Annotated in this window: 51 protein-coding genes (1 of these 51 running past the window's edge); 15 read left to right on the plus strand and 36 right to left on the minus strand. The window is 50.8% G+C overall.

From position 1 onward, the window contains the following. Both R50912_RS17895 and R50912_RS17900 read right to left on the minus strand, forming a co-directional pair. Positions 1-63 carry the start of a hypothetical protein gene (locus tag R50912_RS17895; protein ID WP_042236808.1) on the minus strand. The gene continues 969 nt to the left of window position 1, outside the view, so only the first 63 of its 1,032 coding nucleotides appear in the window; the start codon lies at positions 61-63; its stop codon lies beyond the left edge, outside the window. Positions 64-168: 105 nt separating this feature from the next. Next, positions 169-678: a GNAT family N-acetyltransferase gene (locus R50912_RS17900; RefSeq protein ID WP_042236810.1), complete on the minus strand. Its 510-nt coding sequence runs from the start codon at positions 676-678 to the stop codon at positions 169-171. Between the two features lie 171 nt (positions 679-849). On the opposite strand from R50912_RS17900, the gene xerS reads away from it, so the two are divergent. Both xerS and R50912_RS17910 read left to right on the plus strand, forming a co-directional pair. Beyond that, positions 850-1,944 carry a tyrosine recombinase XerS gene (gene xerS / locus R50912_RS17905; protein WP_042242666.1) on the plus strand — a complete coding sequence of 365 codons (1,095 nt, stop codon included), beginning with the start codon at positions 850-852 and terminating at the stop codon, positions 1,942-1,944. Between the two features lie 60 nt (positions 1,945-2,004). Next, a complete protein-coding gene (locus tag R50912_RS17910) occupies positions 2,005-2,883 on the plus strand; it encodes a pentapeptide repeat-containing protein (protein WP_231637671.1) in 879 nt (292 codons plus the stop codon). 1,117 nt (positions 2,884-4,000) lie between these two features. Here the strand turns inward: R50912_RS17910 and R50912_RS17915 are convergent. The 8 genes from R50912_RS17915 to R50912_RS17950 all read right to left on the minus strand — a co-directional run bounded on the left by R50912_RS17915 (position 4,001) and on the right by R50912_RS17950 (position 10,587). Beyond that, a complete protein-coding gene (locus R50912_RS17915; RefSeq protein ID WP_042236812.1) occupies positions 4,001-5,290 on the minus strand; it encodes a molybdopterin molybdotransferase MoeA in 1,290 nt (429 codons plus the stop codon). Positions 5,291-5,485: 195 nt separating this feature from the next. After that, the gene (locus R50912_RS17920) at positions 5,486-5,992 is read right to left on the minus strand and encodes a DUF4178 domain-containing protein (protein WP_039299317.1); all 507 of its coding nucleotides are present in this window, start codon (positions 5,990-5,992) and stop codon (positions 5,486-5,488) included. 105 nt (positions 5,993-6,097) lie between these two features. Further along, a complete protein-coding gene (locus tag R50912_RS17925; RefSeq protein WP_042236814.1) occupies positions 6,098-6,508 on the minus strand; it encodes a DUF350 domain-containing protein in 411 nt (136 codons plus the stop codon). 138 nt (positions 6,509-6,646) lie between these two features. Next, positions 6,647-7,315, minus strand: coding sequence for a PspA/IM30 family protein (locus R50912_RS17930; protein WP_039299055.1), 669 nt, complete (start codon positions 7,313-7,315; stop codon positions 6,647-6,649). 79 nt (positions 7,316-7,394) lie between these two features. Further along, positions 7,395-7,733, minus strand: coding sequence for a prenylated flavin chaperone LpdD (locus tag R50912_RS17935; RefSeq protein ID WP_042236816.1), 339 nt, complete (start codon positions 7,731-7,733; stop codon positions 7,395-7,397). A 97-nt stretch (positions 7,734-7,830) separates the two neighbouring features. Beyond that, positions 7,831-8,763: a dihydroorotate dehydrogenase gene (locus tag R50912_RS17940; RefSeq protein WP_042236817.1), complete on the minus strand. Its 933-nt coding sequence runs from the start codon at positions 8,761-8,763 to the stop codon at positions 7,831-7,833. Continuing rightward, positions 8,756-9,460 (minus strand): dihydroorotate dehydrogenase electron transfer subunit, encoded by a 705-nt coding sequence (locus R50912_RS17945; protein WP_042236818.1) that lies wholly within the window; start codon positions 9,458-9,460, stop codon positions 8,756-8,758. Before R50912_RS17945 ends, R50912_RS17940 begins: the two co-directional genes overlap by 8 nt. Before the next feature lie 86 nt (positions 9,461-9,546). Next, positions 9,547-10,587, minus strand: coding sequence for an NADH:flavin oxidoreductase/NADH oxidase (locus R50912_RS17950; RefSeq protein WP_042236820.1), 1,041 nt, complete (start codon positions 10,585-10,587; stop codon positions 9,547-9,549). 193 nt (positions 10,588-10,780) lie between these two features. Between R50912_RS17950 and R50912_RS17955 the strand changes: the two genes are divergently transcribed. Next, complete coding sequence (locus tag R50912_RS17955) at positions 10,781-11,644, plus strand: polysaccharide deacetylase family protein (RefSeq protein ID WP_042236822.1); 864 nt, start codon at positions 10,781-10,783, stop codon at positions 11,642-11,644. Positions 11,645-11,797: 153 nt separating this feature from the next. On the opposite strand, the gene R50912_RS17960 is transcribed toward R50912_RS17955, so the two are convergent. Continuing rightward, complete coding sequence (locus tag R50912_RS17960; RefSeq protein ID WP_042236823.1) at positions 11,798-12,475, minus strand: 3D domain-containing protein; 678 nt, start codon at positions 12,473-12,475, stop codon at positions 11,798-11,800. Between the two features lie 391 nt (positions 12,476-12,866). Here R50912_RS17960 and ppk1 point away from each other — a divergent pair, with 391 nt between their 5' ends. Next, complete coding sequence (gene ppk1 / locus R50912_RS17965; RefSeq protein WP_042236825.1) at positions 12,867-14,987, plus strand: polyphosphate kinase 1; 2,121 nt, start codon at positions 12,867-12,869, stop codon at positions 14,985-14,987. Here the strand turns inward: ppk1 and R50912_RS17970 are convergent. The 4 genes from R50912_RS17970 to R50912_RS17985 form a co-directional block, all read right to left on the minus strand. Continuing rightward, positions 14,935-16,461, minus strand: a complete 1,527-nt coding sequence (locus tag R50912_RS17970; protein WP_042236827.1) for a Ppx/GppA phosphatase family protein — start codon at positions 16,459-16,461, stop codon at positions 14,935-14,937. The two genes, ppk1 and R50912_RS17970, sit on opposite strands and share 53 nt — an antisense overlap. Positions 16,462-16,589: 128 nt before the next feature. Then, on the minus strand, positions 16,590-17,312 hold the full coding sequence (locus R50912_RS17975) for an amino acid ABC transporter ATP-binding protein (protein ID WP_039299084.1): 723 nt from the start codon (positions 17,310-17,312) through the stop codon (positions 16,590-16,592). After that, positions 17,299-17,958, minus strand: a complete 660-nt coding sequence (locus R50912_RS17980) for an amino acid ABC transporter permease (RefSeq protein WP_042236829.1) — start codon at positions 17,956-17,958, stop codon at positions 17,299-17,301. Before R50912_RS17980 ends, R50912_RS17975 begins: the two co-directional genes overlap by 14 nt. 134 nt (positions 17,959-18,092) lie before the next feature. After that, positions 18,093-18,908, minus strand: a complete 816-nt coding sequence (locus R50912_RS17985; protein WP_042236830.1) for a transporter substrate-binding domain-containing protein — start codon at positions 18,906-18,908, stop codon at positions 18,093-18,095. A gap of 369 nt (positions 18,909-19,277) precedes the next feature. Here R50912_RS17985 and R50912_RS17990 point away from each other — a divergent pair, with 369 nt between their 5' ends. Together R50912_RS17990 and R50912_RS17995 are read left to right on the plus strand one after the other, a co-directional pair. Next, a complete protein-coding gene (locus tag R50912_RS17990) occupies positions 19,278-21,023 on the plus strand; it encodes an alpha-glycosidase (protein WP_042236833.1) in 1,746 nt (581 codons plus the stop codon). Positions 21,024-21,182: 159 nt separating this feature from the next. Further along, positions 21,183-21,464: a nuclear transport factor 2 family protein gene (locus R50912_RS17995; protein ID WP_052416477.1), complete on the plus strand. Its 282-nt coding sequence runs from the start codon at positions 21,183-21,185 to the stop codon at positions 21,462-21,464. 62 nt (positions 21,465-21,526) lie between these two features. Here R50912_RS17995 and glgA read toward each other — a convergent pair whose 3' ends face one another. Continuing rightward, positions 21,527-22,963 (minus strand): glycogen synthase GlgA, encoded by a 1,437-nt coding sequence (gene glgA, locus R50912_RS18000; RefSeq protein ID WP_042236834.1) that lies wholly within the window; start codon positions 22,961-22,963, stop codon positions 21,527-21,529. Positions 22,964-22,993: 30 nt separating this feature from the next. Next, a complete protein-coding gene (gene glgB / locus R50912_RS18005; RefSeq protein ID WP_042236836.1) occupies positions 22,994-24,913 on the minus strand; it encodes a 1,4-alpha-glucan branching protein GlgB in 1,920 nt (639 codons plus the stop codon). A gap of 218 nt (positions 24,914-25,131) precedes the next feature. Between glgB and R50912_RS18010 the strand changes: the two genes are divergently transcribed. Then, positions 25,132-26,355, plus strand: a complete 1,224-nt coding sequence (locus R50912_RS18010; protein WP_042236838.1) for a glucose-1-phosphate adenylyltransferase — start codon at positions 25,132-25,134, stop codon at positions 26,353-26,355. A 92-nt stretch (positions 26,356-26,447) separates the two neighbouring features. On the opposite strand, the gene R50912_RS34250 is transcribed toward R50912_RS18010, so the two are convergent. The 6 genes from R50912_RS34250 to R50912_RS18045 form a co-directional block, all read right to left on the minus strand. Further along, positions 26,448-27,533 carry a GNAT family N-acetyltransferase gene (locus R50912_RS34250; RefSeq protein WP_052416479.1) on the minus strand — a complete coding sequence of 362 codons (1,086 nt, stop codon included), beginning with the start codon at positions 27,531-27,533 and terminating at the stop codon, positions 26,448-26,450. After that, positions 27,530-28,936: a sensor histidine kinase gene (locus R50912_RS18025; protein WP_042236839.1), complete on the minus strand. Its 1,407-nt coding sequence runs from the start codon at positions 28,934-28,936 to the stop codon at positions 27,530-27,532. The genes R50912_RS34250 and R50912_RS18025 overlap by 4 nt, the downstream gene beginning before the upstream one ends. Continuing rightward, positions 28,933-29,631, minus strand: a complete 699-nt coding sequence (locus R50912_RS18030) for a response regulator transcription factor (RefSeq protein ID WP_039299112.1) — start codon at positions 29,629-29,631, stop codon at positions 28,933-28,935. Before R50912_RS18030 ends, R50912_RS18025 begins: the two co-directional genes overlap by 4 nt. Further along, positions 29,624-30,916, minus strand: coding sequence for a hypothetical protein (locus R50912_RS18035; protein WP_042236841.1), 1,293 nt, complete (start codon positions 30,914-30,916; stop codon positions 29,624-29,626). The genes R50912_RS18030 and R50912_RS18035 overlap by 8 nt, the downstream gene beginning before the upstream one ends. A gap of 30 nt (positions 30,917-30,946) precedes the next feature. Next, complete coding sequence (locus R50912_RS18040) at positions 30,947-31,672, minus strand: phosphonate ABC transporter ATP-binding protein (RefSeq protein ID WP_042137817.1); 726 nt, start codon at positions 31,670-31,672, stop codon at positions 30,947-30,949. 89 nt (positions 31,673-31,761) lie between these two features. Next, entirely contained in the window at positions 31,762-32,898 is a 1,137-nt protein-coding gene (locus tag R50912_RS18045) for an MFS transporter (protein ID WP_042242679.1), read from the minus strand. Positions 32,899-33,080: 182 nt separating this feature from the next. Between R50912_RS18045 and R50912_RS18050 the strand changes: the two genes are divergently transcribed. From R50912_RS18050 to R50912_RS18060, 3 genes are all read left to right on the plus strand, one after another. Further along, positions 33,081-33,998 (plus strand): ArsR/SmtB family transcription factor, encoded by a 918-nt coding sequence (locus R50912_RS18050; protein WP_039299120.1) that lies wholly within the window; start codon positions 33,081-33,083, stop codon positions 33,996-33,998. 130 nt (positions 33,999-34,128) lie between these two features. Continuing rightward, a complete protein-coding gene (locus tag R50912_RS18055) occupies positions 34,129-34,881 on the plus strand; it encodes an HAD family hydrolase (protein WP_042236843.1) in 753 nt (250 codons plus the stop codon). Positions 34,882-34,966: 85 nt separating this feature from the next. Further along, positions 34,967-35,719 carry a DsbA family protein gene (locus tag R50912_RS18060; RefSeq protein ID WP_231637672.1) on the plus strand — a complete coding sequence of 251 codons (753 nt, stop codon included), beginning with the start codon at positions 34,967-34,969 and terminating at the stop codon, positions 35,717-35,719. Positions 35,720-35,796: 77 nt separating this feature from the next. On the opposite strand, the gene R50912_RS18065 is transcribed toward R50912_RS18060, so the two are convergent. Beyond that, entirely contained in the window at positions 35,797-38,064 is a 2,268-nt protein-coding gene (locus R50912_RS18065; RefSeq protein ID WP_042236846.1) for a type IA DNA topoisomerase, read from the minus strand. Positions 38,065-38,341: 277 nt separating this feature from the next. Between R50912_RS18065 and R50912_RS36470 the strand changes: the two genes are divergently transcribed. Continuing rightward, on the plus strand, positions 38,342-38,830 hold the full coding sequence (locus R50912_RS36470) for a DUF2569 family protein (RefSeq protein ID WP_042236849.1): 489 nt from the start codon (positions 38,342-38,344) through the stop codon (positions 38,828-38,830). 127 nt (positions 38,831-38,957) lie between these two features. Here R50912_RS36470 and R50912_RS18075 read toward each other — a convergent pair whose 3' ends face one another. Beyond that, on the minus strand, positions 38,958-40,661 hold the full coding sequence (locus tag R50912_RS18075; RefSeq protein WP_042236850.1) for a proline--tRNA ligase: 1,704 nt from the start codon (positions 40,659-40,661) through the stop codon (positions 38,958-38,960). Positions 40,662-41,239: 578 nt separating this feature from the next. Here R50912_RS18075 and R50912_RS18080 point away from each other — a divergent pair. Next, positions 41,240-43,240, plus strand: coding sequence for a methyl-accepting chemotaxis protein (locus R50912_RS18080; protein ID WP_042236852.1), 2,001 nt, complete (start codon positions 41,240-41,242; stop codon positions 43,238-43,240). Between the two features lie 116 nt (positions 43,241-43,356). Here R50912_RS18080 and R50912_RS18085 read toward each other — a convergent pair whose 3' ends face one another. The 7 genes from R50912_RS18085 to pdhA form a co-directional block, all read right to left on the minus strand. Then, complete coding sequence (locus R50912_RS18085) at positions 43,357-44,844, minus strand: glutamate synthase subunit beta (protein WP_042236854.1); 1,488 nt, start codon at positions 44,842-44,844, stop codon at positions 43,357-43,359. Between the two features lie 236 nt (positions 44,845-45,080). Continuing rightward, positions 45,081-45,572, minus strand: a complete 492-nt coding sequence (locus tag R50912_RS18090; RefSeq protein ID WP_042236856.1) for a dihydrofolate reductase — start codon at positions 45,570-45,572, stop codon at positions 45,081-45,083. Between the two features lie 49 nt (positions 45,573-45,621). Next, on the minus strand, positions 45,622-46,416 hold the full coding sequence (thyA, locus tag R50912_RS18095; RefSeq protein WP_042236858.1) for a thymidylate synthase: 795 nt from the start codon (positions 46,414-46,416) through the stop codon (positions 45,622-45,624). A gap of 293 nt (positions 46,417-46,709) precedes the next feature. After that, positions 46,710-48,122, minus strand: a complete 1,413-nt coding sequence (gene lpdA / locus R50912_RS18100; RefSeq protein ID WP_039299144.1) for a dihydrolipoyl dehydrogenase — start codon at positions 48,120-48,122, stop codon at positions 46,710-46,712. A 3-nt stretch (positions 48,123-48,125) separates the two neighbouring features. Then, positions 48,126-49,778: a 2-oxo acid dehydrogenase subunit E2 gene (locus tag R50912_RS18105; protein ID WP_042236860.1), complete on the minus strand. Its 1,653-nt coding sequence runs from the start codon at positions 49,776-49,778 to the stop codon at positions 48,126-48,128. Between the two features lie 109 nt (positions 49,779-49,887). After that, a complete protein-coding gene (locus R50912_RS18110) occupies positions 49,888-50,865 on the minus strand; it encodes an alpha-ketoacid dehydrogenase subunit beta (protein WP_042236861.1) in 978 nt (325 codons plus the stop codon). A gap of 15 nt (positions 50,866-50,880) precedes the next feature. After that, complete coding sequence (gene pdhA / locus R50912_RS18115; protein ID WP_039299153.1) at positions 50,881-51,948, minus strand: pyruvate dehydrogenase (acetyl-transferring) E1 component subunit alpha; 1,068 nt, start codon at positions 51,946-51,948, stop codon at positions 50,881-50,883. 266 nt (positions 51,949-52,214) lie between these two features. Here pdhA and R50912_RS18120 point away from each other — a divergent pair, with 266 nt between their 5' ends. Further along, positions 52,215-52,946, plus strand: coding sequence for an alpha/beta hydrolase (locus tag R50912_RS18120; protein WP_042236863.1), 732 nt, complete (start codon positions 52,215-52,217; stop codon positions 52,944-52,946). Between the two features lie 135 nt (positions 52,947-53,081). Here R50912_RS18120 and R50912_RS18125 read toward each other — a convergent pair whose 3' ends face one another. Then, positions 53,082-53,555, minus strand: a complete 474-nt coding sequence (locus R50912_RS18125) for a low molecular weight protein-tyrosine-phosphatase (RefSeq protein ID WP_042242683.1) — start codon at positions 53,553-53,555, stop codon at positions 53,082-53,084. A 168-nt stretch (positions 53,556-53,723) separates the two neighbouring features. On the opposite strand from R50912_RS18125, the gene R50912_RS18130 reads away from it, so the two are divergent. Then, entirely contained in the window at positions 53,724-54,365 is a 642-nt protein-coding gene (locus R50912_RS18130; RefSeq protein WP_042236865.1) for a thiamine diphosphokinase, read from the plus strand. Between the two features lie 281 nt (positions 54,366-54,646). Further along, on the plus strand, positions 54,647-55,186 hold the full coding sequence (locus R50912_RS18135; protein WP_042236868.1) for a C40 family peptidase: 540 nt from the start codon (positions 54,647-54,649) through the stop codon (positions 55,184-55,186). Positions 55,187-55,289: 103 nt separating this feature from the next. Here R50912_RS18135 and R50912_RS18140 read toward each other — a convergent pair whose 3' ends face one another. From R50912_RS18140 to R50912_RS18150, 3 genes are all read right to left on the minus strand, one after another. Then, positions 55,290-56,048: a response regulator transcription factor gene (locus R50912_RS18140; protein ID WP_052416481.1), complete on the minus strand. Its 759-nt coding sequence runs from the start codon at positions 56,046-56,048 to the stop codon at positions 55,290-55,292. Between the two features lie 130 nt (positions 56,049-56,178). Then, the gene (locus R50912_RS18145) at positions 56,179-56,481 is read right to left on the minus strand and encodes a Dabb family protein (protein WP_042236870.1); all 303 of its coding nucleotides are present in this window, start codon (positions 56,479-56,481) and stop codon (positions 56,179-56,181) included. 15 nt (positions 56,482-56,496) lie between these two features. Beyond that, on the minus strand, positions 56,497-57,567 hold the full coding sequence (locus R50912_RS18150) for a ThiF family adenylyltransferase (protein WP_042236872.1): 1,071 nt from the start codon (positions 57,565-57,567) through the stop codon (positions 56,497-56,499). Positions 57,568-57,671: the final 104 nt, after the last annotated feature.

The raw sequence follows: 57,671 nt of genomic DNA on the forward strand, positions 1-57,671 counted from the left end.
TGAGCTGAACGCTAATACAATTGTAATGCAGCCCGCTCCGAATACACACTTACGCATGGACATTTGTGATCACCTCAGTTACCAGACGCTGGAAGCTCCTTAAAGTTGCGTGCCATTCTGGGAATTGTATGTGATGAACCGGTGAATTCATGTTCAGGCATTCCACATTTATTTATTAATTCGATTAGTATTTAATGTGCTGAAGTATTGACTGGGATTGCCTTGCCGGGAGTTGAACCTCTCCTGGAACTCCCCTCCTGTATACGAACCGATCACCCGGTGCCAGAAGTTACGCGCAGGTGTATTCGCACGGATCTGCGAGACCTTCCAATCGCCGGGGAACATATCGAACAGCCGGTGTGCAGCCCAGGTTCCTACGCCGCTGCGGCGGTATTTCTGCATCACAAAAAACTCCGTCATATAGAACTGTCCCTCCGGATCACGCAGTAGCCGGTCTACAAGCGCAAAGCCGGCAATATTGCCGTCTACCGTGAATAAGTAGGCAAACTTGTTTAGACCGCTGTTCCAGTAGGCCTCCAGCCCGGGATAGGACGGAAACAATCCGTCACGGTCCACCTGCAGCTCCAGGTACCGCGTAAAATCATACAAATAGAACTGCATTAATCTGCTTATAATCTGCTTCTGCTCTTTAGGAACCAGCTCGATTCCAAGTTCCATCAGGTTCACCTCTGCCGTTTTCGTTTACTTCACATCATATAACTTTGTCACATCAGGAGCAAGGGCACTACCTCTCCCGGATACAGATTCAAGCCATAAAATGCTAAAACATGTTAAGATAGAATGACAGCCCTATCGGGCTTCCGGCAAACTAAAAAGAAGGTGATTCCTATCAGTATTCAAAAAACCACCGACCGGAAAAACCTCGACCAGCGTCTGCCGCAGATGCCCTGGTTCGTGCAGCAGTTCATCGATTATAAGCGTCCGGATCTGTCCCCCTCCACGCTGTTAGAGTATATCCGGGATTATGAATCCTTTTTCGGCTGGCTGCGCGGTGAAGGTCTATCCGCAGCTGCGAAGAATACTGAAATTACGCTGCTCGATCTGGAGACCCTGCATATGGACAGCATTGTCGGTTACCGCCTGCATCTGACAACCCGGGCTGAGAGTGCGAATACACGCGTTACCGTGTCCCGTAAGCTGTCTGCACTTCGCTCCCTCTTCCACTACTTAAGCCAGATTGCGGAGGATGAGAACTTTTATCCGCTGCTTAAGCGTAATATTATGGCCAAGGTGGAGATCAAACGGATTCACAAACCGAAGGATACGGCTGCCAAGCTAAAGGGCAAAATTCTGGAGGATGAGGAGCTGCTGGAATTCGTAGGCTATATCTATGAGGGTTATGGCAAAGATGTAGAAGCCAACAAGCAGGCTTATTATTCTTTTCAGCTGAATCGTGAGCGGGATGCCTGTATTGCCAGTCTGATTCTGAACTCCGGCCTGCGCGTATCCGAGGTGGTCAATCTTAATGTGGATGATCTGGATGTGAACAACAAGCTGCTCTATGTCTTCCGCAAGGGTCATAATGACGAAACCTTCAAGACTCCAGTCTATTTCCGCGAGCAGGCCAAGGACGATCTCAGCTTGTACCTCAGCCTCCGCCAGTCCAGATACAAGACTCCGAAACGGGAAAAGGCGCTCTTCATCACCCTGCCAAATGGCAGCACTGAGGGCAAACGGATGACCAAGCGGGCGATTCAAGAGATGATTATCAAATACGCCAAGCGGTTCGGCAAACCTTATCTGACTGTACACAAGCTGCGGCACTCCTTCGCAACCGACTATTATCTGCAAAATGATATCTACAGAACGAAGGAACAGCTCGGACATGCTTCAACTGAAACCACCGAAATCTATGCCCATCTCACGGACAAAACGATGTCAGAAGCTATTGAACGCCGTCTGGAGAGTGAATCCTCCCAATAGTCTGACATTTGCGAAAGGCTACGGGCCGAGTCTCATTATTGATGTGGAGGTATTATTCCTTTGATAGAAAATTATTTGAATTGGACTGAAACTCAGGACACTGGACTGCTTGAACTGCATTCTGACTGCCTGAACTGCTTTGGCCTGTGCTGCGCGGCGCTTCCTTTTGCCGCTTCCTCCGACTTCGCAATAGATAAGAATGCCGGACAGCCCTGCCCCAATCTGCGGGAGGACTTCCGCTGCGGAATTCACACGGAACTGCGGGAGAAAGGCTTCCGTGGCTGCACAGTGTATGACTGCTTCGGAGCCGGGCAGAAGGTCTCCAATCTGACCTATGGAAGCCGTGACTGGCGGCAGGCCCCTGAAACCGCCGGGCAGATGTTCGAGGTCTTCCTGGTGATGCGCCAGCTTCACGAGCTGCTGTGGTATCTGCGTGAAGCGTTGGCATTCCAAGGCGCTGATATTCTGCATGATTCTCTCATGCTGATGATGGAGCAGACCCTGAATCTGACCATACTAAGTCCTGCGGAACTCCTGAAGCTCGATGTGCACGTTCATCGTGCTGAAGTCAATGAACTGCTGCTGCGTGCCAGCGAATTGGCACGCAATACCGCGCGGACGCAGCTGGAACCAGCTCCCAAGCGGCAGAAAAACTACGGCCGCGGGGCTGATCTGATCGGCGCCAAGCTGCGTAAGGCCGATCTCCGCTGTGTCAGCTTACGCGGCGCTTATCTGATCGCCGCTGACCTCAGCGGTGCGGATCTGCGGCATGCTGACCTGATCGGCGCTGATCTCCGCGACACGAATCTGAGCGGCGCCGATCTGCGGGATAGCCTCTTCCTTACCCAAGCGCAGCTGCAGGCTGCTAAGGGAGATTCGGCTACCAAGCTGCCGGGATCGCTTACGCATCCTGAGCACTGGTCAGCGGACAAAGGGTGAGACTAAGTTAGGCTGCTCTGCTGTTTTATATAGCAACAGGTGGCTAGTTACTGGCTTATTTGTGTGTTGATTGTGGTTATCAGACTGTCTGTTCCATATCTTCGGATACAAGCACATTTGTACACCTGATTCTCCTTTTTTCAGCCGCATGCGAATGATCATGGGTATCCATATGCCTGATTCGGGCTCTACTCAACAAAGCAGCGGGTTGAAGCGTACTTCTGCTTCTGAGCTTAGATTATCAAGAAACCCGGATCGTAGTTGATCCGGGTTTCTTTTTGATATTCATTAAGTATTCTGAGAACTTAGGGCTTTCCCTTGTAACCCGTCTTTCGGTAGGCGCATTATGAAAATAGGAGCACGATGGGATGATCCTGCTGGCAGGTTGCTCTACGATTTTTGATTTTCTATTGTGAATTTTTCATATGATGTAATATTATAATTAGCCCCGTTGCTGCCCATAGCAGAATTGAAAATAATCACATCAATTATTGCCTTCATCACAGTAAATATTCGATCTTTTGAGATGTTGGGGCAAGATTTTACGTTTTCAACCCGCAGCGTGTGAGGAACTGATTACTTTGCCAAATCCTGCACAGAATACAACAATTACCATATGATTCCGGCTATTATCGAGAATTGTTGTACAAAAGGCATCATTTCTCCTCCCCCAAGCCGTTGAGCGAAACAATCGTTGTATTTCATACAACAATCTGTCCGAACACTCCTATATCTTAGAGGCCGAGCTGCATTACGTACAACATTTAAACCGCTTCGATATGAAACTTAAGCAAACTTTAGCATCTCAGGTCCCCATAAGTCACTTCTCTATTTCGAATTTTTCATATGGTGAAAATATTAAATAATGTTCACCCCAGTATTCCCATTACATTTTCTTACAAAATGACATGCTCAGCATGGTCATACGCTTGTCCACACTGGTGAGCGCCCATCTATGAGGTTTCGCCCAGATTCCCGTTCAGGTTAAAGTCGGGGTTCGCGCGTCCGGTCCGGGTTCGCGCCCGGGCTCTACTTGCTCTATTTGCATCTGTACAGTTTCTAAGCCTTTCCGTTCAAAGCTAATACGTGCTTCGTTAGTTCCCGTCTCCCCCACTATTTACCCCCGGGTCTCCCCCGGCAGCTTAAGCACGGTTACTTTGTCCCCGCAAGTCATCTGCCCGCTATCCGGCGGAATGACGATGAGGCAATCGCTGTCTTTGATCGTAACCATCACGGAGGATTCGTCTACGCCGGCAGGATAAGCATAGAGAATGCCCTCCCGGATCTCCAGCCGGGCCCGGACATACCGGGTGAAGGAGTTTACCCGCTTATAATCCACGCCTAGCACTGCAGTCCATTCCGGCAAAAAAGGCTGCGCCGCCCCTTGCATCAGCCCGATGACAGGCCGGGCGAACAGCTGAAACCCTACAAAGCAGGCTCCCGGGTTGCCTGATAAGGCCAGCAGAAGGGTTCCTCCACGTACAGCCGCTGTTGTAACACTGCCCGGTCGCATGGTTACTTTGTTAAACAGCATTTCGCCGCTTTGCTCGCGGATCAGATCACCCATAATATCATAATCCCCTACGGATACACCGCCCGTAGTAATTACAAGATCATAGCTTTCCAGAGCCATCTGCACCTTACTCCGGGCAAGCTCCAGATCATCTGCAATCGCACCAAGCATTACAGGTTCTCCGCCTGCTTCCCGTACAAGCGCCTCCAGCATAGGAGAGTTGCTGTTGCGGATTTTACCCGGAGCCAGCGGCTCGTCCACCTCAAGCAGTTCAGTCCCGGTGGCGAAGATTGCCACCTTAGGTCGGCGATGTACGGGAACATTCGCGACACCCAGCGCAGCCAGTGCAGCGATATCACCGGCACCGATCATTTGCCCTTCAGGCAGCACCAGTTCTCCTGTCCCCAGCTCCAGGCCGCGCGGCGTAATATGAAGTCCCTCCGCTTGCGGCTTGCGAATGCCCACATAAGTAACACCACCTTCCATCCGGCTCTCTGTGGCTTCCAGCATAATTACAGTATCCGCGCCATCCGGAACCTGCGCTCCGGTCATGATCCGCGCAGCAGTCCCCGTCGTAATCTCTCTTGACGCTACTGCGCCGCAGGGAATAACATCGACCACTTCAAGCCACACCACGTTGTTATCGCCAGCCGATGCTGTATCTGCTGCGATAACAGCATAGCCGTCCATACTTGAGCGGTCAAATGCCGGAAAAGGATGCGGTGCATGAACGGACTGGGCCAGATAGCGCCCGCAGCTTTGATTCAAAGGAACCTCTTCATTCGTAAGGGGGATTGCATATGCTGTCAGCCGGACCTGAGCCTCTGTCACCTGAAGCGCGGAGCGCTGAAATTTATCATTGGTATATTCCTTATTATTCTCTTGGTTAGCCATGGAAGTAGTCCATCCTCCTTGTTAAGTTGGCAATTTTCTGCATCTGGAGAGCTACGCCCATTTTAACATGCGGCACTACAAAGGGAAATTCAGCTCCGCGTTGGCGCACACGCAAAAAGGGACGCACACGGCCTGTAACAGGCGGTGGCATCCCTTGATTTCTAGCAGACTGATCTCCTCTGCTCCATGTAAACCTTAAGACGCACGAATCACTCTGACATCAGCCGGAATGACAGTTTCACCTTCATAGAGCATGAACCGGCCATTCTGCCATTCCACGCGTAGCAGCCGCGAATCATCCGACTGGTACTGCCAGACGTGCTGTTCTCCGCCATTCATGTAAGGAGTCTGACCTGTAACTGCTGCATACCCCTCGTATTCTTCCTCCAGATAAAAGGTACAGTCATCCAGCTCCAGGGTAGCCGGCACCTCGGAAGGGCTATCCAGACGCCCGTCGATCGGATGATACAATCTGTATTGCAGCTGCTCCCGTTCTTCAATATACAGGTAGGAAATCTGGCTTCCGTCACGAAGCGTCAATACAGCAGCATTGCGGCCGCTGGTCTTCGTCCGGCCCGTTACTTCGTAAGTTACCAGGGATACTTCACAAATATCTCCGGGAGACAGGTCGAGCATGCTTTTGGGCGCCGCAGGCGCCTCCGGCTTCGAGAACATATTACCGATTCTTTTCCATAAACCCAAAGCCATCAATCCTCCTAAAAGTTTTGTCAGCACACACTACATCGATTTCTCTCCGCAAAACTCGTTTCGAAAGCATCCGCTTAAGTTCTGTCAGAGTAAGTATGTTTATCCACGAATAAATGCAGCAATAATTAGAGCCCCGATTACATGCAATGAGCCTGCAAGCAGACCGTAGCCGACTTTGCCCAGCTGAGTGCCATGATCGAGATCAAGCTTGCCTACCCTGCCCAGCAGCAGCTCGGCTGATTTTTCCAGAACGAACAACAGTACAAAAGATACAATAGAGACAACCATCGCTTCCCCGAGCCGGCTTGCTGCAGCAATGGACGACGATAAGATATAGCCTTGAGCCCCCAGCTTCATTATGAAGCGCGTTGTGACTGCCATATTGCCTGCCTTGAGCTCTTCCAAATCATCATAACGGGTAAACAGCGAATCCACAAACATCAGCACACACAGCAGCACTGCGCCGCTGACCGTCCACACTACCATGGACACCAGGGAATGGAAATCCATTGCTTTAGCCCCCGCTTATTCAGATTACCTTCCAGGTAAGACAACAGGTAAGACAAAGATAAGGCGAAGGAGAAACCGCTAGTTCTGTCTCCCCTTCGCCTGTGGACAACCGCCTGAACTCCGGCTTATGCCTATATGTTATTGTTTGTCGTACTGCTTCATCAGTGCAGCCAGCTCATCCTCAACCGCCTGGTCTTTACCCAGCTTCTCGAATTCATCATCCAGCGATTTGTTGCCGGAGCTCATCTCGTTGCTAGCTTCTGCCTGTGCTTCTGCCTGAAGCATTTTGTCTTCCATCCGTTTGAGACCTGCGGAAGCCGAATCGGAGCTGAACCCGCTCATAGCTTTGTTGATTTCAGTCTGGGCCTTCGCTGCGTTGTAACGGGCAACAAGTGTCTCACGTTTGTTCTTCATCTGCGTAAGCTGTTTGCGCATTTCTTCTAGCTTGCCGCGGAGATTGTCCGCTGAAGCCTTGTTCTGGTCGAAGCTGGTCTTGTACTCTACGAGCTTAGCTTCAGCCGATTTCTTCTCTTCCAGTGCACGGCGGGCCAGATCGGCATTACCGGCTTGAGCGGCAGCGTGTGCCTGCTGGTTACGCTTGTTCACCAGAGCTTCCTGCTCTTCATACAATTGCTTGAATTTCTTCTCAATGGCAATCTGGGCAGCTACCGCTTTCTCGGCATCTTCCAGATCCTCGGTCATATCACGAATGTATTGGTCGGTCATTTTGACCGGGTCTTCCGCTTTATCAATAATCGCATTCACATTGGACATGGTCAGATCACGCAATCTTTTAAATATAGACATGGTTCATTCCTCCAAAATAAAAGTTAGTTGCTCATTTGGTATCTTTTACGCAGGGAGTGCCACTATCGTTTCAAAATTGTTAAATCTTTTGCAATAAATATTGGTCCACTTTGGAATTCACAATATTTACGACTTCCATAATGCCATCTTTAGTCAGATTGTCATAATGAATCCCCATCACAACCGTGACTGTCCGGTTCAGTGAAGCTGCTGTCCGGAGTGCAATGGATTCGCTGATCGTATGCTCCTTATGATGCGGTACCGCCGAAGTCATGACCCTGGCAGTGTCACCGTCCATATAAGCGGTGCTTGCCGAACCGATATGACGGACACCTCCGGTAATCAGCAGCAGCAGGTCACGGCCAACCGTGATTTCAGACAGCTCAATGTCATCAGGATGCAGCTGATCGGATATCATAACAGAATTCCCCCTACCCATTATATTAACCATGGCAAGTGAAGATCTCTCAGGCTGTGCAAAAAAGTTATACTAAATCGCAGGCTCAGCCTTCCAGCTATACAATACCGCGGATTTCATCCAGCGAGCTGATATTCTCTTCAGCCATAAACTGCTGCAGTTCTTCGACAAGCGTACTGCCGGCCCGTAAATTCATGAAGTTGTACGTTCCCACTTGAATGACGGCTGCACCGGCCATAATGAATTCTATAATATCGGTAGCTGAGGTGATGCCGCCCATCCCGATAACCGGAATGGATACACGTTTGGATACCTGATGCACCATCCGTAAGGCTACAGGCTTAATCGCAGGTCCCGATAGTCCGGCATACTGATTATGAAATACACTGCGGCGGCGGCGCACATCAATCTTCATTCCTGAGATCGTATTGATCAGCGAGACAGCATCCGCCCCCTCAGCCTCACACATCTCAGCCATCTCTGCGATATCCTCGGCGTTCGGCGACAGCTTCACGGCCAGCGGGAGACGGGTTGCTGCTCTAACTGCCCGGACGACCTCAAGCGCTGCCGGAGTCTTCACGCCAAAGGCGATGCCGCCTTCCTTCACATTCGGACAAGAGATATTCAGCTCGATCATATCCACTGCCGGTTTGCCTATAAGCAGACGGGCATCCGCATCGCGCTGGATCAGCTGGGCACCGAGCACGTAATCAGCCAGTGTGTTGCCGCCCAGATTCACGATACGCGCCGTGTCCAGTGTCTCCCAGTATGGAAGCTCCTTGGCCAGGAACGCTTCCACTCCGGGATTCTCAAGTCCTACACTGTTCAGCATACCCGAAGCAGTCTCATACACGCGTACACCGGGATTTCCCGCTTTGGCATGGAGTGTGAGCCCTTTGCCGGAGATGCCGCCAAGCAGGGACACGTCATAGAGCTTCCCGTATTCACGGCCGAAGCCAAACGTGCCTGAAGCCATAACAATTGGATTCTTGAAATGAACACCGGCAATAGTAGCAGTTGTATTAATCATGGAACAGCACCTCCCCAGCCAGGAAGACGGGTCCGTCCGCGCAGGCCTTCCGTTGTCCATCCTTGCAGGATACACTGCAGACGAGACAGGCACCGATGCCGCAGGCCATGCGGTTCTCCAGCGACAGATACACGTCAGGGCGCTTGCCGGCTGTTTCGGCAGCTATACCCTTGAGCTGTGCCGCCTTCAGCATGGGATGCGGACCGCAGACAAATATATGATCATAATCCGTGAAATCCACGCTGTCCAGAATGTGGCCGCCCACATCGACAGTCAGCTCGGCAGCAAGCGGACGGAAGGCTTCGGTACGAAAAGATTCCCGGCTGAAGCCGAGGTAGATGTCACTCTCCGGAAGCTCCTGGGCGCAGTAATAGAGCGGAGCAATTCCGATGCCCCCGCCTACTAACGCGACCTTGCCTTCCACATGCGGGAAGCCGGTGCCGAATGGCCCTTCGAGTTCAAGCTTGTCGCCCGGCTTCAGTCCGGCAAGAATCTCCGTGCCTTCCCCTACTACGTGATACAAAAAATCAACACCGCTGTCATTCACCTGATGTATGCTAAGCGGTCTGGACAGCAGCGGATAGGCTCCCCATGCCCGCAGCATGTAGAATTGACCCATCGCACCGCCGTTACCTCCTTCAACCACCAGGTGGTATACTCCGTCTCCCAGCCGCTCGTTACTAATCACCGTCGCCACGTTATCAAGCTCCTTCAAATTTAATCTTATTAACCATGCCTTAGAAGGAGCTTAAAATCTGTGACATAGTTCACAATCACAGCCTTCTATTTCTTGTTCCAAATCCCGCGCATATAAGGTTTAGGCAAATTGGCCTGATGTACCCCTCCGAGCGTCTCTTCCGCATGCAAAGCCCAGTACGGATCACTAAGCATCCCCCTGCCGACAGCCACAAGTTCTGCCCTCGCTTCAGTAATTACCGCCTGGGCCTCCCTGTAGGATTCAAGACGGCCTACAGCTATTACCGGCACCTGCAGTCCGCTGCGTATGTACTCAGCAAGCTCCACCTGATAAGCCGGCCCTGCAGTAGGACCTCCATTTGAGCCGATCGGACCTTCCCCGCCGGATGATACATGGAACATGTCTACTCCTGCAGCTTTGTAGCGGCGGCAGAATTCCAGCGCGTAAGCTTCATTATATCCGCCTTCTACATATTCCTTGGCGGAAACTCTCATTAGAAGCGGCATTTCTGCCGGCAGCACATCACGCACCGCCTCCACTACCTGCACACCGAACAGCGCGGGATCGCTGCCGTACTCATCATCCCTGACATTGGATAGCGGGGAATGGAACTGGTGGATCAGGTACCCGTGGGCCCCATGCAGCTCAACGGTATCAAATCCGGCCTCAACAGCCCGGCGACCAGCTTCCCGGTATGCCATGATCATCTCTGTAATCCCGTCCCGGGTCAGCGCACGGGGCGTTTGAGAATGTGCATCAAAAGGGATCGCCGAAGGCGCAACCGGGGGATTGGCATCCACCGCCTTACGGCCGGCATGTCCGAGCTGAATGGCGATTTTGGCACCATGAGCATGAACAGCCTCTGTTATCCGCTTAAACCCCGCAATCTGCCCGTCTTCCCAGATCCCCGTATCCTGATTGGTAATCCGCCCGTCTGGATGAATTCCGCTCATCTCTACAATAATAAATCCGGTACCGCCGACAGCGCGGCTGACATAATGCACAAAGTGCCAGTCCGTAGGAATCCCATCCTGCTTCTCAACTGCGTATTGGCACATCGGCGGCATAACCACCCGGTTCTTCAAAGTGAGGGCCTTCAGTTCATAAGGTGTAAACAAATCTGTCATGCTTGTCTCCATCCTTCCCGTTTCTCTCATCATTTGGCGGACTTACCCCCGTATTCATTAAGTATACACGTATTTACGGACAGGTTAAATCTTTAGATGATTCACATACTGACAGCATAATTTCGCAAAGGCTGGGAATAACAACCCTTGTATTTCAAAATATCCAGCTGTGTGATCAGAGGAGGCATAACCCATGAAGTTGGCAAGAATCCGCCGCGTTTTGCTCCTTATATTCATAATAATAGTGATCCTGCCCAGCATCATCCCGATAGCTACGTCTGCTTCTGCATCGGCTCCAGCCTCCGCCCGGCCGAATGTCTCTATGGAAGAAGATCCTGCCGTTCCGGCCGGTTCCACCGCCTCCTCCCAGTCTTCAGCCCGGCGCCACAAAAGAAATAAAGGACTTTCTCTAAGCCAGCTGCTGCGCAAATATCCGGATACGATCAAGACCCAGGGTCCACGGCGCAAGATCATTGCCTTGACCTTTGACGATGTGCCTGATCCGCGCTTTACCCCGCAGCTGCTGGATGTTCTCCATAAATATAATGTCAAAGCCACCTTTTTCGTGGTCGGCAGCCGTGCCGAGAAACATCCCGGTCTGGTTGCGCGGATCATCCGGGAAGGCCATGCGATCGGCAACCACTCCTACAATCATCCTGAATTCGGCAAGCTGGGGATGAATGAATTCCGCACCCAGATTATCCGTACCGAGAATATTATACAGGCTCTTGCGGGTTATAAACCGCGGCTGATCCGTCCCCCGTACGGTGACATCAGTGAGCAGCAGCTGAAATGGGCCAGAGCCCACGGCTACAAGCTGGTGAACTGGAACGTCGACTCCCTGGACTGGAGAGGCTTATCCAAGACCCAGGTACGGAACAATATCCTCTCCAAGGCCGGAAAAGGTGCAATTATACTCCAGCACGGCGGCGGCGGCCGGGGCAGCAATCTGCAGGGTACCATACAGGCGCTTCCGGAAGTCATCAGCATTATGCGCAAACGCGGGTATAGCTTCGTGACTGTTCCGCAAATGTTTGAAGTCAGCAAAAGCAAATGAACCAGCTGATGCACCGGAGCCTGCATATCTATCAGAAACAGAGGGATCATTTATAGCTGAAGCCTTTATATATTAAAAAAGGAAACAAAACCCGTCCGTTCTCCGGCAGGTTTTGTTTCCTTTGGTAAATGGTGCAGCTATTCATTTATCGGGTTATTGAATAATATACAGCTGTACATATTGATAGCCGAAGTCGGCTACAAAGCTCTGGCTGCCGGGAATGAAGATATCAATCCGGTTGCCCTTGATCGCGCTCCCCATGTCAGTAGCGGTCGCCAGGAATGCCTGCTTCGGGAGACCCGGATGAGAATATCCGGTAACGAGAACCTTGGTACCCAGTGGAATGACACTAGGGTCAACTGCAATCGTTCCCAGCTTAAGCGCATTGCCGAAATAATCAACCGCTCCCCACTTTCCGTTCTCACTGGCAGCCGAGGAATAGGCCGAAGCCTTCACCTGAATGGATTTGGCATACGTAAAAGCTTTGCCCCAGGCTTGAACGGTGTTCGACGCAGGTTCAACACTTAGTAAGGACAAGTCTCCATTAGTTACAACCGAATCGGCTGCCGTTTCTGTTACTGCGACCATTTTAGCCTGAACGGTGCCCGGAATGGCCAGCTTAAGCCCCGGGTAGATGTTGCTCGCAGAAATTTGCGGATTGGCGTTCATCAGTTCTTCCATGCTGATGCCATAGTGATTGGATAGAGTATAATAGGTAGTAGCTTCTCCAGCGATATGTACGCTGTCAGCTTGAACAGGGGCGGCTTGGAGCAAGGTGCCGAGTCCCAGTACAGCAGCCAGGGCTGTGATGGCTCCGAACTTGATTTTCATTGAATAGCCTCCTTCATTAGTGGGCGTCCAGGATATAACGGATACGCTCCGCCAGTGACGCCAAGATAACGCTGGACCTATGTACTTTTTTGTTGCCAGGTCTCTGGAATTGCGGTGCTTTGTAAACTAACAGTTATGAATATATCACAATTTTGTAACCAGTGGCTATGTTTTTGTTACGTTTGGAAATATTTTGCCTATATACAGCGTTTTCATCGGGTTAATTATTACATATTCTTAATAATTAGTGTTGGAATTATCGTGATTTCAACAATTTTTTTTAAGTTTTCGCGAAAATTTTACACAGTTTTAACATTTCTCCCTTTGGCAAATAGTAGAATGATAGAATACGATAGATAATGTAGAGACTGAAGCATAACTTGGAGGGTCAATGAACGTGAATGCAGAAGAGAAAAAAAACAACCACACCAGTCCCGCAACAGCCTATCTGAACCGCGATTTGAGCTGGATTGAATTCAACCGCCGTGTCCTTGCAGAGGCACAGGATCCGGAGAACCCGCTTATGGAGCGGGCCAAATTCCTGGCGATTGTGTCCAGCAATCTGGATGAATTCATCAGTGTCCGGGTAGCGGGCATTCAGGATCAGATCCGGGCTGGTTATACCAAAAAGGATTTCACCGGCTACACCCCCTCCGGCCTGTACAAGCGTCTGATCAAACGGGTCACCAAAATCATCGCCGACCAATACCGTACATTCAAGGATATTTCCCGGAGTCTGCACAAGGAAGGGATCGTGTTCGTCGATTACAAGGACCTCACGCATGCCCAGGAGCAATCCATTGAGCAATATTACCGTGATATCATCTATCCAGTCTTAACGCCGATGGCCGTAGATCAGAGCCGTCCGTTTCCACTTGTGCACAGCCAGTTCATCTATCTGGCAGTAGTGCTGACACGCAAGAACAGCCAGGAAGAAGAACCTTATTTCGCAATCCTGCAGATTCCATCGAATCTGCCGCGCTGTATCCCGCTGCCCCACCGCTCCAACAGTAAGAAACGGCAGTTTGTCTTCATTGAAGATGTGATCCGCCAGCATATCCAGACTTTGTTCAGCGGGTATGATCCTGTGGCTGTCAGTGAATTCCGCCTGACCCGCAATTCCGATCTGACCATTGATGAGGAAGGCGCAGAGGATCTGCTGGAGGAGATTGAGAAGGAGCTGCGCAAACGCCGCCGCGGCGTCCCTGCCCGCCTTGAAGTACAGAAAGGGATTCACCCTTATGCCCTGGAGCAGCTGCAGGCCGAATTCGAGCTTGAAGATTTCGTGTTTGAAATTGAAGGTCCGCTGGATCTCAGTTTCCTGCGGGGGTTTGCCGGCAGCCTTAAGGGCTTCAGCTATCTGCATCATGCACCGATCGAGCCGCTCTATCCGGCGGAATTTGAGGAGAATGAGAATTTCTTCGAGGTGCTTAGCGAACGCGATGTGCTGGTCTATCATCCTTATGAATCCTTCGATGCCATGACGGACTTCATCATTCAGGCTTCTGAAGATGAGCAGGTTATGGCGATCAAAATGACTCTGTACCGGGTCAGCGGAAACTCCCCGCTGATCACAGCACTGGCGAACGCCGCAGAATCAGGTAAGCAGGTTACGGTAGTAGTGGAGCTGAAAGCCCGTTTTGACGAGGAACGCAACATTGCATGGGCGCGTAAGCTGGAGCGGTCCGGCTGCCACGTGGTCTATGGCCTTGTCGGTCTCAAAACCCATGCCAAGGTCACGCTGATAGTCCGCCAGGAAGGCCCTGAGCTGCGCCGTTATGTGCATGTAGGGACAGGTAACTATAATGACAGCACGGCCAAGGCGTATACAGACCTTAGCCTGTTCACCGCCAATCATGAGATTGGCCTGGATGCCTCGGAGCTGTTCAACCAGATGACTGGTTATTCTGCCAACTATAACTGGAACTCCTTCATTGTGGCACCGACTAATATGAGCCTGTCACTCCAGAAGCTGATCCTGCGCGAAGCAGAGCATGCTGCCGCAGGCAGACCTGCACGGATCATCGCCAAGATGAACTCCCTGTCCAATCAGGAGGTCATCGACAACCTGTACAGCGCAGCGCAGGCCGGTGTATCGATTGATTTGATTGTACGCGGTGTCTGCTGTCTGCGTCCGGGCATTGAAGGATTAAGCGAACGGATTACTGTCCGCAGCATTGTTGACCGTTTCCTGGAGCATTCACGCATCTATTATTTTGAGAACGGCGGCAAACCGGAGGTCTATCTGTCCAGTGCGGACTGGATGACCCGGAACCTGACGCGGCGGATCGAACTGATGTGTCCGGTGAAGGACAGCAGCATCCGCAATCAGATCGTCAAAATACTGGACCTGTCGCTGATGGATAATGTGAAATCCAGCTTCCTGCAGCCTAATGGGTATTACGAACGGGCGGACGACAAAAAGGCCCCGTTCCGGAGCCAGTTCGCTGCTATGAATGTTAACCGCTGGAAGGGAAGCCGAGCTTTACCTTCACCGACCAAGCATTCCTGAAGGCTTTGAGCGCATTCTCAATGTCCTCCAGCCCGATAAGAACTTGTCCGCCCTGCAGCTCCAGATCAAGCGTATTGTTATGCAGACGGGCGTTGACCCCGCTGACAATGCCAATCTCGGTGCTGTCCAGGGCAATGCTTAACTGCACCAGCGTACCCAGCTTATGAATCCACTCTTCGTCGGAAGCCAGCAAAATGTCCTTATGCATCTGGGACAATTTCTGCTTCCGGCTTTTGGTGCTGTAGGAAGCAATGTACGCACTTAGAATCAGCTGCCGGTGGGTCAGGCCGCGGATCGGGGAATTCATCAGCCAGTAGCGGGTATGCCGCTTGGACTGATAATAATTAATGTTGGAGCCGGTACGGTGCAGCATAATTGCCACGTAGATCAGCATCTCATGCTCCTCCCGGTCACCTTCCCTCTCAAAAGCCCCCAGCAGGCCGAGTGCCAGCTTATAGATATGATCCAGATGCCGCTTGGAGGTACGGATATCAAAGCGGATAATGGTATCCAGACTGTACTCCAGCGCGCTGTCACGGACCGGCTGCTCCGGCTTCAGCAGATCATGCAGCATGCCCTCACGCAAGCCTTCCCCGCTGATCACAGCACGGCTGGCCCCGATATAATGGTACACCGTATGGAAAATAACCAGACCGGACACGATGATATCTCCCCGGCTTTTCGACAAACCATCCAGGTCCTTGCGCTTCTCATATGGAGTCGCTGGCAGGGTCTCCATGAACTTCTCTATAGTCTCCCCTTCAAGCACATAGCCATGGGAGTTCGGCAGCGAGTAGTCCCGGTTCTTCTGGTCCAGCTTGCCGAGTGAACGCAGCGTTCCACCGAGTCCATATAACGGAAGCCCGTTGCCCGTAGTGAGCCAATCATGCTCTACCAGCCTGCCGGTAACATATAGCTGCAGCTTACGGACCTGATCAGCGTTCCAGTTGCCGCCCTGGCTGAACATCAGATTCGTATTGACCGCACCGAACGGGAAAGAGATGCTGTGCTGATAACGCCGTCCTCGGAACAAGGTGACCTCTGTACTTCCGCCTCCGATGTCAATGACGAACCCGTCCTGAATATCAAAGGCATTGATGACCCCAAGAAATCCGAAATAAGCCTCCTGATGCCCGCTGATTACTTCAATCCGGATGGATGACGCCTCAGACAGATAGCTTATAATCTCGGCGGAGTTGGCTGCGTTACGGATTGCGGCGGTAGCTCCTGCGCGGATGTTATCCACTTCGAAATCATCACAGATTTCCTTGAACTGGTGGAGGACAGGAATAATCGTATCCATATCCTTCTTCTCCAGTCTTCCTTCCCTGGTAATTTTCTCACTCAGGCGGGCAGAGTACTTGCATTCCTTAATAATTTTGTAGCCGCCTGCCTGCGTCGTATCATAAATTACAAGCCGTATGGAGTTGGAACCAATATCAATAATGCCTATCCGGCAAAGATCATCTCTCATCTGTATGTACTCCTTTTCAAGTAGATTGATCATTTGTATACTATATCACCCATTTCACGCTCCGCCAAAATATACTTCCCTCATAAAAACAGCCGCTGAAGGAATTTTCAGCGGCTGTTCCAGTAATTCTATAAAACTTTGCTCAAGAAATCACGGGTACGGGCGTGTTTGGGATTACCGAACACCTCTGCCGGGGTCCCCTGCTCTACAATAACCCCGCCATCCATGAACAGGATCCGGTCGCCGACTTCACGGGCAAAGCCCATTTCATGCGTCACAATGACCATCGTCATACCGTCTACAGCCAGCTGTTTCATAACCTCCAGCACTTCGCCGACCATCTCCGGGTCAAGCGCCGATGTAGGCTCATCGAACAGCATCACATGCGGCTGCATCGCCAGTGCTCTGGCAATAGCGATCCGCTGCTTCTGTCCTCCGGAGAGCTGGGCCGGATACGCATCCCGCTTGTCCTCAAGGCCGACGGTGCGGAGCAGCTCCGTGGCGATTTTTTCCGCTTCGGAAGCTTGCTGTTTTCGTACCTTCAATGGCGCGAGCATAATGTTCTGCAGCACCGACTTATGCGGGAACAGATTGAACTGCTGGAATACCATCCCCATTTTCTCACGGGTCACGTTGATATCATGCTTTTTGGCTGTGATTGATTGGCCTTCAAACGAAATCTCACCGCCGGTTGGCTGCTCCAGCAGGTTTAGACAACGCAGAAAGGTGCTTTTGCCTGAACCGCTGGGACCGATCACTACAACAACCTCACCCTTGTGAATATTCAGATCAATCCCCTTAAGGATCTCCAGCTTACCAAAGCTCTTCTGCAGGTTCTTAACCTCGATCATCCGTGTTCAGCCTCCGTTCCAAAATGCCCAGCAGCTTGGATAACGTGAAGGTCAGCACAAAATACATGGCGGCAATCACGATCAGCGGGCTAAGTCCTTCATAGGTGATCGAAGTAATGGCTCTTGCTTCAAACAGCAGATCAGCCACCCCAATCATCGATACAATGGAAGACTCTTTAATAATGGTAATAAATTCATTTCCGATTGCGGGCAGCACATTCTTCAGCGCCTGCGGCAGAATGATGTAACGCATGGTCATCCCCTGCTTCATCCCGAGCGAGCGTGCCGCTTCCATCTGACCGCGGTCCACCCCTTGAATTCCGGCACGGAAAATCTCCGCCAGGTAAGCTGAGCTGTTAATCGTTAGCGTTATCGCACCCGACTGGATCGGGGACAGCGAAATACCGAACTCCGGCAGGCCATAGTGGATTAGGAACAGCTGCACCAGCATCGGCGTACCGCGCAGAAACTCCACCCAGGCGGTGGCGATAAAGCGCAGAATTCTCCATTTGGACATCCGCAGCAGCGAAACCGCGATACCCAGCACGAAGCCGAAGAATACGCCCATCACAGCAAGCAGCAGTGTGTACTTCAGACCGGATAGGAAAAAATTGCGGTAATCATAGGCAAGTTCCAATACACTCATAGTCGGCAAATCCTCCTGTTCTCAAAAAAATAGAAAACAGCGGATCACCGCCATTTTCTGCAAAGTAGAGCATTGTCCCGCAGCAGTCTGCGGGTTGTACTTAATTCAGGCTAACCGTTGGACGGTTTCGCGTTCTATTTGCTCTCAGCAAGCTCGCTTGCTGCCGCTACATACTCATCAATCTTGCCTTCCGAGTTCAGGCGGGTCAATGTCTTATTCACTTGTTCCAGCAATTCTGTGTTGTCCTTCTTCACCCCGATTACATAACCGTCATCTTCCACTTCCGGTTTGGCATCGGTAATTACCAGTCCTTTAACATTCTTCACAAAGGACTTGGCAACTGGTCCCTCCATAATAGCAGCGTCTACGCGGTTCGATTGCAGCTGCAGTACGATTTCAGAAATTTTACCCAGGGATGTCAGCTGTGCGCCTTCAATGCCTTTGGCGATATCTTCCTGGATCGAACCGGTCTGAATCCCAAGCTTGGCACCCTTCAGCGAGTCCATTGTTGCATATTTATCTTTGTCTGCTTCACGCACGACCACAGCCTGTTCGGCTTTGTAGTAGATATCAGACAAGCCTACAGCCTCTGCACGCTCCGGTGTCGGACTGAGTCCGGAGATCACCATATCTATTCTGCCGCTCGACAATTCATTCAGCAGGGAGTCAAAGGGCAGATCCTTAATCTCAAGTGTCGCACCCATATCAGCGGCGATATCCTTGGCAATCTCAATATCGAAACCAACGATAGTATCCTTGCCGTCTACCATTTTGCGGAATTCATACGGTGGGAAATCCGCGCTGGTACCCAAAGTAAGCGTCTTAGCTTCAGTTCCCTTATTGGCGTCTCCGCTTGCTGCGGTATTATTCTCGTTGTTATTAGAGCCGCATCCGGCTAGTAGTCCCGCTGCCAGCAGCAGTCCCATTGAAAGCTTACCCCATTTGTTCATTTGTCTCTCTCCCCTATTCTCTTTATGTTCATTTCTCTAAGTAGTCTCATTGACCGATTTATTATAAATCACTCCGCATGAATATGCAAAGACAAATTTGTGACAAAACCTGTTAAATTCATGAATGAATTGCAGGCTGTTGGCCGGGTCTGCTATTCCCCCATTTTGCACATCCTATGAAAAGAGGTATATACTATTTACTATCTCCATTTGCCGCCGGAATAACCGGGCTGGTTCAGATGCCGCTGCAGGCGTTATTTAACGGATAAGGTGAATAGGCTCACAATACTTAAGCGTATGCTTTCGAAGCGAGTTTTGCGTAGCGTTATCGGAAAGCAGTTGCTTACAAAACTTTTAGGAGGTGAAGTCATGCTGCTGGAAGCGATGTACCATGTTCCCCGCGATAAGTGGGCTTATGCCTACGATGCCAAAACCATACATCTGCGGGTGCGTACCAAACGTGATGATGTTGACTACGTAGTTGCGCTCACTGGCGACAAGTACGATTGGCAGCATACCTCTTACGACATCATAATGGAAAAAGCTGCCTCCGATGATAAATTCGACTACTGGGAAGCGGCTGTCCGTCCAAAATATAAGCGCCTCAGCTATACTTTTCGCGTCAGCAAAGGTTCGGAGACTGTGTACCTGCTCGATAACGGCATCCGTTCCGATTGTCCACAGCCGCCAAATCACTTCTACGAGTTTCCTTATATACACGGAATTGATTTGTTCAAAGTGCCCACATGGGCTAAGGATGCGGTGTTCTATCAGATCATGACCGAGCGGTTCGCCAACGGCAATCCCTTGAACGATCCGGAAGGCACTGAACCCTGGGGCGGCAAACCGAAGCTCGATAATTTCTTTGGCGGTGACCTTCAGGGTGTGCTGGATCATCTGGATGATCTGCAGGAGCTGGGCATCAATGCTGTCTACTTCACACCGCTGTTCGTCTCCCCTTCCAACCATAAATACGACATCGTGGATTATAAAAAAGTCGACCCGCATTTCGGCGATAATGAGCTGCTGAAGAAGGTCGTAGAAGAATGCCACAAACGGGGTATCCGCGTCATGCTGGACGCCGTGTTCAACCACTGCAGTGACAAATTCCCACCATTCCAGGACGTTCTCGAAAAAGGCGAATTCTCCGTCTACCGCGACTGGTTCCATATGAATTCTTTTCCGGCTGAGATTGTTGACGGTATTCCCACTTACGACACGTTCGGCTTTTATGGCAATATGCCAAAGTTCAACACCGCCAATCATGAAGTGAAGTCCTACCTGCTTGAAGTTGCTGAGTATTGGATCAAGGAGATCAAGGTGGACGGCTGGCGGCTGGATGTGGCCAATGAGGTGGATCATCACTTCTGGCGCGATTTCCGCAAAGTAGTCAAAGCCGCGAACCCGGATGCCTATATTGTAGGCGAGGTGTGGAGTGACTCCTTAACCTGGCTGCTCGGAGACCAGTTTGATTCTGTGATGAACTATCCCTTCTCGGGGACGGTGCTGGAATTCTTCAACGGCGGGATGGACGGAATCACCTTCGGCCACCGGATCGGCGGGCTCCTCATGCGTTATCCCCAGCAGACGAACGAGGTTGTATTCAATCTGCTCGGCAGCCATGACACCCCCCGCCTGCTCACCGTACTGGGGGAAGATAAACGCAAATTGAAGCTGACCGTCGTCTTCCTGTTCACGTTCATGGGCACTCCCTGTATCTATTACGGGGACGAAATCGGCCTGACCGGGGGTGAAGATCCGGACTGCCGCAAATGTATGGAATGGGATGAAACGAAGCAGGACCTTGAACTGTATGACTTCTACAGGATGATGATTGCGCTGCGTAAGGAACATAAAGCACTCCGTGAAGGCCGCTTCCGGATTCTCCAGGCCTGTGAGAATGACCCGTGCATCGTCTATGAGCGGGCAGATGAGCGGATCCATTTCACCGTCTGGATGAACAATTCACTGCAGCCCCGCACGCTCAGCCACCCGATGGAGACCGATGACTGGCTGGATGCACTGACGGGAGAAGCTGTGGTTCCGGAGGGCGGAATGATGAATGTTGCGCTTGATCCGTATGGGTACCGGATTCTGTACCGGAATTTAAGCTGAGGTAACTAACAGATAACTGTAAACAAAAGAAGGTGGTGTCCCAGAAGCCTGGAAGTGGCTGCTTGGAACATCACCTTTTTTGGCTCGGAGAGTTGGAAAATCCCACACGGATGATAGATATTCTGTAGTACACTTATAGCAATAAAAGGGGGGAATACGATGATTAAACGAGAACAGATTATTGAAAACTATTTTCAGTCATGGATTGATAAAAATATTACCGTATTAAGCAAAATCTTCGATCCAAATATCGTCTATACAGAATGTTACGGACCTGAATATCACGGATTAGACACTATAGAAAAATGGTTTGACGACTGGAATACACGAGGCACGGTCTTGGTCTGGACGATAAGACAATATATTCATCAGGGCAGCATGACTGCGGTGGAATGGTACTTCGAATGTGAGTTTGAATCCGAATTATTATCCTATACATAATTTAAAAAGGCATTCCTCCCATCACCATGATCGGGGAATGCCTTTTCTATACAATAGTTCTTCTACTCCGTAACTTTATCCGAAATCTTGTTATATATATCAATATACTGCTGCGCGGATACATTCCAGCTGTAATCACCGGTGAAGGCATTCTTCGCTACTTTTTTCCAGTGTTCCGGCTTGTGGTAGAACGATACGGCGCGGCGGAGCGTATGCATCATATCATGGGCGTTATAGTCCTTGAAAGTGAAGCCATTGCCCTCTCCGGTCTCCTCGTTGTACGCATGAACGGTATCGTTAAGTCCACCGGTCTCACGCACTACAGGAATACTGCCATAACGCAAAGCCAGCAGCTGGCTGATGCCACAAGGCTCGAATTTGGACGGCATCAGGAACAGGTCGCTGGCCGCATATATTTTGCGGGACAAGGCATCACTGAATGTAATCTGCGACGACAGCTTGGTCGGATAACGCCACTGTGCCTCACGGAACCAGCGTTCGTAGATCTCATCACCGGTGCCCAGCAGGACAAACTGAATGTCGTCATAGTAGAGCAGTTCATCGAGAACCCGGGTCAGAAGATCCAGCCCTTTGGAATCCACGAGACGTGTAACCATAGCTACCATTGGAATATAAGGAGCTACAGGCAAGCCCAGTTCCTGCTGGAGTCCCAGCTTATTCTCAGCCTTTTTGACCAGGTTAGAACGGTAACGGGTGAAAATAGACGGATCGCTGGATGGATTGTAGCTCTTGGTATCAATCCCGTTGACAATTCCGCTTAGGGCATCTGAACGTGAGGTCAGCAGTCCGTCCAGGCCATATCCATAATAAGGTGTGCGAATTTCATCGGCGTAGGTCGGACTGACCGTGGTGACATGATCACTGTAGACAATCCCGCCCTTCATATAGTTCACATTTCCGTAATACTCCACCCCAGGGAAATAGCTGTCGTCGAGACCGAGCAGCTCGCCCAGTACCGAATACGGAAATACCCCTTGGTACAGGAGATTATGTATGGTGAACACCGTACGCATCTCACTGTAGAACGGATTATGGCGGTAGTGCGCCTGCAGCAGCAGCGGAATTACGGCCGCATGCCAGTCATGGCAATGCAGCACATCAGGCTGGAAGTTAATCGCCGGCAGGCATTCAAGCACAGCGCGGTTATAGAAAGCGAAACGTTCGCCGTCATCCATATACCCATAGATGCCGTCACGACCGAAGTAATACTCATTATCGATAAAGTATACAGGAACTCCCTCAAAGACAATCCGTTCAATCCCGCAATATTGATTGCGCCAGCCGATCGGCACCTCAAGGACAGCGACATGCTCCATCTGGGAGGAATACTTCTCAGCGATCCCCTTGTATTTGGGCAGAATTACCCGAACATCCACTCCGGCCGCCTTAAGCGCCTTCGGCAGGGCGCCAATTACGTCGGCTAACCCGCCTGTTTTGATAAATGGATGGGCTTCAGCTGCAGCAAATAGAACTTTCATCCAGATTTCCCCCTTATAGATAAGAATAGTTTATTTAATCGTTTTGCGTCCGGATTTCTTGAGCACCAGGAATCCAAGCGGCGGAAGGTTCAGCTCCAGGCTGTTCAGCTGGTTATGCCATTCCTTCTTCTCACTCTTAACAGGTTCATTATGAATACCAGAACCGCCGTATTCGCGGGTCTCCGAGCTGAATATCTCTTCATAGGTCCCCGGACGCGGCACACCGATCCGGTAATTACGCCGTTCCACCGGCTGGAAATTGATAATGATCAGCAAAGTATCCACAGGCCTCTTCCCTCTGCGGATGTAGGAGGCAACACTCTGGCCGCTGTCATCGGCGTCAATCCATTGATAGCCCTCCATGTCATGGTCGAGCTCCCACAGCGCTTTTTCCGTGAGATAGAGCTTATTCAGGGCAGCGGTGTAAGCGAGCATCCGGCGGTGGGCCTCATAATCCAGCAGAAGCCAGTCGAGCTGATCCTGATCCTTCCATTCGATGAATTGACCAAACTCACCGCCCATAAACAGCAGCTTTTTGCCCGGATGACTAATCTGGTAACCGAGCAATGCCCGCAGACCGGCAAACTTCTGCTCATAGGAGCCGGGCATTTTGTTCAGCAGCGACTTCTTACCGTGCACCACTTCGTCATGGGACAGAGGCAGTGTATAGTTCTCGGCATAGGCATAGACGATCGGGAAGGTCAACAAATTATGATGGTAGGGCCGCGCCCCGAAATCATGTTCTATGTACCCAAGAGTGTCATTCATCCAGCCCATGTTCCATTTGTAATTAAAGCCGAGCCCCCCTTCATGAACAGGTGAGGTTACGCCAGGCCAGGCACTGGATTCTTCTGCCATCATCAGAGCCTTCGGATAATACCGGAAAATCGCCGTATTCAACTGCTGGATGAACGCGATCGCTTCCAGATTCTCAAGGCCCCCGTGCATGTTCTTTCTGTACTGATGGTGCTGCTTCTCGAAATCAAGCCGCAGCATACTGGTTACGGCATCCACACGCATGCCGTCAATATGATACATCTCAAACCAAAAAAGCGCATTAGAGATCAGGAACGATATGATCTCCGGTTTGCTGAAATCAAAGGATAGCGTGCCCCAGCCCGGCTTCTCGGCCAGCATCGGATCGGCGTATTCATATAGCGGCGAACCGTCAAACATTCTCAGGCCGTGGGCATCCTTGGCAAAATGGGCCGGAACCCAGTCGAGGATAACCCCAATGCCGGCTTGATGCAGCTGATCAATCAGGTACATCAGATCCTGCGGTTCGCCGAAGCGGCTGGTGGCCGCAAAATAACCGGTCCCCTGATACCCCCAGGACAAATCATACGGGTGCTCAGCAAGCGGCATAAACTCCACATGAGTGTAACTCATCTCCGTCAGATACGGAATCAGCAGGCTGCTCATCTCTCTATAAGTATAGAGTTCCCCATTGTCCTTCTGGCGCCAGGTCCCGAAGTGCATTTCATAAATGTTCATAGGCGCATTGTACGGAGCTTTGCTCTTCCGGCGCCATGCGGCGTCGCCCCATTGGTAACCATCCAGATTCGCCACAACGGAAGCGGTGGCCGGACGTACTTCAGCTTTGAATGCGTAAGGATCAGCCTTGAGGAAGCTTGTTCCATCTGCACCATGAATCCTGTATTTGTAAAAAGTTCCCGGCTCTATACCCGGAAAAAAACGACTCCAAAATCCTGAATCGGGTATCTTATATAACGAGTCGGAGTCCAATGTTCCATCCCAGCCATTACGATCACCAGCCAGTCCTACATATGCCGCATGAGGAGCCCACACGGTAAAGCGAACGCCGGCTTGCCCTTCTTCCACGGCAATGTGCGCGCCAAGCATCGTATAGCTGCGATAATTCGTGCCCTCATGGAACAGATAAATATCTTCAGTTGACGGGAGGTTTACTGTTTTTGGTATTTCGGCCAAATCATCACCACCTTAATATATAGGATGCACCTATTACATTACCCCAATATGTGCCGTTTGAAAATGAATTTTGCAGGCGGATTCAATGATTTCTGAATAAAGAAAATTAATAATGTAATTTTTCTTGAAGCACAGCAATATAATTCACCTATGTCGTTTCAAGCGCTTGCCGGCAGGTTATATTACAAGCATTGACAAAAAAATGGGAGGGATAACAAATGAGTAAAAAAGATTGTATCGCCATGCTCCTGGCTGGCGGGGAAGGCCGCAGATTAGCCCCCTTGACCTCCAGTATGGCTAAGCCTGCAGTCCCTTTCGGAGGACAGTATAGAATCATTGATTTTCCACTCAGCAATTGTGTGAATTCGAAGATCGACACTATCGGGGTACTAACACAATATGAAGCCGATTCCTTGCATCAGCATATTGGTAAAGGTGAACCTTGGGGACTGCACAGCCGCAGCGATAAAGGCGTGAAGCTGCTTCCTTCTGGGATTGAAGGCAGAGACAGCTACTCGGGTACAGCCGATGCCATTTATAAGAACATAGAATACATTGACAGCCAGAATCCGGAGAATGTACTTATCCTGTCTGCAGATCATATCTATCATATGGATTACCGTAAAATGCTGGATTACCATGTAGGCAAAGCAGCCAAAGCCACCATTTCGGTCATGGAAGTGCCTTGGGATGAAGCCAGCCGGTTCGGTGTGATGAATGTTAATGACGATCTCCAGATCTCTGAATTTGCCGAAAAGCCAAAGGTTCCGAAGAGCAACCTCGCTTCCATGGGTATTTATATGTTTGAATGGGAATATCTGAAGGGTTATTTGCTGCGGGATGCTGCTAATTCGGAATCCGGCCATGACTTCGGCAAGGATGTCATTCCGTCCATGCTGGATGCCAATGACCCATTGTTCGCATACCGCTTTGACGGGTATTGGAGAGATGTAGGTACGGTTGACAGCCTCTGGGAGGCGCATATGGATCTTCTGCAGTCCGAGAATGGCTTCAAGCTCGACAACTCCCGCTGGCCGATGTACAGCCGGGCTTACCGTACGAAGCTGGCTGCCTATAAACCACGGGTTCAGGCACCGCCAGTAGATTGCCTGATGCACGAATCCTGCACGATGGAAGGCAGTCTTCAGCGTTCCGTTATCTTCGGCGGTGTAGAGATCGGCAAGCTAAGTAAGATCAAGCAGAGTGTAATTATGCCGGGCGTCCGCATCGGCCGCGGTGTTCTGATTGAGAATGCGATTATCGGTGAGGGTGCAGTCATCAAAGACGGCGCTGTGATTAAAGGCAGCGCGGACAATATTGTAGTTGTCGGCCCGCATGAGATCGTAGCAGCCAAACCAATCATCCGTACCCAGCCTTCCCGTCTCCTTCAGGAAGTCTATGAGAAGACCGGCCGTCTGCGCGCGGAAGGGATGCCTTCATAATCTTTAATCAGCCTTTACGGCTGCTACATAAAAGGGATACAGCTATGGTCTATCCGACCTTATGCTGTATCCTTTTTGTAGGTTCTTCCTATTCATTTGCCGGAGAGGCGGCTTGTCCTCCACTCCCTGTCCAATATGCCCATCTCGATGCAATCGGCATAGCGCCCGCCGAATATAGCGGCCTCACGTGAGATCCCCTCCCGTGTAAAACCGGCTGTCTCGTAGGTTTTCTGAGCCGCCGTATTGAAATCGAATACTCCAAGGGATATCCGGTGGAGCCGCAGCCCGTCGAAGCCGATACGCAGGACTTCACGAACCATCTGCAGTCCGATTCCCTGCCCTTGGCTCCCGGGGTCGACGACGACCCTGCTTATTCTGGCCGAACCGTTCTCACGGTCGATTGCGGATAAGCTTATATGTCCAACCGTTTGACCGGTAGCTCTTAGCACCGCACAATAGACCAGCAGACCAGATTCTGCCGGATGATTGGCTCCGTCCAGATATCGCTCTAGCTGCCGGTCATCCAGAGGGTAGGACAACGATGGACCTGCCCACTTCTTCAAATACTCCGGGGAAACACTCCATTCCCTCATTAAAGCGTAATCAGCTTCCCCCATATACCGGAGAATTACGCTGCCCGGATCGCCGGTCTCCGCTTCATACTCATACAGGTTAACCAACCGGCCTGCTCCGACATCCCGGGTACCCATATAGTGAAATCCCAGGCTCTGATAGTAACGGTTCAGCTTAATATTATGGGCTACTGTATCCAGCCTGAGACCGGCACATCCCCGTTCCTCCGCTCTTCGTAACGCAAAACGGATCATCTGGCCGCCAAGCCCCATGCCGCGGTGGGATTTGGCTACAGCGAGCCGGTGCAGATAGGCGTAGGATTCGTCATTGCGGTCTCCCCAGTACTGGATATCGCTGAACTGCAGGGTGAACATCCCGGCAAGAACTGCTCCCACCATGGCCAGATAAACCTCTCTGCTGCTCAAATAATCCTCTACATCGCGGATGCTGAACTGCCCCGGTGTCCACTGGTTGATTCCTTTACTCTCCATCCAGCCTGCCGCTTCACGGAGGAGCTTCAGAATATCCGCTGAATGTTCACGTCCGCCGCGGATCATCTCGAGCCTTTGTTCTGAAGAAGATTTCCCTGGTTCCTGTGTATTCATGCCTTCTCCTCCTGCACATCAACAAGCGGCAAAATAACGGTAACCTGAGTACCCTTGCCGAGCTCGCTGTCCATTTCCAGCTTGCCGTTATGAAGCTCTACAATCTGCTGGGAGATCGCAAGGCCAAGGCCGGTCCCGCCGTTAAGCGCATCGACCTGGAAGAACCGGTCCCGCACTCTGGACAGATGCGCTTCGCTGATGCCGATCCCGCTATCCCTTACGATTACGGCCATCTCCGTATTCGACAGGCGTTCAGCGGACAGGACGATACTGGAATCCTCAGGCGAGAACTTCACAGCATTGTCGACCAGATTGAGGAACACCTGCTTCAGCCGGTTCGCATCGCCTCTTATGAAGATAGTCTCTTCGCATTCCAGCAGCAGGTGAATCCGCTTCTTCTCGGCCTTGGCCCAGATATTCAGCAGCGTCTCCTGCAATAGCACCTTGATATCCACCTGGGCAATCGACAGCTTCATTTCGTTCTGCTGCAGCTTGGAGAAGTCCAGAATCTCTTCCACCAGCCCGATCAGCCGGTCGCTCTCCTTGGAGATGATACCCATGCCCAGTTTGGTTTCCTCGGGGTCGTAGCCGCCTGAGATGAGCGTTTCACTCCAGCCCTTGATGCTGGTCAGCGGTGTCCGCAGCTCATGGGAGATCGAAGAAATGAAATCATCCTTAATCTGATTACTGCGGACAATCTCCTCTGCCATATAATTGAGCGTTGAAGCCAGTTCAGCGATTTCGTACCGGTAATCCCCCTTGATGCGGGTGGTGAACTTCCCTTTGGCCATCTGCGCTGACACAGCCGTGATATTGTTGAGCGGCCGTACAATGGAATTCGCGAGACCGAAGCTGAACAAGACCACGATCGACATAACCGCCGCCCCGATGCCAATAGAGAGCAGTGTCAGATTAAGCAGATCCTTGTTGACCCCCTCCATGGAAGTCAGGTAACGCAAGATGTAAGTTTCATGCGAGTTGATCTGCACCATCTTGGAGACGGCCATTACACTTTCATTCGTCCCGGCCTGCCGCCCCACCCAGCGCCCGACACTACCGCCCACAGCCTCGGGAACATCACTGGTGGTGATGGTCCGGTCCGGCTGAAATCCGGTGGAACTGGTAATGATATCTCCATTCAATGTCAGAACTTCTAGTTCGGTATACTCCAAGTTGAAGAAGTCGAGCAGGTTCAGGAGTTGATTCGGCGATCGTTCCGCTGAGAATTCATATTTTACGAAAGTCTCCCCCGCACTGATATGAGTGGTGATTTTGCTGTAGATGCTGTCGTAATAATACGTCCGGATCGCCAGCAGAAAAATAGTCTCCACGAGGAGAAGCGCCACAAAGACTACAAGAATATAGTGCAGTACGATCTGTCTGCGCATCCCCTTCTTAATCATTGTACCTGGCCTTTCCATTTATAGCCGTGCCCCCACACCGTCTGCAGGAATTCAGGCTCTGACGGATTATTTTCGATTTTCTGGCGCAAGCGGCGTATATTCACGTCAACAATTTTGGGATCACCCATGTACTCCTTACCCCATACGTGATCAAGCAGGGAGTCGCGGCTGAGCGGCGTATTCTCCTTCTCAAGGAAGAATTGCACCAGCGAAAATTCAGTAGGCGTAAGCTCAATCGCTTCACCGCTCTTCTTGAACTGCTTCGAAATCAGATCCAGCGTAAACGGGCCCGAGTGAAAAGAGACTTTGGCCGACTGCTCCCGGTGAACATTGACCCGGCGCAGCAGGGACTGGATACGGGCAATCAGTTCGGTTGGACTAAACGGTTTGCTGACATGATCATCTGCACCCACAGACAGTGCGTATACCTTATCCTGCTCCTGAACTTTGGCTGTCAGAAAAATAATGCCGAGCCGCTCGTTAGTTTCTCTAATGCGTCTGCAGACCTCAAAGCCGTCGATGCCGGGCACCATGACATCAAGCAGGGCAATATCAATATCCGGAACCGTTGTCAGCTTATGCAGGGCCTCATTGCCGTCAGCGGCTTCGAGCACTTCAAACCCGTTGCGTTTAAGATTGATTACAATAAAACTGCGGATGGATTCTTCATCCTCCAGAATCAGTACTTTACTCATCGATTCCCTTCCTCTCTATAGAAGATTTGACTCTTCCGTTCTCTCCCCCGATGGTGTTTTGCTCCAGCTCCCCCCGGTAGCCGATCATTTTGTCCAGATCACGCCCCAGAAGCTTCCAGCCGGAGTTCTTTACCCTATCCCATTCTGCCGGTGAGAAGAACGATACCTCAGCGACAGTCTCCCCGGTGTCGAGCATAATGAATTTAAGCGATTTGTCCTGAACGGACTTGGTATCCACTGTGACATTCTTATGCCATTCCGGAGAAAAATTAATGGTAAACCGGTCCGAAGGATCATTATACAACTGAGTACTAAAGGTCAAGCCGTCTTTTCCGTCCCATTTGTAATAAGAATTGAAATAGGGTATAGTCTCAGGGTCGAAATACTCCCATCCCGAGGGAGGCTCCAGCATTCCGATCTCAATAATTCCATCCAGGTCAATATCCTCACTGACAATCTTCCGGTCCTTGAAGGTCCGTACATCCCCCGGAATGGCTACGCGCAGCTTGTTATTCTCCATAACAACAATTGTTGTATAGGCAGAGCGAGAATCCACAGCAGAGTCCAGAACTATACCTTCTTTGTTCTCCGCCACTTTTCCTGAGACAATATTGTAATAATTATCGAAATAGGGGTCCAGATTATCCAGTTCGTCAAGCACCTTGAAGCTGTCGTTATATTGGTAGGTAGTTATTGTGGCGAATTCATTGCGCTTGAAATACACGACTGTAATGTCGGCAACCCCGTCCTCGTTCAAATCATCCAGTATATATTTGGTGTAAGGCTTTGTCAGAATTTCTTCCAGCTCTCCGCCGGAATAACTGTAGACCACCATGCCCTTTTCTTCCCCGCGCGAATAGCCGGTAACAATATCAAGCTTCCCGTCACCCGTCACATCTCTAAGATCAACCGAATCCAGCATGGTTCCGTCCCCGTCAAAAACAAGCTTCTTGACCCAGGTGTCCTCATGCTTCTCCAGAATCATCCCGTGGATCACTACAGCTTCATTCTTCGTCTGGTAGAAGACAAGCGTCTCCATAATCCCATCCTTGTCCAGATCCTCGGTGAAAATAGAACTGTCATCATCATTGGCCGGACGGATCAGCGTTGCATCGAGCGGCTTCAGCGAGGAATTAATCGCTGTCATCAGCGAAGCTTTGTCAGCGGACAGCTGCGGCACCTTCATCTGGGAAACAGGATCGCTGATGAAGGTACAGCCGGACATTACAAACAGGGACAAAGAGGCTGCTGTAAGCCTTCCGAGTAACCGTTTATTCAACTTCATCACTCTCTCCTTATTGCACGCCTTGCCGCTTCACAGATGCAGCCGCTCCTGTGAGGTCAGCCGGCGCCCCTTCACATCATGTTTGATTCTTCCGTCTTCCAGTACCCATAACCGGCTGGCGAAACGCTCCGCCAGTTCAATCGGCAGTACGGTAATCACGGTTAGTCCAGTTTCCTTGCACAGCTTACGGAGCGTTTCAAGCACATTCTCCGCAGTCTTGGGGTCCAGACCGGTAACAGGTTCATCGGCAAGTATAACCTTAGCACCGTGAACCAATGCGCGGGCGATGGCCACACGCTGACGTTCACCGCCGCTGAGGTGGCTCGTCTTCATCTTTGCTTTGTCCAGCAGACCCAGCAGATCAAGCTGGTCCATCGCCCCCATATAATCATCAGAGCGGACCATTCCTGTAGCCATCCGCCACAGAGGTGTCTGTGAGGCTTGTCCGATCAGCACGTTCTTCAGTGCCGTACGGTTCGGATTCAGCTCCGCATTCTGCTCCAGATAGGCCCATTCGCGGCGGATTTTGCGTTTGCCGGCAAAAGGGCTCTTCATGATGTCCTTGCCGTCTACCCGGAAATTCCCTCTATCCCATTTCTCGCGCAGCGCCAGGCATTTCAGAAGTGTCGATTTCCCGCTTCCGCTGGCTCCCAGAATAACCACAAATTCACCCGGTTCTAATTGAAATCCGATATCCTGCAGAACCGGTGCTTTATCTTCCCCGACCGCTTTGGCCAAATGTTCAACTGTAATCATAGTTCAGCCTCTCCTGTCTTCAACTCTACTCTATAGTGTACTCTGAAAGCGGGATCAAATTCCATGCGAGCATTCGTTCTTATCTTACCTCAAATGTTCTTCCGTGGCGAGAATAATAAGCCTGTCAGTCCGAACAGAATATATAAACCACCCATTACTGCAAATACACTGCCACCCCAGCCGAATTGCAGGAGCAACCCGCCTACACCAGGCCCGGCAATACTTCCGAGGCTATAATGGAAGGAAGACACAACATTCGCCGCCGGAAGCAGATGGCGCGGCAGGATATCTGCGGCATAGCTTAGGCCAAGCGAGAAGAAGGAGCCCACCAGGCCTCCGGCAATCATCAGGAGCAGCAGATTCAGCAGAAAATGCTCTCCGGCCAGAGGAAGCAGGGTGAAGGCAAGGCCTCCGCCAACTCCTGAAGCAATTAGGATGGCTCTGCGGCCATAGCGGTCGCTCCATATGCCAAGCGGCAACTGCAGCAGCAGGCCGCCAATGCCGGCAAACGGCAATAGCGTCGCAATCTGATCCGTACTGAAGCCGATCCGCAATCCGTATACAGGAAAGTTACTGTTCAGGCTCGCTTCCATATATCCGTACAGCAGTGCCGGGATCAGAGCGTACCAGGCCAGCCTGTAGCTTCGTCCGAACCGTCTGGCCTGCCCTTCACTATGATCTATCGGGTGCGGATGTGAATCCGGCAGTTTGACCGCAACGAGCAGCAGTACAAGGACAAACAGTCCGGCGGTAATCAGAAACGGCGCGGACGGGCCGAAGCGCAGCAGGATGATGCCCAGCGGTCCCAGGCTGAAGCCCAGACCGTAGGACATTCCATACAGGGACAGATTGCGTCCGCGGTGCTCAGCGGGTGACATCAGCAGCACCCATAGCTGAGCGGCGTAGTTAATGGCTGAATCGCCTATGCCTACCAGCAGACGGAGTACGAACCACACCTTGACCCCGGGAAGCAGCGGGAACAGGAGCAGAGTCACCAGCACGAGACTGAGGCCTGCGGCAATGAGCTTCTTGAAGCCGATTGCGCCAAGTACCCGCTCTGCAATCAGGGTCATTGCGAAAGACCCTACGTATAGAGCTGCGGCATTTAATCCGTTCAGTGAGGAGGATACACCCTTTTGCTCCAGCAGAATGGATAATACAGGCAGCAGCATCCCCTGACTTAGTCCTGCCAATATAATTACGGTAATCAGAATCATATAATTCATTTTGCTGCTGTGCTCAAGCGATATAGATTTGGAATCTGACACGAATAAATCCTCCTATGTAATTCAGCGGTGATCAAAACTGCCGTCAGAGCGGCAAACACCGAACATTATAGTGGACAACCCTCTTCAAAACAAGAGATAATATATAGAAGTGACGGATTTTCTGGAGGTGACCCGGCTTAATGAAATATGAACTCGAAATTGATGTTTCACCCGTATATGAACTGCTGGACAGTTTTATGCTATATGTGACGAAGAAATGGATTTCCAATCTGGAGATCGGCACCGATTGGGTTCGGGATGTGGACGGCCGGTTCCCGCCTATGCAGCTGGCTGCGCTGAAGCAGGCTGCCGAATGGCCTTTTGACGACTATGATGTGCTCTATGCCTGGGCTTACAGCCGGGGGGAAGCTTCCAAAGTACTGCAGTTCCTGGATGAGCTTGAAGCCTCTACCGTTGAAGATTGCCTGGTGCGGACCGCCCCCTTCTTCCACAACTTCACTCTTGAAGAATGTGCCCGGATCAAGAACGGCTATACTCCGCTGCTGCGGATGTGGTATGAGCATTATTTCCGTCATGTGGAACACACGATCCTGCCGCTCCTGATTGAAGACGCATCCGAGAAAAAAATGCTTGAGAGCAAAATGGACATGGTACCGCTGATCGAATATGCCTCGGGCGGCGTTGTTATTGAAGATATTCCTGAGCTGAAGACCATTGTCCTGCTTCCTACGGTACATAACCGGCCGATCAATACTTATTGCTTCTATAAGAACCTGATGCTTGTACAATATCCGGTCGATGTACCCTCCGAGAATGAAGAGGAGCCGCCTACCGTGCTGCTTAGGTTAACCCAGGCCCTCTCCGACCCGACCCGGCTTAGACTGCTCCGCTTTGTGGCGGGTGAGCCCAAGACCCTTTGGGAAATGCAATCCGAGCTGAACCAGTCGCGGGAGATGCTGATGCATCATCTGCTCAGTCTGCGGGTCGCCGGACTGCTGCGCGTACATCTGCGCGGTGAAGGCACTGAACGCTACAGCATACGGCCGGATGGCGCAGCTGAACTTCAGATGTTTCTGGAGTCCTATATTCGTATATAATAATTGTACATTTACAGCAGAGGCGTAGTTACTTACACCTTACACAACCAAGCGGATGCTTCCGGAGCAGATTTTGTTCGAAGCGCACATCATAGAAGGATTCCTCACAAAACATTTAGGAGTGAGCAGTATGAAATATTTGACACAACAAGTAATCTTCGATCTGGACGACACCCTGGTGCACTGCAACAAATATTTCGACCTCATTCTAGGCCGGTATTTCGAGCTTATGTCGGACTGGTTCAGTGATTACGGACCGACCATGAGCGAGTTCCGCACCAAGCAGGTAGAAATCGACGTAGAAACAGTCAGCACCAGCGGACTGGCCAGCGATAATTTCCCGAAATCTCTGATTGCCACATACCGTTATTTCGCCGCCAAATTTAACCGCAAAACCGATCCGTTCGAGGAGCAGCAGCTGATGAAGCTCGGCCTGAGCGTATATGATCAGGAGGTTGAAGCCTACCCGGGTATGGTGGAAACCCTCGATACCTTGAAGCAGGATGGTCATTCCCTATACCTCTACACTGGCGGAGATGATACCATTCAGCAGCGCAAAATCGCCCAAATGAAGCTGGATGCCTACTTCGATGACCGGATCTACATTCGCCAGCACAAGAATGTGGAGGCGCTTGAGAATATCCTGACTACTTACAATTTCGACCGCAACATAACCTGGATGATCGGCAACTCCCTGCGGACGGACGTGCTTCCCGCGCTGACTGCCGGCATCAACAGCATCTATCTGAAGCAGCAGAATGAGTGGCTCTACAACCTGATTGAGCTTCAGCGTGAAATGCAGCAGTCGGTCATGACCATTTCAGCAATTCATGAGGTACCGCCGGTGATCCGTTCAGCTGCCCTGCGCAAGCATCACGGCTAACTCCTGTTACAAATGACATATGCAGCCTGCTGCGGGTATGATTATACTATTTGAGTAGATTTTCATCCCGCGCAGGAGGTAGGCAATGAACAAACCTATGAAATCTAAGAAATCTAAGAATCCCAAGAATTCCACGGGTAACAAACGTCTGCTCCCCATGTTGCTTGCAATCATTGTCGTTCTTCTGGTGGTTGTCCTGTTCTTCATCACTACAGGCAGCAAGTCATCCGGTTCAGCCGAACTCGAGGGCCTGCCCAATTACACAGATGTGAAGGGAACAATCGTTGTTGACGGGCTGAAATATGAGAAACAGCCTCATCTGGGCAAGGAAGATGCTAAGGTGAAGGTCATTGAGTTTGCCGATTTCAAATGTCCAGCCTGCAAAAAATGGACCGCCACCTATCTGGATACGTTCATCAAGGATTACGTGGATACCGGAAAAGTACAGTTCTACTTCATGAACTTTGCCTTTATTGACCGGGACTCTTATCTTGCCGCCAGTGCAGGTGAAGCCATATACAAGCAGAGCAACGAGAAGTTCTGGGAATATGTCCACAAGCTCTATGCCAATCAGGGGGATGAGAGCAAGATCTGGGCTACGCAGAAGTTCATCCTGAAATTCGTTAAGGATAACATCGAAGGCATCGATTACGGACAGTTCGAGCAGGACGTCAAGAACCATACGTATATGTTCGATGTAAAAGAAGACTTCAAGATCGCCGGCGCTTACGGTGTAAACGGCACGCCTAAGTTCATGGTGAACGGCGTTCTGCTGCCGGACTCCTCTTATGAAGGCTTAAGCGCTGCAATTGACAGCGCACTGCAAGAAGCTAAGTAACTTCACAACCTGTAAAAGCATATAAAAAAGCGCCCCGGCCGGGAAAAACTGGCCGGGGCGCTTTTTTCATTTATGAATTATTCCACAGCCAGCTGTCCTGTATCCATGTTCGTCAGCACCAGCTTGCCTTCCAGCGGAGAGCCGTCTTCTGCAGCCAGCTTCAGCTTGCCGGTCTTGCCCTTCTCAATCAATGCTTTCACCTGGGCGTCGGTGAGCGTGCGGCCGTGATTTTCTTTCCAGATCACGAATTTGCAGCCTTCCTTGTAATGGGAACAGCCGTAGCCCTTGCGGCCCATGAAGATCATCCCGCCGCAGCCGGGACGCGGGCAACTGCCAATTACCTTCGGCCCGGTGTCCTCCGCTTTCGCGGCAGCCGGCTCGCTGCGTTTCCTTGCCGCAGTCGGTTTGTCGGCGGCTTTGCGGTCCGCAGCTTTGCGCGGCGTTGCTCCCGCACTGCGTCCTTTGGCTCCGGCATTCAGCGAAGGGGTTTCGCCTTCGAAGGAGGTTTTGGCTGCACGGGACTGCACCCGGACCTTGTCCACGATCATAGAGGCGAAACGTTTGACGTTCTCCATGAACTGGCCGTCCGCGGCTGTGCCGCGGGCGATTTCGTTCAGGCGGCGCTCCCACTGCCCGGTCATTTCCGGGGAGGTCAGCAGCTCAACACCCGCACCGCGGATCAGCTCAATCGCTGTCCGTCCCTTTTGGGTGATGGCGATTTTTTTACCCTGCATCTCCACGTAGCCGACATTCTTCAGCCGCTCAATGGTTGCTGCCCGTGTCGCCGGAGTGCCGAGCCCCGAATCCTTCATGGCATCGCGGAGCTCCTCATCCTCTATCTGCTTGCCTGCGCTTTCCATCGCCTTCAGCAAAGTCCCTTCCGTATAGTGCTTCGGCGGCTGGGTATCCTTCTCCTTAACGATGGCGTCACTGCAGACCACCTCATCCGTTGTTGAGATCGAGAACGGCTCGTTCACCTCAACCTCCTCGTCCTCCTCATCCTCCTTGCCTTGGCCCTTGGCCGGTTTGGACTTGTCCTTCTTCTGGTCTCCGTAAATCACCTTCCAGCCCAGGCTGAGCAGCTCCTTGACGGTGGTTTTGAACTTCTCATTCTCCACTTCGGTGATTACAGTATGCACCTTGTATTCAGCAGCCGGATAGAACTGGGAGAGGAGCCGGCGGACGATCAGGTCGTACAGCTTGGCCTCATCCGCACTCAGTCCGTTCGCCTTGCGGTTCGTCGGCAGAATGGCATGGTGATCCTCAACCTTGGACGGGTTACAGATAAACTTGTTGCCTTTATGGACCAGGTTGCGGTTGGCACCCTTCACCCATTCATCGTACTGCGTACCTTGCAGCGCCGACAGCGTCTTGTGCATCTCCGGGATGTTCTGCTCCGTCACGTAGTTGGAGTTGGTACGCGGATAGGATATCACTTTGTGCTTTTCATAGAGCGCCTGGGCAATATCCAGCGTTTTTTTGGCTGAAAATGCATATTTCCCGTTCGCCTCACGCTGCAGCAGCGTCAAATCATACAGCTTGTTCGGATATTCCTTGGTTTCCTTAACCTCATAGGATTCAATTCTGGCCGGTTTGCCCTTAACCTTGGCTGCAAGAGCCTCTGCCTTGGCGCCGTCAGTGAGCCGGTCCCCCTGCCACATTCCCTTATAGTTCAGTTCATTCTGGCTGAAATGCCCCTCCACCTCAAAAAACTTCAGCGAGGAGAATGCCTCAATCGTCTTCTGCCGGTCATAGATCAGCGCAAGCACGGGGGTCTGCACCCGCCCTACAGACAGCAGCACATTATGCTTCGTCGTAAACGCCCGCGAGCCGTTCATCCCGATCAGCCAGTCCGCCTCGCTGCGTGCCCTGGCCGCCTTGGTCAGATTCTCATATTCCGAGCCGTCCTTCAGCTCCTGGAACCCTTTGCGGATCGTTTCCGGTGTCAGGTCCGATATCCACAGCCGCTTGACCGGCTGGCTCAGCTCCAGATGGCGCTGGATTAGCGAGAAAATATGCTGCCCTTCGCGCCCGGCATCGCAGGAATTGACCAGCAGGTCGCTGCGCTTCGCCAGCTCGCCAATCACCTTCAGCTGATCCAGCGTGCGCGCATTCGGCACCAGCTTGAACTGCTCCGGAATAATCGGCAGATCATTAATGTTCCATTTTTTATATTTGTTGTCGTATGCTTCAGGCTCCGCCAGGCCAATCAGATGCCCGATCGCCCAGGTGATAATATACTGCTCCCCTTCCAGATAGGAACGGTAATTTTTGGCCTTCGGTTCTATTGCGGCGGCGATATTCCGCCCCATGTCCGGTTTTTCCGCAATAATGAGTGTCTTCAAAAATAATCGCTCCTTACCCATGGTTCTTCCAAAATACGTCCAGTAGTCTATTATACCATTACTTCACCACTTTTTAACGTATTGACTTGAAGACTGAGTTCAGACCCGCGGTATTTGCGGTTATACCTCACAGGTTGAGTCCCAGTTCAATGAATATTTTCACATCCCAATAGATACACCTAAATATGTCATTTCGCACTATTTATTTGCGATATATAATTCAGTTACATAAATTTAGCAAAACCTGCAGCCGATGCGGATCTTAACAGGTGAAATCATGGCGTTTAAAAACATTTCAAGAAAATCTTATGTGGGATTTGGCGGATGGTTAGTGCTGTTTGCTGCTAGCTTATTCGTACAATTTATCAGACTTCTATTAAGTACCCTTGATAACTACTCTATTATCAAGTCTGACGAATTTAAACGAATCACCGATCCAGACAGTGAATATTATAATTCATCCTTGTATCCGTCATTAATCGTTGATACCACCCTAAGTCTGGTCATCTGTATTATGATCATATTCATTATCTATTTTTGTGTAAGACATAGTATATGGTTCAAAAAGTTATCTGTAATTTACATAATCAGCTCTTTCATCATTCAATGCTTAACTCTTTTTTGGCTGCTGGGTATTCATTTTTTGCCGGAGGAATTCTATGAAGAAATAAATATATATCAGGGTGTTATATCTTCATTTGCTTATATGCTGATCTGGTTGCCTTACTTACTCATATCTAAAAGAGTGAAAAACACATTTGCGTAAAAGACGCAGTTGTTGTTATTTGATAGCTACATAAAACGTACCAAACGCGGATGATCAAACGGAGCAGGCCGATTAGCTTCCATTGAAACCTTAATCGGCCTTTGTACCATGTGCAGTTCCATAAACCTTAGATCCCGCTCACCCGCGCCACGGCCTCACTGATATCAATCACTTCTTTGGTCCCGGCTCTGCGGTCCATATATTCGACCTTCTGCTCTGCTGCACCCTTGCCGACAACCAGCGCAACCGGAATGCCGATCAGCCCGGAATCCTTGAACTTGACCCCGGCCCGCTCATCCCGGTCATCCAGCAGCGTCTCAATGCCGATGGCGGTGAGCTGTGCGTACAATGCTTCAGCAACCTCACGCTGCCCCTTATCCTTCACGGACATCAGCAGAATGTGAACCGTATAAGGAGCTATGGCCGCCGGCCAGTTCAGCCCCTGATCATCATGATTCTGCTCGGCTACAGACGACAGGAGCCGCGAAATGCCAATACCATAGCACCCCATCACCATAGGCTGACTCCGCCCGGCCGTATCTAAGAAGGTCGCACCCAGCTTCTCGCTATAGACTGTGCCGAGCTTGAAGACATGCCCTACCTCAATCCCCTGATGAAAAACCAGCTTCTCTTCGCCACACTCCGGACAGAGATCACCTGAAGCAGCGTTGCGGAAATCCCCTACATGCGTAAGCGTGAAATCTCGGCCAGGCACTACGCCACTCAGATGGTAATCTTTGTCCCCGGCACCTGTGACCGCCTCTGTCATGCCGGCAACGGCTGCGTCAACCAGGATGGTCAAAGACAATCCTACCGGACCGACAAAGCCGCTTTCAACTCCGGCTACCGCCTGCACACTATCATACTCAGCCAATGCGATTTCACCGCAGCCCAGATATTTCTGCACTTTGAGCTCGTTAACCTCATGATCTCCTCGGACTAATACAGCAAAGGTCTTACCGCCGTCTGTGTAGATTAACGTCTTGATAATCTCCTGCGGTTTAATCCGGCTCTCCTGCTCCAGCTGCTGGATCGTCTTCTGATTAGGCGTGTGGAACTTTACAGGAACAGGAATGCCGCTGTAATCCCGCTCCTCGAATGCGGCTACACCGCGTACTTCAGCCTGCTCCAGATTTGCGGCATAATCGCAGATGGAGCAGACCGCAACCGTATCCTCTCCAATCTCTGACAGAGCCATAAATTCGTGATTCTGGCCTTTTCCGCCGATAGCTCCGGCATTGGCCTGCACTGCCCGGTAGGTCAGACCGCAGCGGTTAAATATCCGCCCGTAGGCATTGTACATCTGCTCATAGTTCAAATCGAGACCTTCCCAGCCTGTGTCAAAAGAGTAAGCATCCTTCATAAGGAACTCCCTGCCCCGCAGCAGCCCCGAACGCGGACGGCGTTCATCGCGGAACTTCGTCTGAATCTGATACACCGTGAGGGGAAGGCGCCGGTAGGAGTTAATTTCATCCCTTACAAGTGCTGTCACTACCTCTTCATGGGTAGGTCCCAGCACAAATTCCCGTTCATGACGGTCCTGCAGCTTCATAAGCTCCTTACCGTACACGTCATATCGGTCAGATTCTTTCCAGAGCTCTGCGGGCTGCAGAGAGGGCATGAGCAGCTCCTGTGCTCCGGATGCATCCATCTCTTCCCTGACTATGTTCTCAATCTTGCGGAGTACCCTCCGCCCCAGCGGCATATATGTATATACTCCTGCCGCCAGCTGGCGGATATATCCGGCACGCAGCAGCAACTGATGGCTCATCGTTTCTGCTTCAGCAGGGGCTTCGCGGAGAGTTGTGACGAATAGATTGGTTTGGCGCATACGGATCAGCCTCTTTCTTCGATAAATGTGTTATGTTGCCGCTTAAGTCTCTTTGAATACGCAAAAAAGACGCATCCGTCAGGGACGAATGCGTCGTGTTACCACCCTGGTTCAACCGCCTTAGAGAGAGCCTGGCGATCCTTAAATCCGGATAACGGCCGGGGCCGGCAGCATTACGCATATTGCCATAAGCTGCAGCTTCCAAGGCAGGATATGCCTCACACGCACTTGAGGGACCTTTCAGCCGGTGAATCCCCTCTCTGTTCTGGCGGGTACGGAAACATAGATCCTTGGTCAACGCTTTGTACATTATAAATATTGTACTTAATCTATACGATATATCGGCACCCGTCAAGTCGGTACTGCAAAATTACAATTATGATAAAATTCAATATTTTGTTATATGTATCCCCTTTCATTCCCAGAAATTTGTGATACAATTAAATATTTTTTTCAAGCGCTTTTAGATATGAAAAAAATGTGTCGATAAACCGAATATATGAATAGAGTTATTCAAAGAAACGGCTACATTCTCATATAAAAGCCGATTTCCATGTATCCGAGGGGGAACCATTCCAATGTCCAAATCCGTCAACCGTTCTAAGCGAAAATCCAAATCAGGTTCACTGCAGAGAAAAATGATGATTCTATTCAGTATTATGCTGGTGATCCCCATCCTGCTCGTAAGTACTTTCTCGTATTTCAGTGCAAATAAGCAACTGGAGATCAAAATGCAGGATTCCACGCATTCCAGTGTGGATCTTGTCGCAAGTACAATTAACGAATATGTTTCAGCCGCAATGCGAAATGTAGATCTGCTAAGCCAGCAGATTAATTCTTCCGATATTGATGCTAATTCGCCGGAAACACGTACGCTGATTGAATTGTTCATGAAGGCGCATCCCGAGCTGGAGATCCTAACGGTGGGCAATGATCAGGGTGCGTGGATGAAAGCTCCCGATCCCGGGAAGCAGGAATATGATCCGCGTACCAGAGACTGGTATAAGGCAACCCTGTTGAATCCCGGTAAAATCACGATCATCGATCCTTTTGTCTCAGCAACAACCGGCAACTATACGCTCTTTATCTCGGAAACGCTGAAGGATGGCCAGGGTGCGATTACAACCAGCCTCAACCTGAAAGCCTTAAGTGAGAAAATCAACAAGACCACACCAGGGGAAACAGGCTATTTTTATATTGTTGACCGGAATCATAAGTTCGTCTCTCATCCCATAAAAGCTGCAGGTGATGATGTAGCAGACTATGTCGTGGAGATGCTGGTTAATGAGAGTGGAGATCTGAACTATACGAATCCGGATTCAGGCATGGATATGCGGGGTTACTATACAACCGATGCGAATACCGGATTCAAGATTGTCGGCATTCTTCCGACCCAGGAATTCTCTGATGCGACGCAGCCTATTATTAATACAGGAGCAATTGTACTGGCCGTGTCTCTGATTGTCAGCATGACCTTATTGTTCCTGATTATCCGTTCCATCACGAATCCGATCCGCAGTCTGAACCGTTCTGCGCAGCGGGTGAGCGAAGGGTACCTGAATGAACAGATTCACATTAACCGGTCGGACGAAATCGGACAGCTGGCGGAGAATTATAATCTGATGGTAGGTTCTCTGCGTGGTATCGTTTCTGATATTTCAGACACTTCGGCACAGCTTGCCTCTTCAAGCCAGCAGCTTACAGCCACGACTGAGGAGAACTCCAAAGCCACTGCTTATGTGACCGGACTCGTGCAGGAATCTTCAGAAGGTGCTGAAACGCAGACTTCAGCGATGGCTGAGACCTCGCGTGCGATGGAGGAAATGTCTTCAGGTATCCAAAAAATCGCTGAAGCTGCAGCCACCATTGTAGACTCTTCGGCCAATACAGAAGCTGACGTGCTTAGCGGCAGCCTCAAGATCGAACAGGTCAGCCGGCAAATGGATGCCATCCGTACCTCCACCCACCATTCTTCGGAGCTGATTGGCCAATTAAACGGCCTGAACACCGAAGTCTCGGCTATGAGCAGCGCGATTACAGCCATTGCCGTGCAGACTAACCTGTTGTCACTGAACGCCGGAATCGAAGCCGCCCGGGCCGGAGAACATGGCAGAGGATTCGCTGTAGTCGCCACTGAGGTACGGAAGCTGGCGGATCAATCGAAGAATACAGCCGGAGATATCCAGGACACCCTGCTGCAGATGACCCGGCTTATTGACCAGACCTATGAAGCCATCCGGCATACGGTTGCAGCAGATGTAGATTTGGGCATTCAGGTTACAGCTGAAGCTAAGGAAGCGTTTATCAGTATTGAGCACTCCACGACCAAAATCAACAGCCAGCTGCATGACATCTCGGCCATTACCGAGCAAATGTCTGCCGGTGCGCAGGAGGTTGCTGCTTCTGTTCATGAAATTTCCGGCATCTCGCGTTCAACTTCAGATGCGTTCCAGAGCGTAACTGCGGCTACCGAGCAGCAGTTGGCCTCAATGGAAGAAATTTCCTCCTCCTCCACAGAGCTGTCCAAGATGGCCGCAGCACTGCAGCTTAAGATCGAACGCTTCAAGCTGGAGGACTAGTTCACACGGATTACAGTCCTATAGCTGCACACAAAAACCGTCACTCAGCAAATGCTGGGATGACGGTTTTTGTGTGCATTTCATTATCTTAAGCTAAAATCTCATCATCTTATTCTCTAGACGAGTACAGTCGAACCCATCAGATATCTATCCACTTCACGTGCCGCTTCACGGCCTTCGTTGATCGCCCAGACCACCAGACTCTGACCACGGCGCATATCTCCGGCTGAGAATACTTTATCCACATTGGTGTTGAATTTACCGTAACGGGCCTTTACATTACTGCGGCGGTCCGTATCCAGCTTGAGCTCCTCAATAATATCCTGCTCCGGTCCGTCGAAGCCGATCGCGATCAGCGCAAGCTGAGCGGGATAGACAGCCTCAGTTCCCGGAACCGGCTGGTAAATCTTCCGTCCGGTCTCATCCACCATACGGCGGATTTGCACGGTGTGCAGCTCCTTGAGGTTGCCTTCTTCATCGCCTACAAATTTCGTAGTCATGATGGAGAATTCACGCGGATCTTCTCCGAAAACCGCCTTGGCTTCCTGCTGGGCATAATCCAGCGTATAGACATTTGGGAATTGCGGCCATGGGTTAGCAATCGGATCGCGCTCCAGCGGCGCCTTGTCATGCGTACCGAACTGTGTAATGCTGCTGCAGCCGTGACGCAATGAGGTAGCCACGCAGTCGGAACCCGTGTCCCCGCCGCCAAGTACGATAACATCCTTGCCGGCAGCCGATACATAGTTGCCATCCTCCAGATTGGAATTCAGATAGCTCTTAATCGTACCGTTAAGGTAATCCATAGCGTACATTACGCCATTCAGTTCATTGCCTTCTACATTGAAGCGTCTGGCTTTGGTCGCTCCGCCGCAGAGTACAACGGCATCATATTCATCCACCAGCTGCTGTGCCGGAATATCCTTGCCGATTTCAGTATTCACTACGAACTGGATGCCTTCTGCTGCCAGCAGATCCACACGGCGCTGCACGACACGTTTGTCCAGCTTCATGGTAGGGATACCATACATCAGGAGGCCGCCGATGCGGTCACTGCGTTCAAAGACCGTCACAGTATGGCCCGCTTTGTTCAGCTGAGCTGCCGCCGCCAGACCTGCCGGTCCGGAACCGACAATGGCAACACGTTTGCCTGTGCGTTTCTCCGGAGGGTTCGGTACCACCCAACCCTCTTCAAAGCCTTTGTCCACAATTGCCAGCTCAATGGTCTTAATGGTGACAGGCTGGCCAATCAGGCCGACGGTACACGAACCCTCACAGGGTGCAGGACAGATGCTGCCCGTAAATTCCGGGAAATTATTCGTCTTGTGCAGGCGTTCCAGCGCTTCCTTCCACAATCCCCGGTAGACCAGATTATTCCATTCCGGAATAAGATTATGCACCGGACAGCCCGAGGTACCGCCGCTCATATCTATGCCGGTATGGCAATAAGGTGTTCCACAATCCATACAGCGTGCACCCTGAGTCCGAAGCTCGTCCTCGGTCAGATGCTCATGGAACTCTTCCCAATCCTTGATGCGCTGCTCGGGATCCCGGTCCCCTGGGAGCTGGCGCTTATACTCCATAAATCCAGTAGGTGTAGACATATTTACGTTTCCCCCATCCGTTCTCTTCGTGTTGATGTATAGTACACTATAACATACCTGCGGCAGAAATATATCTAATGCAGCGTAGGTGAAGAACCTGCATATTTTATACTACCTAGTGAAATATCATTTCTAATTTTAATTATAGTAGCATTCAATACTTTCACACTGTAATGGATTAATCTGCTGATTATTTGTACTATTTCACATCTTGTGTCAGAGAAAACGCTTTTTCGTTACTCCCTGCGTTCATATACAAAAAAACGGTAATCATAAGGATTCTGTTCATTGCGAATCCCTTGTGTACTTGAAATTTCGCTCCACTGGCTCCAGTTGACCTCCGGAAACTTCGTATCGCCCGCAATATCTGCGTAAATCCGCGTGACCAGCAGCTTGTCTGCATGAGGCAGCATTAGGCTGTAGATCTCCGCTCCGCCGATCACCATCAGCTCATCCTCTTTAAGGCCTTCTGCCAGGGCTTCTTCCAACGAGTGTACAACCTCCGCACCTTCTGGCGCAAAGCTGTGGTCCCGGGTCAGAATAAGGCTGGTGCGGCCTTTAAGCGGCTTCCCGCCGAGAGAGTCCCATGTTTTACGGCCCATCAGCATTCTTTTGCCGAGTGTCTCTGCTTTGAAATAAGCGAAATCCAGCGGCAAATGCCAGGGCATATCGTTATTCTTACCAATCACACCATTCGAAGCCATCGCCCAAATCATGGTGATACTCATATTCACGCCCTCTTTTCCATGAAATCATCGAATAGGTTTCCGGACAGGGTTATATAGCAACCGGCGCTTTGATCCCCGGATGATGGATATAGTCGGTAAACTCGAAGTCCTCAAACGTATAATCAAAAATACTGTCAGGCACCCGGCGGATATTCAGCTTCGGCAATGCGTAAGGCTCCCGCGCGAGCTGTGTGGCCACTTGCTCCATATGATTTGTATATATGTGCACATCGCCGCCTGACCAGACAAATTCACCAACCTCAAGCCCAGTCTGCTGGGCCACCATATGGGTGAGCAGCGCGTAGCTGGCAATGTTAAAAGGCAAACCCAGGAACGTGTCCACAGAACGCATGGTAAGCATACAGGACAGCTTCCCGCCCGCTACATAGAACTGAAACACAAAATGGCATGGCGGTAGCTTCATCTGCTCAATCTCACCTACATTCCAGGCACTGACGATATGACGGCGGGAATCCGGATTATGCTTAATCGACTCAATAACATTCGCAATCTGATCGATATGTCGTCCGTCCTTGCTCTCCCAGGCCCGCCACTGCGAACCGTATACCGGTCCCAGCTCACCGTTCTCATCCGCCCATTCATCCCAGATAGAGACTCCATTCTCCTTCAGATAAGAAGTATTGGTATCCCCTTTGAGGAACCAGAGCAGCTCATGCACCACCGATTTCAGATGGATGCGTTTGGTGGTCATCAGCGGAAATCCCTTCGACAGATCGAAGCGGAGCTGACGCCCGAATACAGACAAAGTGCCTGTACCGGTCCGGTCGCCTTTGGCTGTACCGTTGTCCAGTATATCCTGTAATAAATCCAAGTAATTACGCAAGCAGTATCGCACCCCACTCTCTTTTTTTCTTATATCAGTTTACCATGAGCTGACCGTCCTTGTAACTTGTTCGCGCGCAGAAAATGCAATTTCCTGCGGTCAGCAAATACTGACAAAAGCAGTTTTTCCTAATCCTGATAATAGAGGAAATTAATTTGCCCAGCAACTGATTGCTGTTATGATACGGAACCCTTTCCTCCTAGCGCCCATCGAAAAGAGGATGTCCCCTTAACCATTCTAGATGGCCTTGGAAACATCCTCTTGATCCTTACCCAAGTAAAACGTAAAGGGTATTATTTGATCACGTGAATCGGGTGTCCTTCTACCAGCTCAGCCGCTTCCATGACGATTTCGCCAAGGGTCGGATGCGCGTGGATGGTCAGGGCGATATCTTCGAGCGTAGCGCCCATTTCAATGGCCAGACCCAGCTCAGCGATCAGGTTGGAAGCTTCGATACCGACGATTTGCGCGCCGAGCACCTGATTATTGTCGCTCTTAGCCACAATCTTGATGAAGCCTTCCGGAGCATTCAGGGAAACGGCACGGCCGTTGCCTGCGAACGGGAATTTGCCGCTCTTCACAGCATAGCCCTTGTCCTTCGCTTCTTTCTCAGTCAGGCCTACGCTGGAGCATTCAGGATCTGTGAATACTACTGCAGGCATAACCTTGTAGTCAACAACCGATTTGTGACCGGAAATTGCTTCAGCCGCAATTTTACCTTCGTAAGAAGCCTTATGTGCCAGAGCAAGACCGGGAACGATGTCGCCGATGGCAAAGATATTAGGAATATTAGTGCGTCCCTGGTGGTCGACTTTGACCAGACCGCGTTCGTCCAGCTCAACACCGATCAGATCCAGACCCAGTTCACCGTCAGTGTTAGGACGACGGCCTACAGTAACCAGCAGGTAATCGGCAGTTACTTCTTTGGACTCGCCGCCCACGGAGTACTTCACGGTTACTTCCTTGTCGTTCTGAACAGCACTTTCAGCTTTGGCGTTAGTCACAATTTCAATACCGGTCTTCGCCATATTTTTGGCAACCAGACGGGTCATGTCTTTGTCAAAGCCAGGCAGAACCGTGTCCAGACCTTCAATGATGGTTACTTTGGTTCCGAATTTGGAGTACATCTGACCAAGCTCTGCGCCGATATAGCCGCCGCCGATAACAATCATGCTCTTCGGAATTTCCGGCAGATCAAGTGCTTCTGTCGAGGACAGAATGCGTCCGCCGAACGGGAAAGGCTTCAATTCAATCGGACGGGAGCCCGTTGCGATGATACAGTTGTTGAATTTGTAGCGCGGGGATTCATGATCATTGAACAAACGGGCTTCGTTTGTGCTGATGAACATAGCTTCACCGCTGAATACTTCAATTTTGTTGCCTTTCATCAGGCTGGTTACACCCGAAGTCATTCTTTTGACAACGCCGTTTTTGAACTCCTGGGTTTTGGCCCAGTCCACTTTGACGTTCTCGGCAGTAACACCGAATACCTCGCCGTGCTGTGCAGCTTCGAACTGATGAGCTGCCGAGATCAGCGCCTTGGAAGGAATACAGCCGCGGTTCAAGCACACGCCGCCGAGTTCCGATTTATCTACAATGATCACCTTTTGGCCAAGCTGGGCGGCACGGATTGCCGCCACATACCCGCCGGGACCTGCACCAATTACCAATGTGTCGATTTCGATTGAAGCGTCTCCGACTACCATTTATTACACCTCCATAACTAACATATCAGGATTTGCAAGCAGGGTCTTAATGTAATTCATGAAGTTCTGAGCGGTTGCACCATCGATAATACGGTGGTCAAAGCTCAAGGACAAGGCCATAACAGGAGCAGCGACGATTTCGCCATTCTTAACGACCGGCTTCTCAGTGATGCGTCCCGTACCCAGAATTGCAACTTCAGGGAAGTTGATAATTGGGGTGAAGAACATACCGCCTGCGGAACCGATGTTGCTGATCGAAATGGTGCTGCCTTTCATTTCATTCGGAGCCAGTTTGCCGTCGCGTCCGCGGACTGCCAGATCTGTAATCGCGCTTGCGATCATCCAGATGCTCTTGCGGTCAGCGTCTTTGATTACAGGAACGATCAGACCGTTGTCTGTATCTGTAGCGATACCGATGTTGTAGTATTTCTTGTAGACAATTTCGTTCGTTGCTTCATCAATCATAGCGTTAAGCGCAGGGAATTGACGGGAAGCTGCAACGAGTGCCTTCACGATGAACGGAAGGTAAGTTACCTTCACGCCTTTCTTCTCGGCTACAGGTTTCATGCGGGCGCGGAAGGCTACAAGCTCCGTAACATCCACTTCGTCCATAATGGTAACATGCGGTGCTGTGTATGCCGATTTAACCATAGCATTGGCAATGGCTTTACGGATACCCTTGAATGGTACGCGTTCTTCTTCAAGGTTTGCATTGCCGGAAGCTGTTGGTGCTGCTGCCTTAGCTTTTGGAGCTTCTGTTGCTGCTGCAGGTGCAGATGCCGCCGCAGGAGCCGCCGATGCCGCAGGTGCTGCTGATCCGCCCTTCAGGAAGGCTTCTACATCTTCAAGTGTGATCTTGCCGTTCTTGCCGGAGCCATTGACCTGAGAGATGTCAACACTCTTATCACGGGCAAATTTGCGTACGCTAGGGGTTGCCAGCACTTCACGGTTAGGAGCCGGAGCTGCTGCCGCTGCTGCCGGAGCCTGGGAAGGAGCTGCTGCCTGTGCACCAGACGCTTCTGCATGGCCGCCTTCCTGCTGAGGAACATCGCCTTCTGCAGCAATGATTGCCACCACTTCGCCTACACGGCATACTTGACCGTCTTTGGTGAACACTTCTACTACGGTACCGTTGACAGGAGAAGGAACTTCAACTACAGCCTTATCATTCTGCACTTCCATGATGATATCATCGTCGGTGATTTTGTCGCCGACCTTGATGTGCATCTTGATGATTTCCCCTTCATGCAGACCTTCGCCGAGTTCAGGGAACTTATATTCAAAGTTACTGGTTCCGCCTGTTGCAGGGCTGCTGGCTGCCGGAGATGACGTTGTATCTGCTCCGCCTTTAGCTGCATCTGCTTCCTGGGAAGCCTGTTCTGCAGGATGGCCGCCTTCCTGTTCAGGAACTTCGCCTTCTGCATCAATAATTGCCACTACTTCACCCACACGGCATACTTGGCCGTCTTTGGTGAAGACTTCAAGCACTGTGCCGTTAACCGGACAAGGAACCTCTACTACTGCCTTGTCATTCTGAACTTCCATTACGATATCGTCATCGGTTACTTTATCGCCGGCTTTGATATGCATTTTGATAATTTCGCCTTCATGCAGACCTTCGCCCAGCTCAGGGAACCGGTACTCAAATTTTGCCACCTTGATAACCTCCTAAAAGTTATGTTTACATACACTTAGTTTGTAAGCAGTACAATGCATTGCAGAAACGGGTGCCGCCCTTTTGCAAGGACGGCAAGGTAATTTTCTCTTAGAATTCCATTACTTTCTTCACTGCCGCAATGACACGCGCTGGTGTAGGAATCCAGGAATCCTCAATTTGTGCGAACGGGAAGATGGTATCAGGGCCAGCTACACGAAGCACAGGAGCTTCAAGATGCAGCAGAGCTTTTTCATTTATTTGAGCAATCACTTCTGCGGCTACGCCGGAGCTTTTTTGTGCTTCTTGGACTACAATGGCACGGTTGGTCTTCTTAATAGAAGCAACAATCGTATCAATATCAATCGGGCTAACCGTACGCAAGTCGATAATTTCGGCTTTGATGCCGTCTTTTTCGAGCTGATCGGCCGCTTTGGTAGCAGTATGTACCATCAGGCCGTAAGTGATGATTGAGACATCAGTTCCTTCGCGTACTACATTAGCTTTACCCAATTCAATGGTGTATTCACCTTCAGGCACTTCTGCACGGAAAGCATGGTACAGGTTCAAGTGCTCCATGAAGAATACAGGGTCATTGTCGCGGATCGAAGCGATCAGCAGTCCCTTAGCATCGTATGGATTGGAAGGAATTACAACCTTGATACCCGGGCTCTGGGCAATCAGGCCTTCCAGGGAATCGGTATGAAGTTCGGCTGCTTTGACGCCGCCGCCGAATGGAGTGCGGAAGACTACAGGAGCATTGTATCTGCCCCCGGAACGCCAGCGCAGGCGGGCAGCCTGAATGACGATTTGATCAAGTGCTTCGAAGATGAAGCCTACGAATTGGATTTCGGCAATCGGACGGAAACCCTGCACGCCAAGCCCGAAAGCCAAACCTCCGATTGCGGATTCAGCCAGCGGAGTATCGAAGATACGCTCCTCGCCAAATTCCTTTTGCAGCCCTTCCGTTACACGGAACACGCCGCCTACATTACCAACATCCTCTCCGAAGATAAGAACATTGGGGTCACGAGTCAGTTCAACGCGCATTGCGTCACGAATTGCTTCTTTCATATTCATCTGTGCCATTGCCTGATATCCCCCTTATTCAAAATCGGCTTTTTGTTCTTCAAGATGTTTCGGAGTTACCTCGAACATGCTGTCGATCAAGCCGGGAATGGTCATTTTTTCGGTCTGTTCTGCTTTTTTAATCTGCTCGTTCACAGTTGCTTTCGCTTCTTCTCTTACGCGCAGAGTGTCTTCTTCGGTCCAAAGGCCTTTTTTCTCCAGGTACTTGGCAAGACGGGCAATCGGATCTTTCTCATTCCATTGTCCTTCTTCTTCCTTGGAGCGGTATTTACTGGCATCATCGGACAAGGAGTGTGGGCGGAAACGGTAGGTTACGGCTTCAATCAGCGTAGCGCCTTCGCCTTTACGGGCACGTTCAGCAGCCTGCTGAACAGCGGAGATAACCGCGAACACGTCCATACCGTCGATCTTGATTCCGGGAATACCTGCTGCAACCGCTTTGTGGGCGATGGATTTAGCTGCCGTCTGCTTCGCGAACGGAGTTGTGATCGCATAGCCGTTGTTCTGAACAAAGAAGATGACAGGAAGCTTGAAGACACCTGCATAGTTGAGGCCTTCATAGAAGTCACCTTCGGATGAACCGCCGTCACCAGTATAAGTAATAGCTACATTAGCTTGTTTCTTCAATTTGAAGCCCATTGCAATGCCTGTGGCATGCAGGATCTGCGCTCCGATAATGATCTGCGGCATAAGTACATTTACGCCTTCAGGAATCTGTCCGCCGTGCTGATGTCCGCGGGAATACAGGAAAGCCTGATATAATGGAAGTCCATGCCATACCAGCTGTGGAATATCGCGGTAGCCCGGGCAGACGAAATCTTCCTTCTGCAAAGCGAACTCGCTGCCGATCATCGTAGCTTCCTGACCGGATACCGGTGCATAGAAGCCGAGACGCCCTTGACGGCCAAGGTTGACAGCACGGTCATCCCAAGTACGGGTAAATACCATACGGTACATAATTTCTTTCAGTTGGTCATCCGTAAGATCGGGCATCATTTCCTTGTTGATAACTTCTCCATCCGGGGAAAGTACCGAAAGGGCTTCAACGTCCTCTGTATACACTTCATAAGGAACTCTAGTCATTATCTTCACCTCAATAAAAAAATTTGAATATCAGTGGTCTCTGTTATAGAATTATTATACACCTGTTGTAGCTGTTTCGTCAAAGAAATACGCATAAAATTTATGTTTCCATAAATTTTGTATGTATAACAGGCTTTTGAATATCCTATAACAGATGGAAGGATATTATTCAAGTAAATGATATATCCCACATTTGCCGCTTGGGTAATTTTAACGTAACACTTAGTCTAATGCAAAAATCCGACATGAAAGGTGACGATTCAACAATGAGCGAACCTGTTTTTCTGAAACGTACAATAGTGAAACAAACACTGTGGAGCGAGCATCTGCAGGAGGAACGCAAGCTGCGCATTTATCTTCCTCCCGGCTATAACGAAGTCCTAAGTTATCCGGTGGTCTACTGCCAGGACGGGGAAGAATTCTTCAACTTCGGCCGGATCGCCACGCTTGCCGGGCAGCTTATTCTGGAGCAGGATGTGGATCCCTTCATTATAGTGGGTGTTGAAGTGAACGTAGCTGTCCGCTCCGAAGAGTACGCTCCATTTGGCAGCCGCTTCAAGCAGTACCTTGCATGCTTCGCCGAAGAGATTATTCCCTTCATTGAACATAATTATCCTGTACGTCGTACGCCGGAAGAACGAATCATCGCCGGCGATTCCCTGGGCGGCAGTGTCTCCCTGCATCTTGCCCTGGCTTATCCGGCCTTATTCAACCGTGTGCTCAGCCTCTCCGGCGCCTATTACCCCGAAACCCGCCGGCTGCTGGAACAGGAAGCTGATCTCTCCTGGCTTCAGATCAATATGGTCGTCGGTCTGCAGGAGCGAGACTACAAGACTGATACCGGAATCTACGATTTCGTAGAAATGAACAGGGAAACCAAAGCGATGCTTGAGTCAAGGGGAGCCACCGTATCCTACCGTGAGAAGGACGGCCGCCATCTCTGGGGATTCTGGCAAAAAGAGCTACCGGAATCATTACTCTATTTCTTCAACCGCTGAAACAGCTTTTAAGGCCTAAATAGTGAACATCTTCCGAACTTATGTAAGTTGTGCAGGTGAGTGCGCTTTCAGTACAGGGCGGGCATACGGTGCCCGTCCTTAAATGTAAGGACGGCAACCGGTCCGGCTGCGGATTTATGCCTGCTCCAGCTTATCGGTAATAATACGTTCCAGCAGCACTTCACAGCCGGCATTCACCAGATCATATACCTGCTCGAAATTTCCGGTAAAATACGGGTCCGGCACTTCACGAAGCTCCTCGTCCGGCAGCAGATCCATGAAGAACAACAGCTTAGACTTCTCGCCTCCGGGAATTTTGCGAACATTGTCCCCATTGGACTTGTCCATGCAGATTATATATTGAAACTTCTCAAAATCATCGCCGCTCACCAGCCGGGCTGTCATGTGCTCATAGCTGATTCCATGCAGATCCAGAATCCCTCTTGTGCCTTCATGCGGCATCTTGCCGATATGCCAGTCTCCGGTTCCGGCTGAATCTACAGTGATTAGACTGGACAAATGCCGCTGCTCTATTTTGTGGCGCAGAACTGCTTCAGCCATCGGCGAACGGCAAATATTGCCCAGACATACGAATAACACGTTTACGATCTCTCTCACCTCCCGTGACCATTTATGCCTTCCAATCCGCGGATAAGTCTTGCGGCGAAATGCATCTGACTTCATTTTAGCGTTATGGCAGCAATTGTACAACTTTTCAAACTGCATTATACTGTTCAGGGTGACTAACTTAATAGCCACAACAAGGAGGGGATCACATTGCCATCTGGGCGTGTTGTCATATTTGCAGGCGGTGAGCTATCACCGGATTGTTTGCACCTATTAGATGAAGAGGATTTTATTATCGGAGCGGACAGGGGGGCTCTTTTCCTGATTGATCACGGATACACACCTGATATTGCCGTCGGAGATTTCGATTCCGTCTCCCCCGATGCTCTGCTGCAGATACAGGCGGGAAGCAAGGAAACCATCAGCTGCGATCCGGTCAACAAGGACCTGACAGACAGTGAAATGGCGCTGGACTTGGCTCTGAACACCCAGCCTCATTCCATTCTGCTTATGGGCGTAACCGGAACCCGTATGGACCATACACTGGCCAGTATCCAGATGATGACCCGGGCGCTGCAGCGTCAGGTCGCCTGTTCTATCATGGATGCGACTAACTATATTACGTTGACCGGCTCGCATGCTGTAGTCGAGGAACGCGGGTATACCTATGTCTCTCTGCTGCCTTTGACACCGGAGGTTACAGGAATTACGCTGCAGGGTTTTCAATATCCGCTGGAGAATGCCACCCTTAAGCTGGGCCAGTCTCTGGCCGTAAGCAATGTGCTGATTGCCGCTAGCGGAACGGTTACTATTGAGAGCGGACTCCTGCTGATTATCCAGAGTAAGGACTGATTACATAGGTTTTTAGAGACATCACTGTAACCTTTGTTTCAAAAATGTAAATCCGGGAATCTCCTTACACAGTAAGGGTTTCCCGGATTTTTTATATATCTGTTTAGGCTAAATATTAATATTTTGTAACTTTTAATGAGATTTTAATAAAACGCTTACAACGTAGACCCAGCCTGCATTTGAAGCCTCTGATCCATAATTTAGGAAGTAGATAACCTGCTATACTACGAATCAGAGAAAGAAACTAGAAAGATAAACACAAACCTGGGAGGTATTACTACATGAATAAGCAACAATGGTTTAAGCAAGCAATTGTTATTGGAATGTGCACAACAATCGGGCTCGGCACCTTAATGGCCACCGGAGCAGGCACAGCCCCTGCTGCTGCCGCATCCGTATCCTCTTCTGCTGTCTCAGCCAAATCGGTATCCGCATCCTCAACCGGCTCAAGTGTTGTCAGCTTCGGCAAAAGATATCTGGGTACGCGCTACCAGTTCGGTGCATCCACTTCTACTACAAGATACTTTGACTGCTCTTCATTTACTCAATATATTTTCAAGAAATATGGCGTTAACCTGCCGCGTACTTCCGTAGCCCAATCCAAAGTCGGATCATCCGTGAGCAAGGCCAACCTGCGCGTCGGCGATTTGGTGTTCTTCTCCAGCGGAAGCCGGGCAACAGGCAAGAATGTAACGCATGTAGCAGTCTATGCAGGCAACGGCAAGATTCTCCACACCTACGGTTCACCTGGAGTAACGATTTCAGATCTGAATTCGGGCAACTGGAAAAGAACCTACCTGAAAGCACGCCGCGTACTGTAGGCGCATCTGATCAGCTCTCTCTTACTAAACGTGCTCCATTCACGATTTGTTGCAAGTCCATAGCACGTTACCCAAAAAAGCCGGAGAGGCAGTTGAGCATTACCTAGCCTGTAGCACCGCTCTCCGGCGCCCGCAGTACATATCCGGTTCCGCGTACCGTATGGATCAGTTTATTCCGGTGGCCCTTGTCTATCTTCATACGGATATGCCGGATGTAGACATCCACCACATTAGTGTCTGCGTGAAAATGATACCCCCATACCTGCTGTAATATCTCGTTTCTGGGACAGATTTCACCCAGATTAACGGCAAGATAGTACAGCAGGTCGAATTCCTTGGGGGTCATCTCCAGCTCTATTCCGTCCCGGCTCACCTGCCGGCGGCTGGGATCGAGCAATAAGCCATCCACCTTAAGCAGCGAAGCCGCTCCTCTGCGGCGTCCGGTAAGCTTCAATAAATTGAGCACCCTGCATTTGAACTCACCGGTATGTACAGGCCCCGCCATAAATTCATTCCCCCCTGCATCAAAAGCTGATACAGCTGCCGGACCACGCGTCTCTTCATTCCCTCCGGAAATCACCATTACCGGCAGAACCATCCCCCCTTCCCGCATTTCTGACACCACCCTCCAGCCTGACCAGCCTGCGGGTTCACCCAGCTCTGCGACCAGCAGCACTGGTTCTTGACCAGACAGCAACAAGCGAAGATCCTCTACATCTTCGCTTGTTGCTGTCTTCATACCCAGCTCACGGATTGCGGCTTCAAGCTCAGCACGCCCCTCTTCCCGTTTATTGCGTTCCGCCTCAGATTCCCGCACCTCCGGCGCCGGACCGGGCGCATACCAGGCAATGATTTCATTCACAAATAAGTCCCCCACTTTCCACCTTTGCACCAGCTGTACCGGCGCAGATGAAGCTTAGAGTTCCCGTAAAGCAAAGAGACCATTCCACTGGAATGGTCTCTTTGCTTTACTTTGCTTAGGCTACGGACGATTAATTCACGAAATCAATCTCCTGGAAATCGGCTACCTCTACCTCCCAGCGTTTTGCAACAAATGCCTGATGCTCGGGATGGTTATTATAGGCATCATAAGCCGCCTGGTCTTCGAACTCCATCGAGAAGCCATACCGGAAGTCACATTTCACACTGACCTGGCGCAGCACCTCGAAATTCTTCACTACCGGAATGGCGCTGAGGATCTCCGCTCCGTCCCGCAGGAAGGCAGCAGTCTCCGCAGAGTCCGGGGCATGCTTCAATGTAAAAATAGCCAAATGCCTGATGGTTCCATTTTTCATTTTATTCTCCCTTCGTTACCCGAAATACCGGTGATAAAAGCTGCGTGCCGCAGCAATATCACTGGTTCCATGAATCAATGCCCTCCCGTCGGTAAATACAACCATACGGTAAGGCTCCTCTGTAAAGGAGACCAGATACGGATTGCTCTCTACCTTGCCGCTATTCAGCCTGGAGAGGCGGGCGGCAGTCTCCTGCAGATTGAGGCTCCGGCGCTGCGCCGGGCGGATCTGCACCGTATCCCGGCCGCAGAGCACATCGCTGCGTTCTGTGTTTGCTGCCGACAAATACGGATAGACCGGACGTTCACCGCAGGATGGACAGTCTACCTTTTTCGCCGCCTTGACGCCAATCTCCTGCTGCTCGCTCTGCCAGACATCGAATGTCAGCAGCTTGCCGCGCAGCTTCTCTTTGTAACCGCCGAGCAGCTTCAGCGCCTCAGCCGTTCCATTCGCCGTAACCATCTGCACAGCTTGCGGCAGAATGCCGGCCGTATCACATGTATCCCCGCCCAGCGGGACAGTACCCAGCAGACAATTCAGACAGGGCGTTTCACCCGGCAGGATGGTGTATGTAATTCCGTAGCTTCCGACACAGGCGCCATAGATCCAGGGAATGCCGTGTTTTTGTGCCAGGTCATTCATGATCAGCCGGGTGTCGAAGTTATCCGTCCCGTCCATAATCAGATCCACCCCTGGAAGCAGGCTCTCCATCTCCTCTGCACGCACATCCAGCACATGGGCTTCAAGCACAATTTCCGAGTTAATCTCCGTGAGTCTGGATTTGGCCGCAGCCGCTTTGGGCATCCTCAGACGGGCATCCTCTTCCGTATACAGCTGCTGACGCTGCAGATTGCTCCACTCTACATAATCGCGGTCCACAAGTATAAGCCGGCCTACCCCGCAGCGCGCCAAAGTCTCGGCAATCCCTGTACCCAGTGCGCCCATTCCTACTATCAGCACACTTGAACGCGCCAGTCCCTGCTGCCCCGCAGCACCGAACGGAGTAAAGCGGACCTGTCTTGAATACCTTCCGTCCCGTCCCGCCGCTGATGCCGGAGCCGGTTTGTCATTGTCATTCGGACCCATTCCTGAACAGCCCCCTTTATCCAATAATAAATGTTTATTCCGTTTATCACTCTATATTATGAAAATCCGGGAAACAGCGCCTTGCAGCGCTCCTCCCCGGACAT

Source organism: Paenibacillus sp. FSL R5-0912 (genome assembly GCF_000758605.1).
Lineage (GTDB): Bacteria > Bacillota > Bacilli > Paenibacillales > Paenibacillaceae > Paenibacillus_AQ.

Excerpts from the sequence above, each read along its gene's own strand:
- R50912_RS17900 (WP_042236810.1), bottom strand. The coding sequence starts at position 678 with ATGGAACTTGGAATCGAGCTGGTTCCTAAAGAGCAGAAGCAGATTATA.
- R50912_RS17915 (WP_042236812.1), bottom strand. The coding sequence starts at position 5,290 with ATGGCTAACCAAGAGAATAATAAGGAATATACCAATGATAAATTTCAG.
- R50912_RS17925 (WP_042236814.1), bottom strand. The coding sequence starts at position 6,508 with ATGGATTTCCATTCCCTGGTGTCCATGGTAGTGTGGACGGTCAGCGGC.
- R50912_RS17930 (WP_039299055.1), bottom strand. The coding sequence starts at position 7,315 with ATGTCTATATTTAAAAGATTGCGTGATCTGACCATGTCCAATGTGAAT.
- R50912_RS17935 (WP_042236816.1), bottom strand. The coding sequence starts at position 7,733 with ATGATATCCGATCAGCTGCATCCTGATGACATTGAGCTGTCTGAAATC.
- R50912_RS17940 (WP_042236817.1), bottom strand. The coding sequence starts at position 8,763 with ATGATTAATACAACTGCTACTATTGCCGGTGTTCATTTCAAGAATCCA.
- R50912_RS17950 (WP_042236820.1), bottom strand. The coding sequence starts at position 10,587 with ATGACAGATTTGTTTACACCTTATGAACTGAAGGCCCTCACTTTGAAG.
- R50912_RS17955 (WP_042236822.1), top strand. The coding sequence starts at position 10,781 with ATGAAGTTGGCAAGAATCCGCCGCGTTTTGCTCCTTATATTCATAATA.
- R50912_RS17960 (WP_042236823.1), bottom strand. The coding sequence starts at position 12,475 with ATGAAAATCAAGTTCGGAGCCATCACAGCCCTGGCTGCTGTACTGGGA.
- ppk1 (WP_042236825.1), top strand. The coding sequence starts at position 12,867 with ATGAACGTGAATGCAGAAGAGAAAAAAAACAACCACACCAGTCCCGCA.
- R50912_RS17970 (WP_042236827.1), bottom strand. The coding sequence starts at position 16,461 with ATGAGAGATGATCTTTGCCGGATAGGCATTATTGATATTGGTTCCAAC.
- R50912_RS17975 (WP_039299084.1), bottom strand. The coding sequence starts at position 17,312 with ATGATCGAGGTTAAGAACCTGCAGAAGAGCTTTGGTAAGCTGGAGATC.
- R50912_RS17980 (WP_042236829.1), bottom strand. The coding sequence starts at position 17,958 with ATGAGTGTATTGGAACTTGCCTATGATTACCGCAATTTTTTCCTATCC.
- R50912_RS17985 (WP_042236830.1), bottom strand. The coding sequence starts at position 18,908 with ATGAACAAATGGGGTAAGCTTTCAATGGGACTGCTGCTGGCAGCGGGA.
- R50912_RS17990 (WP_042236833.1), top strand. The coding sequence starts at position 19,278 with ATGCTGCTGGAAGCGATGTACCATGTTCCCCGCGATAAGTGGGCTTAT.
- R50912_RS17995 (WP_052416477.1), top strand. The coding sequence starts at position 21,183 with ATGATTAAACGAGAACAGATTATTGAAAACTATTTTCAGTCATGGATT.
- glgA (WP_042236834.1), bottom strand. The coding sequence starts at position 22,963 with ATGAAAGTTCTATTTGCTGCAGCTGAAGCCCATCCATTTATCAAAACA.
- R50912_RS18010 (WP_042236838.1), top strand. The coding sequence starts at position 25,132 with ATGAGTAAAAAAGATTGTATCGCCATGCTCCTGGCTGGCGGGGAAGGC.
- R50912_RS34250 (WP_052416479.1), bottom strand. The coding sequence starts at position 27,533 with ATGAATACACAGGAACCAGGGAAATCTTCTTCAGAACAAAGGCTCGAG.
- R50912_RS18025 (WP_042236839.1), bottom strand. The coding sequence starts at position 28,936 with ATGATTAAGAAGGGGATGCGCAGACAGATCGTACTGCACTATATTCTT.
- R50912_RS18030 (WP_039299112.1), bottom strand. The coding sequence starts at position 29,631 with ATGAGTAAAGTACTGATTCTGGAGGATGAAGAATCCATCCGCAGTTTT.
- R50912_RS18035 (WP_042236841.1), bottom strand. The coding sequence starts at position 30,916 with ATGAAGTTGAATAAACGGTTACTCGGAAGGCTTACAGCAGCCTCTTTG.
- R50912_RS18040 (WP_042137817.1), bottom strand. The coding sequence starts at position 31,672 with ATGATTACAGTTGAACATTTGGCCAAAGCGGTCGGGGAAGATAAAGCA.
- R50912_RS18045 (WP_042242679.1), bottom strand. The coding sequence starts at position 32,898 with ATGAATTATATGATTCTGATTACCGTAATTATATTGGCAGGACTAAGT.
- R50912_RS18050 (WP_039299120.1), top strand. The coding sequence starts at position 33,081 with ATGAAATATGAACTCGAAATTGATGTTTCACCCGTATATGAACTGCTG.
- R50912_RS18055 (WP_042236843.1), top strand. The coding sequence starts at position 34,129 with ATGAAATATTTGACACAACAAGTAATCTTCGATCTGGACGACACCCTG.
- R50912_RS18060 (WP_231637672.1), top strand. The coding sequence starts at position 34,967 with ATGAACAAACCTATGAAATCTAAGAAATCTAAGAATCCCAAGAATTCC.
- R50912_RS36470 (WP_042236849.1), top strand. The coding sequence starts at position 38,342 with ATGGCGTTTAAAAACATTTCAAGAAAATCTTATGTGGGATTTGGCGGA.
- R50912_RS18075 (WP_042236850.1), bottom strand. The coding sequence starts at position 40,661 with ATGCGCCAAACCAATCTATTCGTCACAACTCTCCGCGAAGCCCCTGCT.
- R50912_RS18080 (WP_042236852.1), top strand. The coding sequence starts at position 41,240 with ATGTCCAAATCCGTCAACCGTTCTAAGCGAAAATCCAAATCAGGTTCA.
- R50912_RS18085 (WP_042236854.1), bottom strand. The coding sequence starts at position 44,844 with ATGTCTACACCTACTGGATTTATGGAGTATAAGCGCCAGCTCCCAGGG.
- R50912_RS18090 (WP_042236856.1), bottom strand. The coding sequence starts at position 45,572 with ATGAGTATCACCATGATTTGGGCGATGGCTTCGAATGGTGTGATTGGT.
- lpdA (WP_039299144.1), bottom strand. The coding sequence starts at position 48,122 with ATGGTAGTCGGAGACGCTTCAATCGAAATCGACACATTGGTAATTGGT.
- R50912_RS18110 (WP_042236861.1), bottom strand. The coding sequence starts at position 50,865 with ATGGCACAGATGAATATGAAAGAAGCAATTCGTGACGCAATGCGCGTT.
- pdhA (WP_039299153.1), bottom strand. The coding sequence starts at position 51,948 with ATGACTAGAGTTCCTTATGAAGTGTATACAGAGGACGTTGAAGCCCTT.
- R50912_RS18120 (WP_042236863.1), top strand. The coding sequence starts at position 52,215 with ATGAGCGAACCTGTTTTTCTGAAACGTACAATAGTGAAACAAACACTG.
- R50912_RS18135 (WP_042236868.1), top strand. The coding sequence starts at position 54,647 with ATGAATAAGCAACAATGGTTTAAGCAAGCAATTGTTATTGGAATGTGC.
- R50912_RS18145 (WP_042236870.1), bottom strand. The coding sequence starts at position 56,481 with ATGAAAAATGGAACCATCAGGCATTTGGCTATTTTTACATTGAAGCAT.
- R50912_RS18150 (WP_042236872.1), bottom strand. The coding sequence starts at position 57,567 with ATGGGTCCGAATGACAATGACAAACCGGCTCCGGCATCAGCGGCGGGA.